At 71.7% G+C, this 53,731-nt stretch carries 57 protein-coding genes (1 of these 57 cut by a window edge); 31 read left to right on the forward strand and 26 right to left on the reverse strand.

Annotated features, from left to right (window positions below; translation table 11 throughout):
- On the reverse strand, positions 1–258 hold a 258-nt coding region (locus tag ACN4JJ_RS15740), incomplete at its 3' end, for a hypothetical protein (RefSeq protein ID WP_440710845.1).
- Positions 259–398: 140 nt separating this feature from the next.
- On the opposite strand from ACN4JJ_RS15740, the gene ACN4JJ_RS15745 reads away from it, so the two are divergent.
- The gene (locus ACN4JJ_RS15745) at positions 399–881 is read left to right on the forward strand and encodes an SRPBCC family protein (protein ID WP_440710846.1); all 483 of its coding nucleotides are present in this window, start codon (positions 399–401) and stop codon (positions 879–881) included.
- 80 nt (positions 882–961) lie between these two features.
- Here the strand turns inward: ACN4JJ_RS15745 and ACN4JJ_RS15750 are convergent, their stop codons facing one another.
- The gene (locus ACN4JJ_RS15750) at positions 962–1,240 is read right to left on the reverse strand and encodes a GlsB/YeaQ/YmgE family stress response membrane protein (protein WP_440710847.1); all 279 of its coding nucleotides are present in this window, start codon (positions 1,238–1,240) and stop codon (positions 962–964) included.
- A 150-nt stretch (positions 1,241–1,390) separates the two neighbouring features.
- On the opposite strand from ACN4JJ_RS15750, the gene ACN4JJ_RS15755 reads away from it, so the two are divergent.
- Entirely contained in the window at positions 1,391–2,062 is a 672-nt protein-coding gene (locus tag ACN4JJ_RS15755; RefSeq protein ID WP_440710848.1) for a response regulator transcription factor, read from the forward strand.
- A 49-nt stretch (positions 2,063–2,111) separates the two neighbouring features.
- Here ACN4JJ_RS15755 and ACN4JJ_RS15760 read toward each other — a convergent pair whose 3' ends face one another.
- From ACN4JJ_RS15760 to ACN4JJ_RS15775, 4 genes are read right to left on the reverse strand one after another with little or no spacing between them, the layout of a single operon-like run.
- Complete coding sequence (locus tag ACN4JJ_RS15760; protein WP_440710849.1) at positions 2,112–2,420, reverse strand: EthD family reductase; 309 nt, start codon at positions 2,418–2,420, stop codon at positions 2,112–2,114.
- A 48-nt stretch (positions 2,421–2,468) separates the two neighbouring features.
- On the reverse strand, positions 2,469–2,792 hold the full coding sequence (locus tag ACN4JJ_RS15765) for a hypothetical protein (RefSeq protein ID WP_440710850.1): 324 nt from the start codon (positions 2,790–2,792) through the stop codon (positions 2,469–2,471).
- 22 nt (positions 2,793–2,814) lie between these two features.
- Positions 2,815–3,852 (reverse strand): LLM class flavin-dependent oxidoreductase, encoded by a 1,038-nt coding sequence (locus ACN4JJ_RS15770; RefSeq protein WP_440710851.1) that lies wholly within the window; start codon positions 3,850–3,852, stop codon positions 2,815–2,817.
- 38 nt (positions 3,853–3,890) lie between these two features.
- Complete coding sequence (locus tag ACN4JJ_RS15775) at positions 3,891–4,988, reverse strand: PrsW family glutamic-type intramembrane protease (RefSeq protein ID WP_440710852.1); 1,098 nt, start codon at positions 4,986–4,988, stop codon at positions 3,891–3,893.
- A 96-nt stretch (positions 4,989–5,084) separates the two neighbouring features.
- On the opposite strand from ACN4JJ_RS15775, the gene ACN4JJ_RS15780 reads away from it, so the two are divergent.
- Complete coding sequence (locus tag ACN4JJ_RS15780) at positions 5,085–5,336, forward strand: hypothetical protein (protein ID WP_440710853.1); 252 nt, start codon at positions 5,085–5,087, stop codon at positions 5,334–5,336.
- A 16-nt stretch (positions 5,337–5,352) separates the two neighbouring features.
- Here the strand turns inward: ACN4JJ_RS15780 and ACN4JJ_RS15785 are convergent, their stop codons facing one another.
- Genes ACN4JJ_RS15785 through ACN4JJ_RS15800 form a run of 4 tightly spaced genes read right to left on the reverse strand, consistent with a single transcriptional unit; the run spans position 5,353 to position 10,679 of the window.
- The gene (locus tag ACN4JJ_RS15785) at positions 5,353–6,393 is read right to left on the reverse strand and encodes a hypothetical protein (protein WP_440710854.1); all 1,041 of its coding nucleotides are present in this window, start codon (positions 6,391–6,393) and stop codon (positions 5,353–5,355) included.
- Between the two features lie 42 nt (positions 6,394–6,435).
- A complete protein-coding gene (locus ACN4JJ_RS15790; protein ID WP_440710855.1) occupies positions 6,436–8,142 on the reverse strand; it encodes an amidase in 1,707 nt (568 codons plus the stop codon).
- Between the two features lie 13 nt (positions 8,143–8,155).
- Entirely contained in the window at positions 8,156–9,196 is a 1,041-nt protein-coding gene (locus ACN4JJ_RS15795; RefSeq protein WP_440710856.1) for an agmatine deiminase family protein, read from the reverse strand.
- Positions 9,197–9,251: 55 nt separating this feature from the next.
- Positions 9,252–10,679, reverse strand: coding sequence for a pyridoxal phosphate-dependent decarboxylase family protein (locus ACN4JJ_RS15800; protein ID WP_440710857.1), 1,428 nt, complete (start codon positions 10,677–10,679; stop codon positions 9,252–9,254).
- A gap of 188 nt (positions 10,680–10,867) precedes the next feature.
- Between ACN4JJ_RS15800 and ACN4JJ_RS15805 the strand changes: the two genes are divergently transcribed.
- Genes ACN4JJ_RS15805 through ACN4JJ_RS15815 form a run of 3 tightly spaced genes read left to right on the forward strand, consistent with a single transcriptional unit; the run spans position 10,868 to position 15,175 of the window.
- Positions 10,868–11,344, forward strand: coding sequence for a hypothetical protein (locus ACN4JJ_RS15805; protein WP_440710858.1), 477 nt, complete (start codon positions 10,868–10,870; stop codon positions 11,342–11,344).
- A 46-nt stretch (positions 11,345–11,390) separates the two neighbouring features.
- Positions 11,391–12,686, forward strand: a complete 1,296-nt coding sequence (locus ACN4JJ_RS15810; protein ID WP_440710859.1) for an SGNH/GDSL hydrolase family protein — start codon at positions 11,391–11,393, stop codon at positions 12,684–12,686.
- The gene (locus ACN4JJ_RS15815) at positions 12,683–15,175 is read left to right on the forward strand and encodes an HAD-IC family P-type ATPase (protein WP_440710860.1); all 2,493 of its coding nucleotides are present in this window, start codon (positions 12,683–12,685) and stop codon (positions 15,173–15,175) included. Before ACN4JJ_RS15810 ends, ACN4JJ_RS15815 begins: the two co-directional genes overlap by 4 nt.
- Here ACN4JJ_RS15815 and ACN4JJ_RS15820 read toward each other — a convergent pair.
- The 5 genes from ACN4JJ_RS15820 to ACN4JJ_RS15840 all read right to left on the reverse strand — a co-directional run bounded on the left by ACN4JJ_RS15820 (position 15,132) and on the right by ACN4JJ_RS15840 (position 23,440).
- Positions 15,132–17,141, reverse strand: coding sequence for an ABC1 kinase family protein (locus tag ACN4JJ_RS15820; protein WP_440710861.1), 2,010 nt, complete (start codon positions 17,139–17,141; stop codon positions 15,132–15,134). The two genes, ACN4JJ_RS15815 and ACN4JJ_RS15820, sit on opposite strands and share 44 nt — an antisense overlap.
- 85 nt (positions 17,142–17,226) lie before the next feature.
- Positions 17,227–19,290, reverse strand: a complete 2,064-nt coding sequence (locus tag ACN4JJ_RS15825) for a bifunctional lysylphosphatidylglycerol flippase/synthetase MprF (RefSeq protein WP_440710862.1) — start codon at positions 19,288–19,290, stop codon at positions 17,227–17,229.
- Complete coding sequence (locus ACN4JJ_RS15830; RefSeq protein WP_440710863.1) at positions 19,287–20,918, reverse strand: bifunctional aspartate transaminase/aspartate 4-decarboxylase; 1,632 nt, start codon at positions 20,916–20,918, stop codon at positions 19,287–19,289. Before ACN4JJ_RS15830 ends, ACN4JJ_RS15825 begins: the two co-directional genes overlap by 4 nt.
- A gap of 42 nt (positions 20,919–20,960) precedes the next feature.
- On the reverse strand, positions 20,961–22,682 hold the full coding sequence (locus ACN4JJ_RS15835) for an aspartate-alanine antiporter-like transporter (protein WP_440710864.1): 1,722 nt from the start codon (positions 22,680–22,682) through the stop codon (positions 20,961–20,963).
- Positions 22,679–23,440, reverse strand: a complete 762-nt coding sequence (locus ACN4JJ_RS15840) for a hypothetical protein (RefSeq protein ID WP_440710865.1) — start codon at positions 23,438–23,440, stop codon at positions 22,679–22,681. The genes ACN4JJ_RS15835 and ACN4JJ_RS15840 overlap by 4 nt, the downstream gene beginning before the upstream one ends.
- A gap of 174 nt (positions 23,441–23,614) precedes the next feature.
- Here ACN4JJ_RS15840 and ACN4JJ_RS15845 point away from each other — a divergent pair, with 174 nt between their 5' ends.
- Positions 23,615–24,883, forward strand: a complete 1,269-nt coding sequence (locus tag ACN4JJ_RS15845) for an alpha/beta hydrolase (protein WP_440710866.1) — start codon at positions 23,615–23,617, stop codon at positions 24,881–24,883.
- Here the strand turns inward: ACN4JJ_RS15845 and ACN4JJ_RS15850 are convergent.
- Positions 24,865–25,275 (reverse strand): DUF7144 family membrane protein, encoded by a 411-nt coding sequence (locus ACN4JJ_RS15850; RefSeq protein ID WP_440710867.1) that lies wholly within the window; start codon positions 25,273–25,275, stop codon positions 24,865–24,867. The two genes, ACN4JJ_RS15845 and ACN4JJ_RS15850, sit on opposite strands and share 19 nt — an antisense overlap.
- A gap of 49 nt (positions 25,276–25,324) precedes the next feature.
- Between ACN4JJ_RS15850 and ACN4JJ_RS15855 the strand changes: the two genes are divergently transcribed.
- Complete coding sequence (locus ACN4JJ_RS15855; RefSeq protein ID WP_440710868.1) at positions 25,325–25,705, forward strand: bleomycin resistance protein; 381 nt, start codon at positions 25,325–25,327, stop codon at positions 25,703–25,705.
- Positions 25,706–25,750: 45 nt separating this feature from the next.
- Here ACN4JJ_RS15855 and ACN4JJ_RS15860 read toward each other — a convergent pair whose 3' ends face one another.
- Entirely contained in the window at positions 25,751–27,052 is a 1,302-nt protein-coding gene (locus ACN4JJ_RS15860) for a glycosyltransferase (RefSeq protein ID WP_440710869.1), read from the reverse strand.
- A 62-nt stretch (positions 27,053–27,114) separates the two neighbouring features.
- Between ACN4JJ_RS15860 and ACN4JJ_RS15865 the strand changes: the two genes are divergently transcribed.
- The 5 genes from ACN4JJ_RS15865 to ACN4JJ_RS15885 all read left to right on the forward strand — a co-directional run bounded on the left by ACN4JJ_RS15865 (position 27,115) and on the right by ACN4JJ_RS15885 (position 32,341).
- Positions 27,115–27,753 (forward strand): TetR/AcrR family transcriptional regulator, encoded by a 639-nt coding sequence (locus tag ACN4JJ_RS15865; protein ID WP_440710870.1) that lies wholly within the window; start codon positions 27,115–27,117, stop codon positions 27,751–27,753.
- A 6-nt stretch (positions 27,754–27,759) separates the two neighbouring features.
- Positions 27,760–29,253 carry an FAD-dependent monooxygenase gene (locus ACN4JJ_RS15870; protein WP_440710871.1) on the forward strand — a complete coding sequence of 498 codons (1,494 nt, stop codon included), beginning with the start codon at positions 27,760–27,762 and terminating at the stop codon, positions 29,251–29,253.
- 62 nt (positions 29,254–29,315) lie between these two features.
- Positions 29,316–31,055 (forward strand): glucose-6-phosphate isomerase, encoded by a 1,740-nt coding sequence (pgi, locus tag ACN4JJ_RS15875; RefSeq protein WP_440710872.1) that lies wholly within the window; start codon positions 29,316–29,318, stop codon positions 31,053–31,055.
- A gap of 102 nt (positions 31,056–31,157) precedes the next feature.
- Positions 31,158–32,048: an alpha/beta fold hydrolase gene (locus ACN4JJ_RS15880; RefSeq protein ID WP_440710873.1), complete on the forward strand. Its 891-nt coding sequence runs from the start codon at positions 31,158–31,160 to the stop codon at positions 32,046–32,048.
- Positions 32,049–32,101: 53 nt separating this feature from the next.
- A complete protein-coding gene (locus tag ACN4JJ_RS15885) occupies positions 32,102–32,341 on the forward strand; it encodes a hypothetical protein (protein WP_440710874.1) in 240 nt (79 codons plus the stop codon).
- On the opposite strand, the gene ACN4JJ_RS15890 is transcribed toward ACN4JJ_RS15885, so the two are convergent.
- Complete coding sequence (locus ACN4JJ_RS15890) at positions 32,296–32,877, reverse strand: hypothetical protein (RefSeq protein WP_440710875.1); 582 nt, start codon at positions 32,875–32,877, stop codon at positions 32,296–32,298. The genes ACN4JJ_RS15885 and ACN4JJ_RS15890 overlap by 46 nt on opposite strands.
- A complete protein-coding gene (locus ACN4JJ_RS15895; RefSeq protein WP_440710876.1) occupies positions 32,874–33,260 on the reverse strand; it encodes a PadR family transcriptional regulator in 387 nt (128 codons plus the stop codon). Before ACN4JJ_RS15895 ends, ACN4JJ_RS15890 begins: the two co-directional genes overlap by 4 nt.
- Before the next feature lie 118 nt (positions 33,261–33,378).
- On the opposite strand from ACN4JJ_RS15895, the gene ACN4JJ_RS15900 reads away from it, so the two are divergent.
- The 9 genes from ACN4JJ_RS15900 to ACN4JJ_RS15940 all read left to right on the forward strand — a co-directional run bounded on the left by ACN4JJ_RS15900 (position 33,379) and on the right by ACN4JJ_RS15940 (position 39,363).
- Complete coding sequence (locus tag ACN4JJ_RS15900; protein ID WP_440710877.1) at positions 33,379–34,140, forward strand: alpha/beta hydrolase; 762 nt, start codon at positions 33,379–33,381, stop codon at positions 34,138–34,140.
- Between the two features lie 136 nt (positions 34,141–34,276).
- Positions 34,277–34,672, forward strand: coding sequence for a helix-turn-helix domain-containing protein (locus tag ACN4JJ_RS15905; protein ID WP_440710878.1), 396 nt, complete (start codon positions 34,277–34,279; stop codon positions 34,670–34,672).
- Between the two features lie 81 nt (positions 34,673–34,753).
- A complete protein-coding gene (locus tag ACN4JJ_RS15910) occupies positions 34,754–35,146 on the forward strand; it encodes a PPOX class F420-dependent oxidoreductase (protein ID WP_440710879.1) in 393 nt (130 codons plus the stop codon).
- Positions 35,147–35,236: 90 nt separating this feature from the next.
- Complete coding sequence (locus ACN4JJ_RS15915) at positions 35,237–35,458, forward strand: hypothetical protein (protein WP_440710880.1); 222 nt, start codon at positions 35,237–35,239, stop codon at positions 35,456–35,458.
- A complete protein-coding gene (locus ACN4JJ_RS15920) occupies positions 35,451–35,579 on the forward strand; it encodes a hypothetical protein (protein ID WP_440710881.1) in 129 nt (42 codons plus the stop codon). Before ACN4JJ_RS15915 ends, ACN4JJ_RS15920 begins: the two co-directional genes overlap by 8 nt.
- A 92-nt stretch (positions 35,580–35,671) precedes the next feature.
- Positions 35,672–36,610 (forward strand): ABC transporter ATP-binding protein, encoded by a 939-nt coding sequence (locus ACN4JJ_RS15925; RefSeq protein ID WP_440710882.1) that lies wholly within the window; start codon positions 35,672–35,674, stop codon positions 36,608–36,610.
- Complete coding sequence (locus ACN4JJ_RS15930; RefSeq protein ID WP_440710883.1) at positions 36,607–37,473, forward strand: ABC transporter permease; 867 nt, start codon at positions 36,607–36,609, stop codon at positions 37,471–37,473. The genes ACN4JJ_RS15925 and ACN4JJ_RS15930 overlap by 4 nt, the downstream gene beginning before the upstream one ends.
- Before the next feature lie 31 nt (positions 37,474–37,504).
- A complete protein-coding gene (locus tag ACN4JJ_RS15935) occupies positions 37,505–38,677 on the forward strand; it encodes a sensor histidine kinase (RefSeq protein ID WP_440710884.1) in 1,173 nt (390 codons plus the stop codon).
- A gap of 83 nt (positions 38,678–38,760) precedes the next feature.
- A complete protein-coding gene (locus ACN4JJ_RS15940) occupies positions 38,761–39,363 on the forward strand; it encodes a response regulator (protein ID WP_440711066.1) in 603 nt (200 codons plus the stop codon).
- A 19-nt stretch (positions 39,364–39,382) separates the two neighbouring features.
- On the opposite strand, the gene ACN4JJ_RS15945 is transcribed toward ACN4JJ_RS15940, so the two are convergent.
- Positions 39,383–40,009, reverse strand: coding sequence for a dihydrofolate reductase family protein (locus tag ACN4JJ_RS15945; RefSeq protein ID WP_440710885.1), 627 nt, complete (start codon positions 40,007–40,009; stop codon positions 39,383–39,385).
- 123 nt (positions 40,010–40,132) lie between these two features.
- On the opposite strand from ACN4JJ_RS15945, the gene ACN4JJ_RS15950 reads away from it, so the two are divergent.
- From ACN4JJ_RS15950 to ACN4JJ_RS15965, 4 genes are all read left to right on the forward strand, one after another.
- On the forward strand, positions 40,133–40,873 hold the full coding sequence (locus ACN4JJ_RS15950; protein ID WP_440710886.1) for a Pr6Pr family membrane protein: 741 nt from the start codon (positions 40,133–40,135) through the stop codon (positions 40,871–40,873).
- A complete protein-coding gene (locus tag ACN4JJ_RS15955) occupies positions 40,870–41,895 on the forward strand; it encodes an NADPH:quinone reductase (RefSeq protein WP_440710887.1) in 1,026 nt (341 codons plus the stop codon). Before ACN4JJ_RS15950 ends, ACN4JJ_RS15955 begins: the two co-directional genes overlap by 4 nt.
- 72 nt (positions 41,896–41,967) lie before the next feature.
- Positions 41,968–42,096, forward strand: coding sequence for a hypothetical protein (locus ACN4JJ_RS15960; protein WP_440710888.1), 129 nt, complete (start codon positions 41,968–41,970; stop codon positions 42,094–42,096).
- Positions 42,093–42,932 (forward strand): alpha/beta fold hydrolase, encoded by an 840-nt coding sequence (locus ACN4JJ_RS15965; protein ID WP_440710889.1) that lies wholly within the window; start codon positions 42,093–42,095, stop codon positions 42,930–42,932. The genes ACN4JJ_RS15960 and ACN4JJ_RS15965 overlap by 4 nt, the downstream gene beginning before the upstream one ends.
- An 8-nt stretch (positions 42,933–42,940) precedes the next feature.
- Here the strand turns inward: ACN4JJ_RS15965 and ACN4JJ_RS15970 are convergent, their stop codons facing one another.
- The 5 genes from ACN4JJ_RS15970 to ACN4JJ_RS15990 form a co-directional block, all read right to left on the reverse strand.
- Complete coding sequence (locus ACN4JJ_RS15970) at positions 42,941–45,049, reverse strand: iron ABC transporter permease (protein ID WP_440710890.1); 2,109 nt, start codon at positions 45,047–45,049, stop codon at positions 42,941–42,943.
- Between the two features lie 7 nt (positions 45,050–45,056).
- Entirely contained in the window at positions 45,057–46,115 is a 1,059-nt protein-coding gene (locus tag ACN4JJ_RS15975) for an iron-siderophore ABC transporter substrate-binding protein (RefSeq protein ID WP_440710891.1), read from the reverse strand.
- Positions 46,112–47,014, reverse strand: a complete 903-nt coding sequence (locus ACN4JJ_RS15980) for an ABC transporter ATP-binding protein (protein WP_440710892.1) — start codon at positions 47,012–47,014, stop codon at positions 46,112–46,114. The genes ACN4JJ_RS15975 and ACN4JJ_RS15980 overlap by 4 nt, the downstream gene beginning before the upstream one ends.
- 120 nt (positions 47,015–47,134) lie before the next feature.
- Positions 47,135–47,959, reverse strand: a complete 825-nt coding sequence (locus ACN4JJ_RS15985) for a helix-turn-helix domain-containing protein (RefSeq protein WP_440710893.1) — start codon at positions 47,957–47,959, stop codon at positions 47,135–47,137.
- Between the two features lie 33 nt (positions 47,960–47,992).
- Positions 47,993–48,340, reverse strand: coding sequence for a DUF2200 domain-containing protein (locus ACN4JJ_RS15990; protein WP_440710894.1), 348 nt, complete (start codon positions 48,338–48,340; stop codon positions 47,993–47,995).
- A 139-nt stretch (positions 48,341–48,479) separates the two neighbouring features.
- On the opposite strand from ACN4JJ_RS15990, the gene ACN4JJ_RS15995 reads away from it, so the two are divergent.
- Entirely contained in the window at positions 48,480–48,917 is a 438-nt protein-coding gene (locus ACN4JJ_RS15995) for a MarR family winged helix-turn-helix transcriptional regulator (protein ID WP_440710895.1), read from the forward strand.
- 100 nt (positions 48,918–49,017) lie between these two features.
- A complete protein-coding gene (locus ACN4JJ_RS16000) occupies positions 49,018–50,469 on the forward strand; it encodes an MATE family efflux transporter (protein ID WP_440710896.1) in 1,452 nt (483 codons plus the stop codon).
- A 234-nt stretch (positions 50,470–50,703) separates the two neighbouring features.
- On the opposite strand, the gene ACN4JJ_RS16005 is transcribed toward ACN4JJ_RS16000, so the two are convergent.
- A complete protein-coding gene (locus ACN4JJ_RS16005) occupies positions 50,704–51,339 on the reverse strand; it encodes a hypothetical protein (RefSeq protein WP_440710897.1) in 636 nt (211 codons plus the stop codon).
- 118 nt (positions 51,340–51,457) lie between these two features.
- On the opposite strand from ACN4JJ_RS16005, the gene ACN4JJ_RS16010 reads away from it, so the two are divergent.
- The 3 genes from ACN4JJ_RS16010 to ACN4JJ_RS16020 form a co-directional block, all read left to right on the forward strand.
- Positions 51,458–51,949: a type II toxin-antitoxin system HicB family antitoxin gene (locus ACN4JJ_RS16010; RefSeq protein ID WP_440710898.1), complete on the forward strand. Its 492-nt coding sequence runs from the start codon at positions 51,458–51,460 to the stop codon at positions 51,947–51,949.
- A 189-nt stretch (positions 51,950–52,138) separates the two neighbouring features.
- Positions 52,139–53,020, forward strand: a complete 882-nt coding sequence (locus ACN4JJ_RS16015) for a DUF4097 family beta strand repeat-containing protein (RefSeq protein WP_440710899.1) — start codon at positions 52,139–52,141, stop codon at positions 53,018–53,020.
- Between the two features lie 31 nt (positions 53,021–53,051).
- Positions 53,052–53,731, forward strand: partial view of an ATP-binding cassette domain-containing protein gene (locus ACN4JJ_RS16020; RefSeq protein WP_440710900.1) — the 5' portion only. It continues 355 nt past the right edge of the window; only the first 680 of its 1,035 coding nucleotides appear in the window; the start codon lies at positions 53,052–53,054; its stop codon lies off the right edge, out of view.

Consider the following 53,731-nt stretch of genomic DNA (forward strand, 5'->3'; position numbering starts at 1 on the left):
GCCGACTTCAGCGACGAGCAGGCGCTTCTCGTCCTCCGTGCGAGCGAACTCACAGACCGCTGCCTCGTCTGCGTCAAGACCAAGGGTGCGCCCGCGGACCCGGCGGGACAACCGGGCAACCGCCACCATCTTGTCCGCCTCAAGCGCGGCCTGCCGACGGGTGATGTCCTCGACGTAGTCAAGATCGGCATCGAATGCGGCGCGCGCGTCAATCTGACGCCGAGGCCCGGCATCCGTCGCATCCACCATCTCTATCATGAGATAAATTCAACCATCGACCACCGACACTGGCCCCCGACAACCCAGCCACGCCCATCGAAGGCAAGCGCGAAGCGCGCGGCAGCCCCAGCGACAGCCCCACACACTTAGGCCACCACCACCATGGAAGAGTAATCACCATGCCCACAGTCGAGTCCCGCTGCACAGTGTCCGTGCCCCCGGCGACAGCCTTCGCCGTGTCACAGACCACCGGCGACATCCGCCTCCGTTGGGACCCGTTCATCCGCACCCAGCACCTGCTCGAGGGCGCGAAGGTCCCGGCCAAAGGCGTTCGAACCTACACCGTGCAGCGATTCGGCTTCCGGATGGAGAGCGAGTACGTCTCGTACAACCCGCCCTCGAACGTGGGCATGAAGATGACCAAGGGCTCCTGGTTCTTCGAGCGGCTCGCGGGCGGATGGCGCTTCGCACCGGTGGACGGCGATCCCGGCAGCACCCTAGCCGTCTGGCGCTACAACTTCACGTGCAAGCCTCGCTGGCTCGCGCCCGTCGCCGAGCGGATCGGCGCCTTCGTGCTGCAGCGCGACATCGACCGCCGCATCCGGGGTTTCGCCCGAGGCTGTGAAGACCCGGTCGTGCTCGCGCATGTGACCAGCGGATAGCGACCCGGCGTCGGGCCGCCCCGCCCGGTGCAGCTCGAGCCCCTCGGAAGGCGACCAGGCCGTTCCGAGGGGCGTCACACTCAGCGGTTGACGGAGCGGCGCCCGGCGAAGCGGGTCCAGATGAGCAGCACGATGATCGCGCCGATGACCGAGCCGATGATGCCGGCGGGCTGGAAGAAGCCGTCCATCGGGTCGTGCTGGAAGATGAGGAACCCGAGGAACCCGCCGACGAAGGATCCGATGATCCCGAGCAGGATGGTCATGGGGATGGAGAGGTTCTGCTTGCCGGGCACGATGAGCCGGGCGAGCGCACCGGCGATGATGCCGATGACGATGAGGCTGATGATGAGACCGATCATGGTGTGAGTCCTTCGGGTTTCCGGATGCGCCGAGTGCGTATCCCGTCGTCGACCATGGCCGACTCACCTCAGCGAAGCAGGATGTGCGGGGCACCGGCTCACCCCTAGGGGTGGTCTTCGCCAGCCCCTGACGGGTGTACGGTCAGGGGCATGAGCACCCCAGCGGAACACGAGCCCATCCGGGTGGCGCTCGTCGACGACTACGACGTGGTGCTGGCCGGTCTGGCGCACATGTTCGATCGCTACCGCGACCGCATCCTGGTGTGCGAGATCGATGCGAACGCCGCCCTCGACGACGAGGTCGACATCGTGCTGTACGACTCGTTCGCGCAGCCCGAGTCCGACCAGCAGGAGCTCCACGCGCTGGTGCGCAACCCGCGCGCGAACCGTGTGGTGGTCTACACCTGGAACTTCCACCCCGAACTCGTGCAGAGCGCACGGCAGCAGGGGGTGCACGGCTACCTCTCCAAGACCCTGCCGGCACGCGACCTCGTGGCGGCGCTCGAAGCGGTGCACGCGGGCGAGACGGTGGTGAGCGAACCGCCTCGCCGATCCGGCAGCGCTCTCGGACTCGACTGGCCGGGGCGGCACGAGGGCCTCACCGACCGCGAATCCGAGATCCTCGCTCTCATCACGCAGGGCAAGAGCAATGCGGATGTCGCGACCCTGACGTATCTGAGCCCGAACACCGTCAAGACCTACATCCGTGGCATCTACGGCAAGATCGACGCCAAGAGCCGCACGCAGGCCGTGCTCTGGGGCATCGCGCACGGCTTCGCACCCGACCACCACCGCATCGACCACTGGCTCGGCGGGCCGTAGGCTCGGTACCTGGACCCTGGGGCCCTACGCCGGACCGGAGGGTTCGGTCTCAGGACTCTTCGATGTCCGAGAACAGGATGCGCACGCCGCCGGTCGCGAGACCGAAGATGCTCGGGAACAGCGCGCCCGCCTCCTCGGTGGTGACGGCCGCGCTGGCGGCGTCGTAGTCGGTGAAGTAGAGGTCGACCTGGCGGTAGGCCGGCGTGGGCGTCCCGTCTTCCTTCGGCCACACCTTCGCCGTCTCGATGCGCTGCAGGCCGGGGAGCGCCTTGGCCAGCGTCACCTGCTCCGGATAGGCCGCCTCGAAGGCCTCGGGGTCGATGGGGTTGTCGTAGATGACGGTGATCTTCGTGGGCATGGCGTTCCCTCTCGTCGAGCAGCGCCCGGTGGGCGTACGCCTCGAACGTTACGCCGTGACCAGCGACACGATCAACAGCACGAGCAACACGCCGAAACACGCCAAGCCCGCCCGGAGCACCCTCCCCCACAGCCGGCGCGGAAACGCCAGCGGCAGCAGCAGTGCGGTCACGAACCCGGCCACGACGGCCAGCACCGTGCCGAAGATCAGCCCGTACCCGTGCACGTCGCCATCCGTCAGCCCGAAGCGGCTGCTGACCGCCATCCACGCCGAGAGCACGAACACCGCGCCGACCGCAGCGGCGGCCACACCCGCGACGATCCGCCCCACCAGGGCGAAGCCCTTCCCGGCACGCGATCCCGGAGTCGTCATGCAGCCACTCTAGGGCCGGGGATCACCGCCAGCCGAGGGCCGGGGCCACCTCCGTGAGGATCGACTCGATGACGTGCGCGTTGTACTCCACGCCCAGCTGGTTCGGCACGGTAAGCAGGAGGGTGTCGGCCTCGGCGATCGCCTCGTCGCCGGCGAGCTGCTCGATCAGGCGCTCCGGCTCGGCGGCGTAGCTGCGGCCGAAGATGGCACGCATGCTCGCGTCGATGTTGCCGATCTGGTCTTCGCTGTCGCCGCTGCCACCGAAGTAGGCGCGGTCTTGGTCGTTCGTGATGGCGAAGATGCTGCGGCTCACCGAGACCCGGGGCTCGAAGTCGTGCCCCGCATCCGCCCACGCCGCCCGGAACTCGCGGATCTGCTCCGCCTGCTGCACGTGGAACGGCTGGCCCGTCTCATCGACCTTGAGCGTGGACGACTGCAGATTCATGCCGAGCTCAGCGGCCCAGCGCGCGGTGGCGTTGGAGGCCGCACCCCACCAGATGCGCTTGCGGAGGCCCTCGGAGTGCGGTTCGATACGCAGCAGCCCGGGCGGGTTCGGGAACATCGGCCGCGGGTTCGGCTGCGCGAACCCCTCGCCCTTCAGCACCTGGAGAAGCACCTTGGTGTGCTCGCGGGCGAGGTCGGCGTCATCCTGACCCTCGGCCGGCTGGTACCCGAAGTAGCGCCAGCCCTCGATGACCTGCTCGGGTGATCCCCGACTGATGCCGAGCTGCAGTCGGCCGCCCGAGATGAGGTCGGCCGCGCCCGCGTCCTCCGCCATGTAGAGCGGGTTCTCGTAGCGCATGTCGATGACGCCGGTGCCGATCTCGATCGTCTTCGTGCGGGCGCCGACGGCGGCCAGCAGCGGAAACGGCGACCCGAGCTGCCGCGCGAAGTGGTGCACACGGAAGTACGCACCATCCGCCCCCAGCTCTTCGGCGGCGACGGCGAGGTCGATCGACTGCAGGAGGGTGTCGGCGGCGCTGCGCGTCTTCGACTGCGGGGACGGCGTCCAGTGCCCGAAGGAAAGGAAGCCGATGTTCTTGCGTTTCGTAGCGGTCACAGCCGGTGCAACGCCGGACCGCGGATGCGCATTCCCGCTCACGAACTCGCCTCGGCGGGGGCGACCTGCCCCTCGGCGACGGCCGCACGCGCGCGGCGCGGAACCCCCCACAGCTTCAGGCGCGGACGCCACCGCGGCGGGTTCGTCGCGATCGCGGCCGGTGGCACGAGCTCGCGGGCGACGTGCCGCACGATCAGCAGCGCCACGACGATCGTGATGACGGTGACGACGTTCGAGAGGGCCGCGAAGACGATCGCATCGGCGATCGTCGGCACGGCGGTCTGCGAGATGGTGTTGCCGGTGCCCGAGACGCGGGCCGCGCCGATCCCGTCGTGCAGGGAGTGGAAGACGACCGCGATCAACCAGCCCACGAAGCCGGCGAGGGTGACGGCGCGACCGGCGCGGTGCGCGGCCAGCCAGATCAGCGAGGCGGCGATCGCCGTCCAGAGCGGATGCGGGATCTCCCCCACCCCGCGCACCAGCCCGGCCAGAACGGTGCCGTTCTCACCGGTCGCGGAGGTGACGTAGCCGAAGCCCTCCCAGACGCCGAACGCCGCGCTGGAGAGCAGCACCATCAGCACCCCGGCGCGGGGGTCGCCGAACACCCGGCGGGCGACGAGCAGCAACAGCAGCGGCAGGGCCAGCTTCGAGGTCTCCTCCACCGGTCCCGAGAGCCAGAGGTCGGCCGCGAACGGCACGCCGAGCGCGGGTTCGAGCACCGGCTCGATCGCGTAGGCGAGGAGATTCGCCACCGCACCGGAGACCAGGCCCATGACCACGATCAGGCCCAGTCGCGGCAGCTCGCCGAAGTGCAGCAGCCGGTCGAAGAACAGGATGACGGCGGAGAGGATGGCGAGCATCCCGGCCGCGGCGACGAGCTTCCACCAGTCGCTGCCGGCCCCGTCGCCCAGGAAACCGGCCCAGGCCACGAGCACCAGACCGACGACGAGCGACCAGAACCACGGATGCGCGAGGAACGCGAACGGCCGGACCCTCCACGGCGCCACCGCACCCGCGGGGTCACCGGCCCGGGACCGCCCGGTCCACGCGGCGCCGTCCCACTCGCCTGCGAGGTCGTGGCGTCCGGTCGCGTACCACCCCGCCCCGGTGCCGTCGGTCGTCGTCGAATGCTGCATCGTTCCCCCTGTGTTCGTCCCCTACGCGACCGTCGTCGCCGGCGAGAGTCGTCTTCGCCACGAGAACTTTATCGGTGCGATGGCTAGGCTCGTCCCATGCCGCAGCATGACGATCCACGCCCCACCGAACAGCAGCTGGAGGCCTCCGAGCACACCGAGAAGCGCTCGGTCGCCGGCGAGACCCGCTACTACGTCAAAGACTTCGAGCAGCACCTGAGGGCGTGGGGCCATCCGAACCCCGACGGGCTCGTGTCGTACTTCACCCCCGACGGCACGTTCCATGCCCAGGGCGTCGAGCGTGAACACCAGCTGCAGATGATCGGCATGATCGGCGCGAGCGCGGTCTAGAGCACCGGCTCGATCATCACGTGGGTGACTCGCGGGCGAACGTTGTGACGCCCCGTCGTGAACGCGACGAGGTCAGGCCCCGCGCCTCGAGTCGCCGGGCGATCGTCGTCGGCAGAGGCGGGAGCGTCGGCGCGGTGCTCTTGGGCACCCGGGCCGGGCCGGCCAGGAGCGACAGGTCGCGGCCGGCCGCGCGGATCTCCAGGCGCGCGTAGTCGCTGTCGCTGCGCCAGCGCAGCAGGTCGATCTCACCGAAAGACGACTCGAAGGTCGCACCGCCGGCCCGTAGGCGCAGCCGATCGGGCCCGATCCACAGCTCGCACTCCACGGTGCGGCGGTGCAGCAGCGCCCTGAGCAGCAGGGAGGCGGGCAGGGCGAGTCCGGCCCCGACCACGATGATCAGCAGGCGCGGCCCGAGCCGCTCGGCCAGGTCACCGGTGAGGATCAGCAGGGTCGCCGCGATGCCCCCGACCACCACGACGACGGCCGCGATCGCCAGGCCGAGCGTGCGCATCCGCAGGGGAACCGCCCGGAACCGCAGGATCGAGGCCCGGCCCTCGTGCTCCCACACGGGCCCGGCCGGCGGATCGGCCCGCTGCGCCCGCGACGACATCCGCGAGGCCGCCCGCCCGACCAGGGTGATCCAGATCCAGCCCGCCGCGGGCGCCGCCGCGAACTGAGCCACCACGAAGGCGGCCCTCGCCGGCCCGGTGAGGATGCCTGCGAACGCCGGTCCGATCGACACCATCGCCCAGAGCAGAACTCCGGCCAGCACCGCGCCGAGCACGTGGACCAGGGCACCGAGCCGCGCCGATCGCATCCGGAGCGTGGCGCCCACGAATCCGGCCCCGCACAGCCAGCCGCCGATCAGGGCGAGAAGGAAGGCCAGGAACCCGACATCCGGATCGGCCATGACGAGCGGGACCGACGCTCCGAGCAGCAGAACGGCCCAGAGCCAGGGTCTCCCGAGGATCCGGCGAGCGAGGGGGCGCGACGGGCGATCGTCGGAGACGGCACCGGTGGGTGCACCGCTGCGGGCGGGACGGGCGGTGCGGGACATCCCGACGAGTCTATTCAGCCTCGTCGAAAACGGTCTGCTCGTTCACGCCGTGCGCGGCGGCGGGGTGCGGCTCGGGTGGAGCCGCTCGAAGGCGGCGGCCAGCTCGAGCAGTCGCGCGTCCGCGTAGGCGGGCCCGGCGAACGTGAGGCCGATCGGCATGGCGATGTCGGCCATCACTCCCATCGGCACCGTCACGGTGGGGATGCCCAGGTGGCGGATCGCGAGGTTGCCGTTCGCCACCCACACCCCGTTGCGCCAGCCGGCGTCGGCGGAGGTGGGATTCACGTCCATGTCGGCGGGGCCCACGTCGGCCACGGCCGGGAAGATCACCGCGTCGAGGCCGAGTCCGCGCATCCACTCCTCCAGGTCGAGGCGGCGGGTCTCCTCGAGTCCGCGCACGCCGTCGGCCAGGGCCGGGATGTCGGTGAGCGAGGCATACGGATGCTCGCGCACCTGCGCGGGATAGGTCGCGATGTCGTCGTCGAAGCCGTCGTACCGGTCGGGCAGCGCACCGGCGGGGTGCGGGAAGATGCGGCTGCCGTCGACATCGGCGAGCGAGTCGAGCGCGGGATCGCCGTTGGCGGACAGGAAGTCGTCCCAGGCCCAGGCGGACAGGTCGACGATCTCCCGGCGGAGGTACTCGGGCGACACGAGACCGCGCGTGGCGAGCGTGGGCGCGCCCGCCCGGTCGCCCTCGTAGTTGCTGACGGCGGGGAAGTCGACCTCGACCACCGTCGCTCCAGCCGCCTCCAGGGCGGCGCGCGCGGCGGCGAACAGCTCGAGCGTGCTGGGCCGCGGCTCGATCCGCTGCCCCGTCGGGCCCCCGATGCCGGTCGCGCCGACACCCGCCTGCTCGTCGGTTCCGAGGTACATCCGGGGCACGCCGAAGCGCACGCCTTCGAGAGTCGCGCGCGCCGAACCGTCGGTGGCCGGCGCGAGTGCCGGGAACGACGGCGGGCGGATGCTCGACGCGGCCGGCACCGGAATCCACGGCTGCGCCCGCCAGAAGTCGCCGCGCGCATCCGGGTCGTCGTGCACCACGACGTCGAGCACCTCGAGCAGGTCGGCCATCGTGCGGGCGTGCGGCACCACCACGTCCATCGTGGGCACGAGCGGCCAGTTGCCGCGCACCGAGATGACGCCGCGTGAGGGTGTGTAGGCGCACAGGGCGTTGTTCGACGCCGGCGCCCGGCCGCTGGACCAGGTCTCCTCGGCCAGCCCGAAGGCCGCGAAGCTCGCCGCCGTCGCCGTGCCCGAGCCGTTGGACGAGCCCGATCCGAACGCCGAGGTGAGGTACTCGCCGTTGTAGGGGCTCTCGGCACGGCCGTAGAGGCCCCGCTGCATGCCGCCGTTGGCCATCGGGGGCATGTTCGTGAGCCCGAGGCAGATGGCACCCGCCGCCCGCAACCGTTCGATGGTGAAGGCGTCCCGCATGGCCCGCAGTTCGGCGAACGCCGGACTGCCGGCCGCCGCCGTGAGACCGCGCACGAGGTAGCTGTCCTTCGCCGTGTACGGGATGCCGTCGAGAGGGCCGAGCACGCGGTTCTCGCGCCGACGGGCGTCCGAGGCCTCGGCCTCCTGGAGGGCGTCGGGGTTGAGCACCACCATCGCGTTCAGCAGGGGGCCGCCGCGGTCGAACCTCTCGATGCGCTCGCGGTAGGCGGTCACCAGGTCCACGGCCGTCGCCCGGCCGGTCTCCAGCGCACTGCGCAGCTCAACGATCGAGGCTTCGACGACGTCGATACTCATGAGGCGGCGCCGGTCATCTTGCCACGACCACCGCGGGCTGCTGCTGCGTGATGCAGTGGATGCCGCCGCCCCGGGCGAAGATCTCCCGCGCGTCGACCGTCACGACCTCCCGGCCGGGGTAGACCGACCCCAGGACGTCGGCGGCCCGCGCATCCGCCGCCGGCTCGCCGAAGCCGCAGGCGATCACCGCGCCGTTCAGCACGTAGTGGTTCACGTAGCTCCAGTCGACGAAGCCGTGCTCGTCGCGCAGGGTCGCGGGCGCCGGCAGATCGACGATCTCGAACGAGCGGCCCGCCGCATCCGTCTGCCCGGCGAGGGCCTCGCGGATCTCCCCCATCACGAAGTGGTCCGGATGCCCGGCGTCGGGCTGCGCGTGCAGCAGCAGGCGCCCGGGAGACGGGATCGCGGCCACGATGTCGACGTGCCCGTTCGTGCCGAAGTCGTCGTAGTCACGGGTGAGGCCACGCGGCAGCCAGACCGCGTGCGTGGCGCCGATCGTGCGCCGCATCTCGGCCTCGACGCGCTGCGTGTCGGCGAACGGGTTGCGGTTCGGGTCGAGCTGCACCGTCTCGGTGAGCAGCACCGTGCCCTCGGCGTCGACGTGGATGCCGCCGCCCTCGTTCACGAGCAGCGAGTCGACCACCTCCGCACCCGCCAGGCCCGCCACGAAGCGGCCGTGCGCGGCCGACTTCTGCCACTCGGCCCACGCCGGGGCGCCCCAGCCGTTGAAGATCCAGTCGACGGCACCGAGCACGCCCGGCCGCTCGTCGTCGAGCACGAAGGTGGGGCCCGAGTCGCGCATCCAGAACTCGTCGACCGGAGTCTCGTGCAGCTGGACCGCCCCGTCGAGCAGTCGCCGCGCGTGCGCGATCTCGGAGGGATCGACCAGCATCGACACCGGCTCGAACGCCGCGATCGCGTTGGCCACCGCCGACCAGGCCGCGTAGCCCGCCTCCTTCTCGGCATCCGTCGCGCCCAGGGTCTCGCCCTCGCGCGGGAAGGTCATCCAGGTGCGTTCGTGCGGGGATCCCTCGGCGGGCATGGTCCAGGTCATCGCGGGTCCTCCGGGGTCGGGCGCGGCGTCTGCCGCGGGGGCGTCGTGGTCAGCATCATCGCGGGGCGCCGGTCATCGTGTCGAGGATCATGGTGAGATCGTCCAGGCTCGTCCGGGGGTTCAGGATGGCGAAGCGGGCGTTCGGTCGGCCGTGATGGGCGCTCGGCGTCACGAAGGCGGTCTGCTGGTCGAGCAGGCGGGCCGACCAGGCCGAGTAGTCCGCCTTCTCCCAGCCGTCGCGCTCGAACACGACGACGGACAGCTGGGGCGGGCGTACCAGCGAGAAGCCAGGGCGCTCCTCGATGATCGCCGCGATGCGCTGCGCGAGAGCGAGCGACTCGGTGATCGCCTGGCGGTAGGCGGCCGCGCCGTAGGTGGCGAGCGAGAACCAGAGCGGCAGGCCGCGGGGCCGGCGGGTGAGGTGGGCGGCGAAGTCGGAGGGGCTCCAGTCGCCGGCCTCGGTGAGGGTGTCGAGGTAGTCGGCGTGCTGCGTGTGCGCCCGGCGGCCGAGCTCGGGGTCGCGGTAGAGCAGAGCACAGGCGTCGAAGGGGGCGAACAGCCACTTGTGCGGGTCGACCACCAGGGAGTCGGCTCGCTCCACCCCCGCGAACCGCGGGCGGGCATCTGGAGACAGCATCGCCGAGAGCCCGTAGGCGCCGTCGACGTGGAACCACACGCCGTGCCGGGCCGCCGCCTCACCGATTGCGGCGAGGTCGTCGACGATACCGAAGTTGGTGGTGCCGGCGGTCGCCACCACGGCGAACACGCTGGCGCCGTGGAGTTCCAGGGCCTCTTCGACGGCGGGGCCGCGAAGGGTTCCGTCGGTGTCGACGGGAACCGCCACGACCTCGACGTCCATCACCCGGGCAGCCGAGGCGATCGAGGAGTGCGCCTCGGCGCTGCACACCACCCGCCAGCGATCGGGTGCGGGCCGGCCGGCTTCGCGGCCGTTCTCCCGGGCGGTCTCCCGCGCGGCGACGAGAGCCGAGAGGTTGCCGAGCGTGCCGCCCTGCACGAACACACCGCCGGCACCCGCGGGCAGGCCGAACTCGGCCGCCAGCCAGCGGAGCACCTCGTTCTCGGCGTGCACGGCTCCGGCGCCTTCGAGCCACGACCCTCCGTAGAGCGCGCTGGCCGACACCACCACGTCGAACGCCGCCGCCGCCTTCGACGGAGCGCTGGGGATGAAGGAGAGGTAGCGCGGGTCGTCGGTGGTGATGCAGGCCGGTGCCAGGATGTGCTCGAAGATCGACAGCGCCCGGGCCCCGCCGATCCCCCGCTCGGTGATGGTGGGGCCGGCCAGCCGGCTGAGCTCGGCCGGCGATTGCGGCTTGTCGAGCGGGGTGTCCTCGGTGAGCAGGCGCGCGCGCGAGTAGTCGAGCACGCGATCGACGATGTCGCGGTTCTCGTCGGTCACGTCGTGCATCCGCGACGCCGAGGCGACGGGCGGCAGGGGGCGTGACGAGGGGGATTCAGTGGGCATCGGGACCTCCGGATGCTCACGATACCGACCCGCGCGGGCGGCGACCGGCCGTGGAGCGCCACGACCCGTGCACACGCACGTTTCTTGCGCAGGACGAGGCGAAGTCATCGCCGGAATCCCGCTTCGTGCGTGGCAGCCCATTGTTTCGGTGCGCGGAGATCGACGTGGCGCGTCGATAGGATCGGCGGGTGCTGCGCATTCGGAAGACCGGCTGGAAGATCGTCTACATCGTGGTGGGCTGGGTGGTCGTGACGGCCGTCGGCTGGCCCATCTACGGGCTGGGGCTTCCCACTCCGCTGCTCTCCGTGATCGCGAGCGTCCTGTTCCTCGCCTACGTGCTGCTGGGGGTCCGTGTCTTCCGTGGGCGGGACGAACCGATCGTGCCGGCCCGGGCGTGGTGGCGGATGACGGCGAAACCGACGGCGGGATTCGTGCTGGGCGCGTACTTCGCCCTGTCCCTGGTGTACGAGGTGGTGCTGGCCATCGTCGATCCCGCGGGTCGATTCCCCGGACGACCGGACGCCGATGTCTTCACGTTCATCCTCAACCTCATCGGCACGGCCCCCCTGGTGTACCTCTACCTGAATTCCTCGATCCGGCTGGTGAGGAGTCCGCCGGCGGTCGTGCCCGCGCCGCTTCCCGCCTGGAAGCCGATGAAGCGCTAGGCGCAAGCCCTCTCGCCAGACGGCCCGGCTCCGCTAAAGTCGCAGCATGAAGCGCTTCGGGGGTCTCGCCATCGTCACCGGGGCGGTCGCCGCCTCCCTGCTGCTGGGCGGGGGTGCCGCCTCGGCGCTCGCCGCGCCCGTGACCTCGGCAGGCGCGACCGGCGAGGCCGCCGACTCCCCCGCGGGCAAGAGCTACGTCGCGCTCGGCGACTCGTACTCGGCCGGGTTCGGGCTGACGCCGTTCAGCGAGGAGCCGGCCTCGGGCTGCTACCAGGCCGACCAGAACTACCCGCACCTCGTGGCCGAGTCGCTCGGCCTGGTGCTGGATGACCGCACCTGCAGCGGCGCCGTCACCGCGAACATCCGCGACACCCCGCAGGTGACCATCACCGGGGCAGGCACCGCACCGGTGCAGTCGGATGCCCTCGGCCCCGACACCGACATCGTCACCGTGACCATCGGCGGGAACGACCTCGGCTTCTCCACGGTGGCCCAGACCTGCGTGGCCGAGAGCGCCACCGGCCCGCTCGTGCTCGACGCGCTCGGGATCGGCCTGCAGAACTGCAAGCAGTACTACGCGCCCGTCGTCGACGGCATCGAGATCGACCGCCTGAAATACCTGCTCGACAACACGGTCACGCCGGCGCTGGACGAGACCTTCGCGCTCATCCATGCGAAGGCCCCGAACGCGAAGGTTTTCGTGATCGGCTATCCCGCCATCACCCCGGATGTCGCCAACACTCCGGCGGGCGGATGCTATTCCTCGCCGCTCGGCACGGGCAGCGACCCGCTCGCGCCGCCGTTCCCGCAGAACACCTTCCCGTTCACCGACGTCGACACCCTCTACCTGCACGGCACCGAGGCCCGGCTCGACACGGCGATCGGCCAGGCCGCGACCGAGAACGGCGCGACCTACATCCCCACCATCCCCCTCACCCAGTCGCACACCGCCTGCGCGGCCGACGGCGAGGCGTTCATCAACGGCATCGGCTTCAACGACACGAGCGGCACGCCGACCCCGGATCCCGACCTCTTCGTCACCCTCGGGGCACTGCACCCGAACGTCTCCGGCGTCGCCTTCCTCTCCGAGCAGGTGTCGCAGTCGATCCGCGCGGCCTACGAGGGCGGGGGCGTCGGCGATCCGGAGCCCACCGCGACCCCGACCGCCGTACCGTCTCCCGACCCCACCACCGCCCCGGCGGCCGCCGGCGATCCGCAGCGCCCGGGCCTCGCGGCGACGGGGACGGATGCGGTGGCGCTCGGGCTCTCGGCCGCCGCGATCCTCGTGGCCGGTTTCGCCGCCGTCGTGTGGCACCGGCACCGGCGCCGCGCGCAGCCGTGACCGTTCCCGAGAACCCGCCGGGGACCGCCACCGCGCTCGCCTCGGCGTCGCCCGCGGGCCTGACCGAGGCCGAGGTCGCCGAGCGCGTCGCCACCGGCCGCACGAACGCCTTCGTGCAAGACACCAGCCGAAGCGTGTGGAGCATCGTGCGCGCCAACGTGCTCACGCTGTTCAACGGCATCATCCTGGCCTGCTTCCTGGTGCTGCTGGCGATCGGCCGGTGGCAGGATGCGCTGTTCGGCTTCTCCGCCGTGGCCAACGCGGTGATCGGCAGCGTGCAGGAGTACCGCGCCAAGCGTGCCTTGGACAAGCTGGCTCTGCTGAACGCCCCGCACGCCCGGGTGCTCCGCGACGGCGCGGAGGCGGAGGTCGGCGTGGCCGCCGTGGTGGTGGACGACACCCTCGTGCTGCGCGCCGGCGACCAGGTGCCCGCCGACGCCCTCGTGCAGACCTCGCGCGGACTGCAGCTGGACGAGTCGATGCTGACCGGCGAATCCGACCCGGTGGAGAAGGCGCCGGGCGACCGCGTGCTCTCGGGCTCGGTCGTGGTCGGCGGCGAGGGCACGGCCGTGGTCGACCGGGTGGGCGCCGACTCCTTCGCGAACTCGCTCGCCGCCGAGGCCAAGCGGTTCTCGCTCGTGGCCTCGGAGCTGCGCTCCTCGATCAACCGGGTGCTGAAGTGGGTGGCCTGGATCATCGGGCCGGTCGCGCTGCTGGTGCTGAACGCGCAGATGATCGCGCAGGGCGGTTGGGTCGAGGCCTGGGAGAGCGGGGCCTGGCGCGATGCCGCCGTCGCCACCATCGCCTCCGTCGTCGCCATGGTGCCGCTCGGCCTCGTGCTCATGACGAGCATCACCTTCGCCGTCGGCGCCGTGAAGCTCGCCCGTCAGCAAGTGCTCGTGCAGGAGCTGCCCGCGGTGGAGGGGCTCGCCCGGGTCGACCTGATCTGCCTCGACAAGACCGGCACGCTCACCCAGGGCGACATCGTGTTCGACGCCGCGCATCCGCTCGCCGAGGTGGCCGGCTGGGAGGGCGTGCTGGCCTGGTACGGCGTGCAGAACGACGCCAACGCGACGGCGCGCAGTCTCGCGGAGCCGTTCCCGGCGGTGCGCACGGATGCCCCGGTCGACCGGGTACCGTTCTCCTCGGCTCGCAAATGGAGCGCCGTGATGTTCGGCGACGGGATGTGGATCCTCGGCGGCCCGGAGATGGTGTTCGCCGGAGGCGGTTCCGAATCAGCTAGTGGGGACGACCCGATGCGCCGCCGGCTCGCCGAACGCGCCACCGAGCTGGCCGCGACCGGCCGCCGCACGCTCGTGCTCGCGCACGGCACTCCCACCGCCGACGAGACCGTGCCCGCCGACGCCGTGCCGGTGGTGCTGCTGACCTTCCGCGAGAACATCCGCCCAGATGCCGCCGAGACACTCGCCTACTTCGCCGCGCAAGACGTGGGCGTGCGCATCATCTCGGGCGACAACCCGCAGACCGTCGCCGCGATCGCCCGCGAGGTGGGCCTGGATGCTCCGCACGGCTTTGACGCCCGCGAGCTGCCCGACGACCAGGACGAATTGCTGCGGGTGCTCGACGAGAACCTCGTGTTCGGCCGGGTGACGCCCGACCAGAAGAAGCGGATCGTCGTGGCTCTCAAGGCGGCCGGTCATACCGTGGCGATGACCGGTGACGGCGTGAACGACGCCCTGGCCATCAAGGAGGCCGACATCGGCGTGGCAATGAACTCCGGCGCGGCGGCCACCAAGGCCGTGGCGCGGCTCGTGCTGCTCGACGGCAAGTTCTCGCACCTGCCGAGTGTGGTGGCCGAGGGCCGGCAGGTGATCGCGAACATCGAGCGCGTGTCGATGCTCTTCCTCACCAAGACCGCCTACGCGACCTTCCTGGCGATCACGTTCGGCATCCTGCTGCTGCCGTTCCCGTTCCTGCCGCGCCAGCTGTCGGTGACGGATGGCCTCACCATCGGCATCCCGGCGTTCTTCCTGGCGCTGCTACCCAACGCGCAGCGGTACGTGCCCGGATTCCTGCGCCGCTCGCTCACCTTCGCGGTGCCCGCCGGCGTCGCCGTGACGCTCGGCATCGCCGCGTTCGCCCGGCTGGCCGCGAACGCGCAGATCCCCGAGGCCGAGATCCGTACCGGGTCGACGCTCATCCTGACCATCATCGGGCTGTGGATCCTGGTGGTGCTCTCGCGCCCCGTCACCCGGTTCAAGGGACTCGTGATCGGCGCCATGATGATCGGGCTGGTGCTGGTGTACACGGTTCCGATCGTGCGCGACTTCCTGCAGCTGGTCGATCCCTCGCTCACCACCGCGCTGCTCGTGCTCGGCACCTCGCTGCTGTCGATCGCGCTGATCGAGATCGTGCGCTTCGCCCACCGGCGGATCGCGCGCCGCGACGCCGAGAGGGCCGGGCTCGCACGGAGCGCTGTCGGGGCTACCGGCGCGCGCGGCGCACGAAGATCTGCCGAACGACCCTGAGCAGGCCGAGGAACCCGAAGAACCCGATCAGCGCACCGAGCAGGTCGAACAGGCGCAGCCCGCTGGCGAGCTGGGGGCTCGAGTCGGTCACCAGCAGCACCACCGCCAGTACCACGGCCGCGATCGAGATGAGCGTGCCGACGATCTCCGAGGTGATGGTGCGGGCGAAGCGCTGATCGGCCTCGTCGGTGAACGCCCTCAGCTTGATGCCGACGGATCCTCGCTCCAGACCCGACAGCAGCGTGTCGAGACGGCGCGGCAGCCCCCGCACCAGCGCGGCCGTCACGGCGGCCTGCGCCTGGGCGCCGGTGGCGAACTGCTTGAGTTTGACCATGTGCCGCAGCACCCGGGGCACCACGGGAATCGCCCGCTGCACCAGGTCGAAATCGGGCACGATCACCTTGAGGCAGCCCTCGAGCGTGGCGAAGCTGCGGAACGCCGAGGCCAGATCGGCGGGCAGGGCGATGTGGTGCTGGCGGATGACGTCGACCACCCGGGTGAAGATCGATCCGTCGCCGGGCGGGAGGTGACGCTGCGAGGTCAGCACCACGCCGATGTCGTGGCGGAAGGCGTCGAGGTCGACGTCATCCGGAACGTCGACGATGAGCAGCAGCGCATCCGTCGCCCCCACGTCGTCCTCGCTCGTAGCGGCGAGCATCAGGGCGGCGAGGTGCTGCCGGCGACTGCGCTCCACGATGCCCACGGCGCCGAAATCGATCAGGCCCAGCGTGCCGTCTTCGCGCAGGATCACGTTGCCGGGGTGCAGGTCGGCGTGGAAGACGCCGTGCACGAGGATCTGCTCGATCACGGCGGTCATCAGTGACACGGCGAGGCCCTCGCGCGCCTCGGGCGAGAGTTCGGCCAGGCGCGCCCCGGCCCGGCTGAGCGGCACGCCGTCGACCAGGTCCATCGTCAGCATCCGCGCGCCGGAGGCCTGCGGATGGATGCGGGGCACCGCGATCGGCACGTTCCGCCCGTGGTCGTCGGCCGCGATCAGCGCGAGCGTGCTGCGGATCATCTCGGTGTTGGAGGCCTCGATGCCGTAGTCCAGCTCGTCCAGCAGCGTGGTGGTGAAGCCGCGGGCCACCGACCGCAGGCGCAGGTCGTGCCCCAGGCGGCTGTGGGTCTCCGCCCGTTCGGCCAGGCGCAGGATGATGTCGACGTCGGCCTCCACCTGGGCCCGGGCCGCCGGGCGCTGCACCTTGACCACGACCGGAGTGCCGTCGAGCAGCTCGGCCCGGTGCACCTGGGCCACGGATGCCGCCGCCAGCGGTTCGGGGTCGACCGACGCGAACACGGTGTCGAGCGGGCCGCCGATCCCCTCTTCGATCAGCGGACGGATCGTCTCCCAGGGCAGCGTGGTGGCGCCGGACTGCAGAGAGGCCAGCGCGCTCAGGTACGGCTCGGGAACGAGGTCGCGCCGGGTGGAGAGCACCTGCCCGAGTTTCACGAAGGTCACGCCCGACTCGTTGATCGTGTCGACGATCGCCTGCGCCCGCTGCGCGCTCGTGGTGAGCTCGCGATCGGCAGACGCGCGCGGGTGGAACAGCCAGCCGGCGCCGTGCCGCGAGGCGATGGCGAGGATCTGCAGGTACCGCTTCGACCGGCGCCGCTGCCGGAGCGCCGCCCGCACCGCGGCGACCGGGTTCGGCAGCGCGCGCGTCGGCACGATCGCCTCCAGGGCGACCAGCACCGCCACACCCAGCGCGAACACCCAGGCGAGGGCGAGCACCACCACCGCCAGCACGACCAGCGCGTGCCGGGCATCCTGCACCTGACCGTCCTGCTCCAGGCCGGTGCCGTCGAGAACCCACGAGGCGAAGGGCAGGCCCGCGGCGAACACCAGGAGCCCCACCACGATGCTGCGCGGCCAGCCCACCGGGGTGTCCAGGATGCGCCGGGCCACGAAGCCCACCAGCACCGCCGAGACGATCGCGAGAAGAACGGTCAGCACATCGGCCGGCATCCGCAGCCCCTTTCGTCGATCCGGGTGGTCGGCCCCGGCGCAGCTCGTCCGCGCCGGCGCAGCATGTCAGTCACGGCGCCGCAGGTCAGTCCCGGCGCAGCATGTCCAGGCCCGCGCCGGCGAACTGCCGCAGCGTGGCATCCGGCAGGAACGCCCGCGTGAGCGCCGCCCCGATGCGGGTCAGGTCGCCCTCGTCGCGGTAGAGCAGGTAGATCGGCTCGGAGCGCGGGTTGAACTTCTGCTTGAACCGGTGCAGCGACGAGAAGCCGTACACCGGCTCGAGGATGGCGCTCAACTGCCCGAGCAGGTGCGCGATCCGCCCCTCGTCCTCACCGGCGTGGTGGGCGAGCGGTGCGCCGGAGAGCGAGAGGATCTGCGCCCCCTCCTCGGCGAAGGCGCGGGCCGAGGAGCCGATCAGGTACTCCATCACGGAGCCGAATCCGTCGTCGCGCCGCCGCATCAGGTCGAGGGTCCAGCCGTGGTGCTCCCCGCCCGGGCCGAACACGGGCAGCCAGCTGAGGAACCCGTCCACGTCGCCCTGGGGCGAGAGGGCGAGGGCGAGCCGCACCTCGGGGTCGTCGGCCTCCTGCAGCGTGCCGAGCGTGAACCGCATCTCGGGCAGCTCCTTGTCGCCCACCCAGCCCTCGGAGATCGCCCGCAGCTGCTGGCGCACCCCCCACGGTTCCTCGGCGAGCCGCGTGAGGCGGAAGGTCATGCCTTCACGCTCGGCCTTGTTCAAGGCGGTGCGGATGCTCGCCCAGGCCTTGCCCGTGAACGCCAGCCCCGGCAGGTCGACGATGGTGTCGTCGGCGATGATGAGGTCGCGCCATCCCTCGGGCACCGCGTCACGCGTGCCCTGCCCGGAGCTGAAGAAGCACGGCACGAGGGAGTCGCGCTCGGCCGCCCGCACGAACTCGTCCACGCTCGCCGCGACCGACTCCGGCGGGCCGAGAGGATCGGCCAGCACGATCGCCACGCCGAGGTGCTTCTGGTACGGCACCAGCCCGGCCGTGGTGCGGAAGTACTCCATGCCCTCCCAGGTGGCCATCCAGGACAGGGTGCCTCCCCCGTCGGCCTTGATGATCGCGCGCGCGTCGTCGGCGGTGGGCAGCTCGGCGTGTTCGCGCTTCCGCGGCACCCCGAGCGGGCGACGGCGGTGCGAGCCGAACGCGCGCCGGGTGGCGACGAGGTAGACGAGGAACGCGAGCCAGAGCACGGAGGTTGCGATGGCCACGTCCGCGTCGCCCCAGTCCAGGGGCAGATCGACCGGGTCCACGGCCGATAGGCCGATGTAGAGCACGGCGACGAGCACGTTCACGACCGCCCAGACGACGGTCAGCACCCAGGCCCACCGCCGTCCCAGGCGGAGGCCGTTGGCGACGAGCAGGATGACGGCCGCGTCGATCAGCACCTCGATCCACGGCCCGTCCGCCGCCGCGGTGGGCCCGAACGGGCCGTTCGTGGGCAGCAGCAGGGTCAGGATCTGCACCACGCCCAGCGCAAGGCCCGCCGCGAACGCGAGCAGCCGCCGTTCCCGCACGCTCGCGCGCTGGATGCGGAACGACCGGTCGACCACGAGCACGAACAGCACGGCGAAGGCGTGCTCGAGATCGGCGAGGGTGCCGAGGAAGAGCAGTCCGATCGCGGTGTAGCCCACCACGATGATCCAGCCGCGCTGCCGCCACGGCGAGGCGAAGAGCGACACGCAGGCGGCGAAGCAGGCCATGGTGCCGCCCGAGGGGCCCACGTCGAGCATCCCGGAGAGGGTGATCGCCCACGGCCACGGCAGCATGCTCGCCAGCCAGAGGAAGGCGGCGGTCGCCAGCACGGCCACGAGCTGGCCCGCACCGAAATAGAACAGCGCCCGCCGCCACCCGCGCTGCCACTCGAGCAGTCCCATCCAGAAGAAACCCAGCACGGCGAAGACGTAGCCCCACGGCTCCGCCACGAAGAAGGTGCCGGTGACGGGTGTCCACCACCGGCCGTCCTGGAAGGCGGGAACACCGAACGCCACCGAGTCCCACCACGGCTGCTGCGCCGTGGGCGACCACAGGCCCTGACCGGCGACGCCGACGATCAGCACCACGGCGACCAGCACGAGGGTGGCGGGGATGCGGGCGAGGATGACGCGCAAGGAAGGTGGTCTCATGATCGGCTCGCCTGCCATTCTTCTACGTACTCCAGGGCGACCGCGCGCAGACTCTCCCCGATCCGCGCGTACTGCACATCGCGCAGGTTGGCGAGCGATACCCGGATCGACCACGCCGGCCCCTCGAAGCCGCCGCCGTTCAGCAGGATGATGCCGGTCTGCTCGGCCAGGCGGAACAGGATGTCGGTCGGTTCGTAGGTGCGTTCCAGGTACTCGGCGAACGCCGGATCGAAGTGGCGCCGGGCGTAGGCGAGCAGGTCGAGCTCGACGTAGTAGCCCACGCGGTACGGGTCATCCGGGAACCGCACGGCCATCCCCTCGGTGAGCATGTCCATCCGGCGCCGGATGAGCGCCTGCACGGCGTGCCGGTAGTGGTCGTCGGCGTCGATCAGGCAATACGCCGAGAACAGCAGCATCATGCACTGCTGCGGCAGCGAGAGGCCCGCGGTGTGGTTGAGCGCCACCGAGCGGCTGTCGGCCACGAGCCGGTCGATGAAGCGGATGCTCCGCGGGGCGAGCGAGAGCGAGCCGTAGCGGGCGTCGAGCTCGGCCAGGTCGTCGTCGCCGAGCGCCGCGATCTTCTCGTCGAACACGTTGTCGCGGCTGAGCGCGATGGCGCCCAGCCGCCATCCTGTCGCCCCGAAGTATTTGGAGTACGAGTACACGCCGATGGTGTTGCGGGGCAGTTCGGCCAGCAGCGAGCGGAACCCGTCGATGAAGGTGCAATACACGTCGTCGGTGATGATGGTCAGCCCGGGATTGTGCTCGCGGACGGTCTCCGAGATCAGCCGGATGGTCTCGTCGGCGATGCGCACCGAGGGCGGGTTGGAGGGGTTCACCACGAACAGGGCCGCGATCGAGGGATCGCGCAGCCGCTCGATCTCCGCCGCCGGGTACTGCCAGAGGTTCACTCCGCGCTCGTCGACCTCGCTGGCCGCGAGATGCACCACCTCGAAGTCGTAGTCGGACAGGCGCGGGATCTCCAGGTACGGCGTGAAGATCGGCGTCATGATCGCGATCCGATCGCCGCGGTGCAGCACCTTGTTCTTCAGCAGCGAGTCGAAGATGTAGCACATCGCCGCCGTGCCGCCCTCGACCGCGAACAGGTCGAACGGCACCTCGGGCTCGATTCCGGCGCAGAGCTCCTGCACCAGGTATCGGTGGGTGATCGCCTCGGCGTGGTGCAGCATCCGGTCGGGTTCGGGATAGTGGTCGCCGATCACGGAGTCGGCGAGTTCCCACACGAAGGAGTCGGCGTCGAAGCCGAGTTCGTCGAGGCCGAGCGCCAGCACGCGGCGCAGCAGCCCGGTTCCCGCCTCGCCGTCGTTCTCGTCGAGCCAGCGCGTGAAACGGGCGGCGATGCCGTCCTTCTCCGGCACGCCGATGAGTTCCGGATCCCACTCCCGGTTCTCCCGGCAGACGGTCAGCGCGAACCGGCCGAGGGCGAAGAAGGCCTCGCGGGGGGCCGAAGCGATGAAGTTGGGGTTGCCGCGGCCGGCGTTGAGCATCTGGAACGCCGTGCGCGCCTCGTGCTCGCCGGCGAGGCGCTGCAGTTCGGACTTCAGCTCGAACGGTGACAGCGTCTGCAGCCGGGCGATGCGGTCGCGGGTGATGCTGGGGTGCGGCACGGGGTCTCCTTCAGACGGCTGCGAGGGCTTCGGACTGCGGCTTCAGACGGCTACGAGGGCGATGACGGCCACGACGAGTGCGCCGCCCAGGGTCAGCACGATGTTGCCGACGGCGTACGGGATGGTGAAGCCGAGCAGCGGGACGCTGCTGCGAGCCCGTTCGCGCAGGGCCCCGACCGCGGCGGTGGTGGTGAGCGAGCCGGCCAGCATGCCGAGGATCAGCACCGGTTCGGTCTGGCGCATCAGGAAGCGGCCGACGACGGTCATCACCAGCAGCGGCACGAGCGTCACCACCACGCCGGCGAGGAAGAGGCCCGCGCCGTAGTCGATCAGGCCCTCCACGAACCCCGGGCCGGAGTCGATGCCCACGATCGCCACGAACATCGCCAGGCCCACGGTCTCGAAGAACCACTGCGCCCCCGGCGGGATGCGCCCGAACGTCGGCCGCTTCGCGCGCCGCCAGCCCAGCACGAGCCCCACGAGCAACACACCGACACTGGAGGTGAGCGAGAGCGGAACGTCTCCGACGAGCAGACTCGGCACACCGATCAGGGCGCCGAGGGCGATGCCGAAGCCGATCGTGACGACGTCGGTCTTCGGATCGGTGCGCTCGGCCCGGCCCACCGCCGCGATGCCCTGCTCGAGCAGATCTGTGGGCCCCTGTACCCGCAGTTCGTCGCCCGCCTGCAGCACGGTCTGCCCGGTGACGGCGATCGGCCGGCCCGCCCGCAGCAGTCGGGTGGCGAAGAGGCGGCGCGAGCGCGGATCGTTCCGCAGCTCGGCGATCGTGCGCCCGACGGCCGCCTTGGTCGTGACCACGATGTCCAGCGTCTCCAGCGGGAAGTCGAGCAGCTCGCGATCGGCGATCTCCGTTCCGGCGTTTTCCAGCTGCCGGGCGATCAGGGCCGGTGTGGTTCCGGCGACGACGATCTCGTCGCCGGGCGCGAGCGTGTCGTCGGGCCCGGGCTCCACGATGCCCGAGGTTCGGCGCACCCGGGCGACGTAGAGGTGGGACCCGGCGATCTGCGCGGCCTCGGACTCGAACGCGCGCACGGTGCAGGCCGCGAAGTCGGGGCCGAGCCGATAGGCCCGCCGGGCGATCAGAGGATAGGCGCTGGACACATCCGGTGCCTCCTCGTGGAACCCGAGACGCTGCTCGAGCTCGCGCGAGGCGGCGGGCAGATCCCGGATGCCCAGCAGCCGCGGGGCGAGCAGCGAGATGTAGAGGGCGGCGCCGAGGGTGCCGAAGATGTAGGTCACGGCGTAAGCGACCGGCACGAGATCGCTCCAGGCCTGCGCGGTCGATCCGTCCACCGGCAGCCCCGCGATGGCATCCTGCGCCACCCCGATGACCGCCGACTGGGTGAGGCCGCCGCCGGCCAGACCCGCCGCGATGCCCGGGTTGTAGCCGAGGATCATGCTCACCCCGATCGTGACGGCGAAGCCGACCACGGCCATCGCCAGCGCGAAGCCGGCCTGCGGCAGCCCCGAGCGCCGCAGCCCGGCGAAGAACTGCGGCCCCAGCTTGTAGCCGAGCGAGAACAGGAAGAGCAGGAAGAAGGTCTGCTTCATCACGGGCGCCACCTGCAGGTCGCTGCCGATCACCGCCCCGAACACCACGCCCACCAGCAGCGTCGAGGTGACGGTCCCCAGACCGATGCCGCGCACGCTCACCCGTCCGAGCAGGAATCCCAGACCGAGGGTCGCGAACACCACGATCTCGGGGTGGGCCACCAGCACGTCGTGGAGCCACGGGATGATCATCGGCCCACCGCCTCCCGAACGGCGGCCGGCAGGTGCTCGATCCGCCGGCGGTCGCGGATGGCGACGACGCCCACGCAGAAGACCCAGACCAGCCAGGGAAACGTCGCCAGGAGCACGGTGGCGCCGCCCGCGGCGGCAAAGAACGCGTCGGGGCTCGTGCCACCGAACATCGTCGACACGGCCAGCAGATTGAGGCCGGCCACGGCGTAGGCCAGGTACCCGGTCCAGGCCGGCAGCGCGGCCGAGGCGATGATGACGTACGCGGCGGATGCGGCGACCAGTGCCGTGAGGGTGCAGCCGATCGACCCGAAGAGCACGGTGTGCCCCTCGACAAGGGTTCGGAGCGACGAGGCATCCGGCCGCAGATCCATGGTGTCCAGCGCGGTGGCACCCTGCAGCGCGTCGCCGACCAGGGTGCACAGCACGAGCAGGAGGCCCGATCCGAACAGGATGCCGGTGACCCACTGCAGATCGGGCCGGACCTGCGTGATGAGCTGGCGGAAGCCCGAGACGAACACCACGATCGCGGCGAGCAGGAAGGTATCGAAGAGCACGTTCACCAGCGTCAGGTCGGCGGTGGCCGAGGCGTACCGCACCAGGGCTTCCGCGTCGTCCAGAGACGGGGCGGGCACGAACAGCACGAGCTGCAGCACGAACTCCGCCAGGGTGAGCGTTCCGACCGCGATGGCCGCGAGGCCCGTCCAGAGCCGCACATCGGGGTTGAGGCGGCCGTTCCTCACCACGGTCATCGTGCTCACGAGACCCCCTGCCGGTCGGATCAGCCGCTGTTGGAGACGACCCTAGCGCGGGCGCGGGCGGCCCGTCCCGATTGATTTGATCCGGTCTGCGGGATGGGCGAAGATGGCCGCAGGGCGGGCCGCTGATCGCCCGCCCACGACGGAGGCGGCGTGATGCGGCGAAGGGCCAGGCGGGTGATCTCCCTGCTGGCGGCCGGCGTCGTCGCCCTGGTCGCCGTGGCGCTCGGCCCGGGCCATGAGCGGGTGGAGCCCGATCCCGACATCGCCACGTTGCTGAGCCTGCCCGACGACCAGGTCGACGACTACCTGGCCGATCGACCGGGGCTCGCGCTGAAGGCCCTGAACACCCGGCCCGACGTGGTGGCCGAGTGGTGGACGGAGCAGTCGCCCGAGGACCGGGCGGAGATGGTGGAGTCGGCGCCGGAGACGATCGGCAACCTCGGCGGCATCGACTACGCCTCGCGCGACACCGCGAACCGGGCGCAACTGGCCGAGCGACTCGACGCCGCCGGCAAGGCCGTGGCGGCCGATCCCTCCGACTCCGACGCTGCGAGAAGGTACGCCGCCCTCAGCGCCATCCACGGCGCCTCGAAGGGAAAGCACGACCCGGCCCGCTACCTGGTGGAGCTCACCGACGACCAGCCCCCGCTCGCGGCCGTCGCCGTCGGCGACCTCGACACGGCGCGGCAGGTGACGTATTCCGTTCCGGGCATGGGCACCTACACCGATGACATGCAGCTGTGGACGACGGGGGCCGAGAACATCCACCGCGCTCAAGGACGAGCGGGCGCCCCGGCCGCGCGCTCCGTCATCGCGTGGATCGGGTACGTGCCCCCGCCCCCGGGTCTGGACGCCACCGCGGGCACCTACGCCGCCCAGGGCGCTCCGCTTCTGAGCGCCGACATCCGCGCGCTCACCGCGACGCGGGACGGCACCGGGCTCGACACCGTGAGCGTGATCGCGCACTCCTACGGCACCACGACGGCGGCGGATGCGCTGGCCGACGACGATCTCGGCCTCTACGCCTTCGTGATGCTCGGCTCGGCCGGCATCGAGTACCGGATCGGGCGCGCGGCGGCGCTGAGCGCCGACCGGGTCTTCGCGGGCGAGGCCAGCGCCGACCTCGAGGCGGGACTCGGCCGGATCGAGCGCATCGATCCGCGCTCCCCCAGCTTCGGCGCCACGGTCATCGGCGCCGACGGGGATCCGGCCCGGGGGCTCTCCGCGGTGACCGGTCATGCGCCCATCCTGCACTCGCCCTACAACGACGACCCGACCTCCGGTGCCTGGACGAAGTACGCCGATCCGGCCGAGCGCGAGCGGCTCTACGCCCAGCACATGCGGGAGTTCGGCTACCTCGACACCGGTACCGACTCGCTCGAGAACGCCGCCCGGGCCTCCACCGATCCTTCGGTCACGACCTTTCAGGCGCCCGCGAAGTAGCGACGCCCGGGGCCGGTCCACAGGGGCACGATCACCGCCACCGCCACCACCAGCTGCACGGCCACGCCCGACCAGTCGCCGTCGCCCGCGACCACCAGGTCGAGCACGGCGAGCAGCAGCGCGAGCAGCATCACCACGGTCGCCCCGATCCGCGACGCCCGGCTCCCCCGGGCCACGCCCGAGGCCAGGGCGATCACGAACAGCCCGAACAGGATCATCCCGACCCCGAGCAGCGTCACCGTGAGCGCGATGCCGCCCTCGGAGGCCTCGGGCGTGTACCGCAGGAAGATGGCCAGGATGCCCAGGGCGATCTGGGCGATGCCGCCGATGTACATCAGCACCACGGCGAACGTCACGGGCCCGGGCCGGCGCCGGGAGGCAGTCTTCGTCATGCCGACATCGAACCACGGATGCCGGCGGGGAACGCGGCATCATGGAGTCATGTCGCCGATCCCACCGCCCGACCGCGCCGTTCCCAACCTGCCGTCGCGGGACTTCGGCGCCACCGAGGCCTTCTATGGCTCGTTCGGATTCACGCGTGCCTTCCACGACGCGGGTTGGCTCATCCTCGTGCGGGGCGGACTGCAGCTGGAGTTCTTCCCCGCTCCGGAGCTCGACCCCTCCTCCAGCAGCTTCATGTGCTGCCTGCGCGTGGCGGACGTCGACGGGCTGTACGACGCCGTCCGGCGGGCGGGAGTGCCCGAGGCCACCCAGGGGATGCCCCGGCTGCATCCGGTGCGACGGCAGGAATGGGGCCTGCGCGCCGGGTTCCTGATCGACCCCGACGGCACGCAGCTCACCCTGATCGAGGAGAAGGGCTGACCGAGCAGGCGAGCTGAGGCCGGCGGCGGACGTCGCGTCCGGCGGTCAGCACCAGCGCGGCCAGGCGGCCACGGCCGACTCCAGCTCCGCCTCGATCAGCGCGAGCGTGTCGTACCCGGCGGCCTCGGCCGCCAGCTTCTGAGCTCTCTCCCGGTACGAGGCATCCTCGAGCACCCTCTGCACGGCCGCCCGCACGGCGTCGGGCGACGGAGTGCCGGTGCGCAGGTCGACACCGGTGCCCGACCACGCCACGCGCGCCGCCACCTCCGGCTTGTCCTCGGTGGCGCCCGCCACCACCATCGGCACTCCGGCACCGAGGGCGTGCTGCACGCCTCCGTAACCGCCGTTCGTGACGTACACCGCGGTGCGTGGCAACAGCTCGTCGTACGGCAGGTAGGAGGCGACGCGGGCGTTGGCCGGGAGGTCTGCAGCGGGCAGGGCGGAGAGGGGCCGCCCGCCGAGCGACACGACCACCGTCACCGCGAGCCCGTCCAGTGCCGCGAGGGTGGGCCGGATCAGCCGGTCCAGGTCTTGGTTGTCGATCGTGCCCTGCGTCACGTGCACGATCGGGCGCCCGTCGTCCAGGTCACCCCACCACTCGGGCAGCGCGGTGCCGGCCGAAGCATCCGGCGGCATCGACCCCACGAAGGCCGTGTTCGGCGCGATGTCGCTGCGCGGGTACTCGAACCCGGCGGGGCAGAGCTGCAGGAAGCGGTCGAAGGCACTGGAGAGATCCATCACGAACAGGTCGAGCCGGTCGACGCCGAGCTCGGCGAAGATGCCCTGGGCGAGGGTCTGCGTGCGGCGGAAGAGCACCCGCCGGGCGAGCACCCCCAGCAGCCGGTTCCGGATGCGGCCCCGCGCCGTCGACGACGGCGGCAGCGCCGTTCCCGCCGGCGCCACGTCGCGGCTGCTCTGCGTGAGCGGCGTCACGCCGAGCGCCAGCACCGGCGGCCTCGGCCCCGCCCGCAGCAGCAACGGCGCCACGCCGGCGAACGCCCCGTCGACGAGCACCGCATCCGGCCGCTCGGCCTCGAGCACGTCCGTGAGCGCGCGGTACTGGTCGGGGATCGTCTTCACGAAGATGTTCTGGATGTCGTACTGCGCCTGGGCGAGGCCGCTGTACCGCTCGCGATCGGGCAGGTACGACGGCACGTCCCGGTCGTCGAAGTCGGCCCGGCCGCCTAGTGGGCGGAACTCGGCGCCGGTCTCGCGCACCCGGCCGGCGAAGCGCGCCCCGGTCAGCACGATCACCCGGTGCCCCTGCTGCACGAGATGGCGTGCCGCCGTGAGCATCGGCACCGCATGGCCGTGGATCGGCGAACTGCAGACGAGGTAGGTCGACATGGGTCTGTTGTAGCACAGATACATTCATTGACGTGCGGTTCCAGCGAACATAGGATCGCTGCATGGTGAACCGCTCCTACTCCTCGCCGATCCGGCAGGAGGCCTCGGCGCAGACCCGTCGGCGCATCCTCGAGGCGGCGACCGAACTGTTCGCGCGAGACGGCTATGCAGCCACCACGATGCCGGCGATCGCGGCGCACGCGGGTGTCTCGGTGCAGAGCGTGCACCTCGCCGGGCCCAAGAGCGCGCTGCTGATGGCGGCGTTCGAGGTGGCGCTGGCCGGCGACGAGGGCACCCATCCCCTGCACGAGCGGCCCGCCCTGGCCGCGATCATGCAGCTGCCTCCCGCTGAGGCGCTCCCCGCCTACGTGCACTTCCTCGCCGAGGCCAATGCGCGAACGGCCGGGGTCGACCGCGCACTCGGTGTCGCGGCCGAGTCCGACGAGGCGGTGGCCGCGCTGGTGGCCGATCTGAACATCCGCCGGCACGCCGACATCCGGATGGCCCTCACCTGGTGCGAGGCGCACGGCCTGGTGCACGGCGACACCGATCCCGAGGAGCGCACCGAGACCCTCACCTACCTCGTGGCGCCCGAGACCTACCGCTTCTTCACCCGCGAACGCGGCTGGAGCGACGAGCACTACGAGACCTGGCTGGCAGACGCGATCGATCGTCTGGTGCTCCGCCGGCCGGAAGGGTAGCGCCCCATGCACGACGTGATCATCAGCGGCGGTGGGCCCACCGGCATGATGCTGGCCGCCGAGCTGCGGCTGCAGGGCGTCGAGGTGCTCGTGCTCGAGCGCGACACCGCTCCGAACCCGGCGGTGCGCTCGCTCGGGCTGCACCCGCGCAGCATCGAGATCCTCGATCAGCGCGGACTGCTCGAGCGGTTCCTCGCGGCCGGGACACCCTATCCGGGCGCCGCCGGGCGCTTCGCCGGAATCGTCCCGGCGCGGCCGCCCCGGCTGGACACCCCGCACGACTACATCCTCGGCATCCCCCAGCCCGTCACCGATCGGCTGCTCGCCGACCACGCCGTCGAGCAGGGTGCCGTGCTGCGGCGCGGCGCCGAGGTGGCCGGCTTCCGCCACGACGGCGACGGGGTCGACGTCGAACTCTCCGACGGCACCGCGCTGCGATCCCGCTGGCTGGTGGGCTGCGACGGCGGGCGGAGCCTGGTGCGACGGATGCTGGGGGTCGGCTTCCCCGGCGAGCCCGCCACGACCGAGTGGCTGCTCGGCGAGGTGGCGCTCACGGCCGACGCCGAGGAGGTGGCCGCGGTGTCGGCGCGGGTGCGCGAGACCCATCGCGGGTTCGGGATCGGCCCGGCCGGCGACGGCCTGTTCCGTGCGGTGGTGCCCGCCGCATCCGTCGCCGACGACCGCGCGACGCCGCCGAGCCTCGAGGAGTTCCGCACGCAGCTGCGGGCCTACGCGGGCACCGACTTCGGAGCGCACTCGCCGCGCTCGCTCACCCGGTTCGGCGACGCCACGCGGCTGGCCGATCAGTACCGGGTGGGCCGGGTGCTGCTGGCCGGCGATGCCGCGCACGTGCACCCCCCGCTCGGCGGGCAGGGGCTGAACCTCGGCATCCAGGACGCCTTCAACCTCGGCTGGAAACTCGCCGCCACGGTGAAGGGCTGGGCGCCTGACGGATTGCTCGACAGCTACTTCACCGAGCGGCACCCGGTGGCCGAGCAGGTGCTCGCGCTCACCCGCGCGCAGAGCGAGCTGCTGGCGCCCGAACCCGGCCCCCAGGCCGTGCGGCAGCTGCTCACCGAGCTGATGGACATCGAGGAGGTGAGCCGGCTGCTGGCCGACCGCGTCTCCGGCCTGGGCATCCGCTACGACGTGGGTGAGGAGGCGACAGGCCCCGAGGCATCCGCTCTGCTCGGACGACGGATGCGGGATCTCCCGCTCGGGGCCGGCCCCCGTCTGTACGAGCTCCTGCGCGCCGGCCGCGGACTGCTGCTGGACCCGACCGGCTCGTTCGATGCCACCGGCTGGGAGGATCGCGTCGACGAGGTGGGCATCGCCCCGGGCGTCGCGGGCGTACCCGCGGTCCTGCTCCGCCCCGACGGCCACGTCGTGTGGGCCTGCGGCGGATCCGCTCTCCCGACCTCTCCGCAGGTTCTCCACACTGCCCGGCAGAGTCTGCACAGTCGTCTGCAGACGTGGTTCGGAGAGCCTTCCACCGGGTAGATTCTGACCTGAACGCAACGCGGTGCCACTGCCGCTGCGAGGTACGAGATCTGAGGAGAACCATGGCCGAATCGGCTCCTATCGACCCGACCGCAACCGAGGCGTGGGAGGCGCTCGAGCAGATCGCCGACGGCTTCTCGCCCGACCTGCGCGCCTGGTTCGCCTCCGACGAGGGCCGTGCCGCGACCTACACCTTCCAGGCCGCCGACCTCACCGTCGACCTGTCGAAGAACCTGGTGACCGAGGAGATCCTCGGCCACCTGCTGCAGCTGGCGAAGGATGCCGGGGTCGCCGAGCGCTACCAGGCCATGATCTCGGGCGAGCACATCAACGTCACCGAAGACCGTGCCGTGCTGCACACCGCCCTCCGCCGTCCGGCCGCCGGCACCCCCGGGGCCGACGCGCTCGACCCGGCCGCCGGCTTCGTGGTCGACGGCGCCGACATCGACGCCGAGGTGCACGCCACCCTCGACAAGGTCTACGCCTTCGCCGATCGCGTGCGCTCCGGCGAGTGGACCGGCGTCACCGGCAAGCGCATCGAGACCGTCGTGAACATCGGCATCGGCGGCTCCGACCTCGGGCCCGTGATGGTCTACGAAGCGCTCAAGCCGTACGTGCAGGAGGGTCTGGAGGCCCGCTTCGTCTCGAACATCGACCCCTCCGACATCTTCGAGAAGACCGCCGGGCTCGACCCCGAGACCACGCTGTTCATCGTCGCCTCGAAAACCTTCGGCACGCTCGAGACACTCACCAACGCGCGCCTGGCGCGCCAGTGGCTGTGGGACGGGCTCGTCGCATCCGGAGCCATCGCCGACGAGGACGAGGCGCGCACCGGCGCCGTGGCGAAGCACTTCGTGGCCGTCTCGACCGCGCTCGACAAGGTGGCCGCGTTCGGCATCGACCCCGAGAACGCCTTCGGCTTCTGGGACTGGGTGGGCGGCCGCTACTCGGTCGACTCGGCGATCGGCACCTCGGTGGCGATCGCGATCGGGCCCGACGGGTTCCGCGAGTTCCTGGCCGGCTTCCACGCGATCGACGAGCACATGCGCACCACGCCGCTCGAGCGGAACGTGCCCGTTCTGATGGGGCTGCTGAACGTCTGGTACTCGAACTTCCTGGGCTCGCAGAGCCACGCGGTGCTGCCGTACGCCCAGTACCTGCACCGCTTCCCGGCCTACCTGCAGCAGCTCACCATGGAGTCCAACGGCAAGAGCGTGCGCTGGGACGGCTCCCCCGTCACCACCGACACGGGCGAGATCTTCTGGGGCGAGCCGGGCACCAACGGGCAGCACGCGTTCTACCAGCTGATCCACCAGGGCACGCGGCTCATCCCGGCCGACTTCATCGCGGTGGCCAACCCGGCGCATCCGCTGAAGGACGCCACGGGCGACGGCGCCGCGGTGCAGCCCGGCGCCGACGTGCACGCGCTCTTCCTGGCGAACTTCTTCGCGCAGACCAAGGCGCTCGCCTTCGGCAAGACCGCCGAGGAGGTGCGTGCCGAGGGAACCGCCGAGGCGGTGGTGCCGGCCCGCGTGTTCTCGGGCAACCGGCCCACCACGTCGATCCTCGCGCCGGCGCTCACCCCGTCGGTCGTGGGCCAGCTGATCGCGCTCTACGAGCACATCGTGTTCACCGAGGGCACCATCTGGGGCATCGACTCGTTCGACCAGTGGGGCGTCGAGCTGGGCAAGCAGCTCGCGCTGCAGATCGCCCCCGCGGTCGACGGCGACGCCGAGGTGCTCGCCACCCAGGACTCCTCCACGAAGTCCCTCATCGCGAAGTACCTCGAGCTCCGCGGCTGAGCACTCGACCCCTGCTCCCCAAAACCCGTCAGGGCTTGCGGAATCGGCGTGGGGGCGTAGAAGGGTGGGTGGGGTTTCTAGACCGGAGAGTGCGGGTACCACGTGGCGCATCACCTGACGACACTGCCCTCGGGCGACGAGGTGGGGTTCTCGGCGACCGGGGATCCGCTGGCCCAGCGGCTGGTGCTGCTGTGCCTGCCGACCCCGGGGGCCGGGATGTTCGATCCCGATCCGGTGGTCACGAATCACTGGGGCGTGCACGTCGTCGCCCTCGACCGGCCGGGTTACGGCGCCACGCCGCCGGCATCCGGATCGGGCCAGGGCCCGGGCGGCCGGAGCGAGCGCGGCCAGGGCGAAGCCGGCCGGGGCCGGGGCACCATCCAGGATCGCGCCGACGACCTCGCGGGGTGGCTGCGCTCCTCGCAGAACGACGCCCGGCAGTCGCGTGCCACCGTGTTCGGCCGGGCCGGCGTGGTGGGCTGGGGCACCGGCGGCATGGTGGCGCTCTCGCTCGCGGCGCGGCATCCGGATCTCGTCGACCGGGTCGCCGCCTTCCAGACCGCGGCCCCGCACGGCCTCAGCTTCGACCCCTCCGTGCAGGCCGTGGCCCCGTTCGGCCCGGAGGCACTCGGCATCCCCGCCGACGACCGGCTGCTGAGGCGGCCGGGCCTGCGCAACCGCCTCGACCGGATGCTGGAGGAGGGCGGCCTGCAGGGCAGCGCCGGCGTCGAACTCGACCGGCAGGCGCTCGCCGATCACTCCTGGGCCCGCGAGCTCGGCGCGATCCGGGCCGAAGTGCGCCTGATCTACGCCGACGACCTGAGTCAGGTCGACCGCTACGACGGGTACTGGTACCGCCGTCGCATCCGCTCGTCGAAGGTCGTCCGGGTGTCGTCGGGCGGTGCGCTGGCGATCGCTACGGAGTGGGACCGCATTCTGTCGTTCGTGGCTCCCGACCACGGCGGGCTCTCGGAGCAGACGCGGCTCGGCTGAGCTTTTGCCCCACCGGCGTGCCGGATGGGAGACGTGGGGCTAAGGTCGCGACCATGAGCGATGACAGCACGGATGACCGCACTCCGGACGAGACCCAGGACGAGCCGATCATGCACGGATCGGATGAGGCCACAGACGACGAGAAGGCCGCCGGCCGCGACGCCCAGGAGCGCGCCGACGCGGAGTTCTACAAGGACAAGGACGCGACGAACGCGAACCAGCCCGATGCCGACCCGAAGCGCTCGACCTACGTGAACCCCTCGAGCAGCGAGTTCACGCACCAGGAGGAGTGAGCCCCCAGCGCTCGCGGATGTAGGAGCCCACGAAGATGTTGGATGAGCGGGATGACCAGGAAGGCCACCAGGCCGATCGGCCAGACACCCGTTCCCCGGAACACCAGCAGGAAGGCTCCGGCCACCAGCCCCGCCACGATCGAGGTCAGGATCGCCCGGCGCTTGACGGCGGGGCGCCAGTGGGTGCCGACGCCGATCATCACGAGTCCGCCGATCCAGCCGAGCACCGGGGCCAGGTACCAGCCGGCGGTGAGGATGACCGCGGCCACGGTGGGGTAGGTCTTGGTGAGCGGGGGCGCGGCGACGGCTGCGGTGGCGGACTCCCGGCTCTCGGCCGTGGCGTCGGCCGCGATGACCAGAGGATCGCCCAGCTCGGCGATCCGCGCCCGGGTCTGGGCGTCGTCGAGCCCGCTGAGCTCGCTCGCGATGTCGGACACCAGCTCGGCACGGATGGCGGCGGGAGCCGTCGCCAGAGCGGCCTCCAGTTCGCCGAGATAGCGGCGGGCGACGTCGTTCGGGGAGTCGGGCGTGGTCATCGGACCGGTCCTTCCTGGGGGGAGTTCGTCCCGGCGCCGGGAGTGTCGGGAGTGCGAGGTGCGCCGGCGGTGATGGCGTCGACGGCGGCGGCGAACGGCTGCCACTGCGTGCGGAACTGTCGCAGCTGCATCCGCCCGTCGTCGGTGAGCGTGTAGTACTTGCGGGGCCGCGCGGAGTCGGACTCGTCGGCGTGAGCCACGATCAAGCCCTGGACGCGCAGTCGGGAGAGCAGCGGGTACAGCGTTCCGATGCTGCCGATGAGCCCGAGTTCGACCAGGCGCTCGGAGATCTTCCAGCCGTACGCCGGGGCCTCCTGCAGAAGGCCGAGCACGCAGTACTCCACCACTCCCTTGCGCAGTTGGGCGCCGACGTCGCTTATCATGCATAACAACATATGCTGCATGGCCAGGTGTGGCAAGCGGCGCTCGCTCCACTCTGCTGCGAGCGGATGCGCGTCGGACGCGGGCAGCGGTGTCGTCTGCGCGCCGTACGCTCGTGCCATGACCTCCCCCACGCAGCTGATCTTCGTGCACGGCGCCCTCGTTCGCGACGGTGCCTGGTGGTGGCAGAACACCGCCACCCTGCTGGCCGCGCGCACGGGCATCCGGAGCCGTTCCCTCGCCCTGCCCTCCTGCGGCGAGACGGCGGAGGGCGAGCCGGGTGACGGGCGAGGCGGCGAGCAAGCTGGTGGCCTGGTGGCGGATGCCGCAGCCCTGCGCCGCGCGCTCGACGGAGCGCTCACGGCCGGGGGTGAGGGCTCGGCGATCGTGGTCGGCCACTCCTACGGCGGAACGGTCATCGCGGAGGCGGGGCGGCATCCGGCGGTCGGGCACCTGCTGTTCGTGTCGTCGTACCTGCCCGAGGCCGGGCTGGCACAGGGCGCGATCATGAGCGGTGAGCCCGATCCGGTCTCGATCGGCGACAACGGCGACAACGGCGACGGCACGCTGAGCGTGGCGGGGTACGACGCCGCCTCGTTCGCGGCGCGTTTTCTGCAGGATGCCGACGAGACCACGCAGCAGGAGGCCTGGCGGCGGGTCACCGCGCAGGCGGCGGCGGCCTTCGTGACGCCGACCACAGCCGCCGGCTGGGAGGGCGCGGACTCCGCCTACCTGGTGTGCACCGAGGACCGCAGCACCTCGCTCGAGCTGCAGCGCGCCCACGCGGCCCGCGCCACGCGCTCGGTCGATCTGCCGACCGGGCACCATCCGTTCATCACCCGCCCCGACCTCGTCGTCGAGCAGCTCGAGGCGCTGTTGTAGCGGCGCCGGGATTCGCTGACGTAGCCTGGCCGGGATGCGCCCGTGCCTCGCCTTTCTGTCTCCCGTGCACCGCCGTGCTGTCTGCTGTGAGCGGAACCCTCTGCCGGCAGCGGGCGACGGGCGATTGGATGGGGTCATGACTGACATGCGCCCCGATGAGAGTCCCGCCCGGCCGAGCGGGGCTCCGCGGCCCGAACAGCCCCGGTCCGAACAGCCGCGGCCCCATCAGCCCAGGTCCGAACAGCTCTGGCGCGTGCTCGTCGGCGAGCAGCTGCGCGCCATCCGCGTCGCCCGCGGTGAGTCGCTGCGCGGGGTCGCGGGCCGGGCACGGGTGTCCCCGCAGTACCTCTCCGAGATCGAGCGGGGGTTCAAGGAGCCCTCCAGCGAGATCCTCGCGGCTCTCGGCGCCTCGCTCGACACCACCCTGCTCGAGCTCACCAGCGGCGTGGCCGAGAGGCTGCACGAATCGACCGCCGCCCCCGCTGCGGTGACCGCATCCGGTGTCGCGACCGCATTCGCGCTCGCCGCCTGACCGACCGCCTAGGCTGGCCCGCAGAACCACGCGAGCACGCAGAACGATGCTGGCACGCAGAACGACGCAAGGAGACCGACGATGAGATCGTGGGAGAGCACCCGGCCGTACTTCGAGCGGGCCGCGGTGGCGCACGTCGCCACACTGCTGCCCGACGGTTCGCCGCACTCGGTGCCGGTGTGGGTGGGTGTGGAGGGTGAGGAGCTGGCGATCTTCATGGTGAGCGGATCGCGCAAAGACCGCAATCTGCAGCGGGATCCGCGCGTCGCGATCTCGGTCACCCGGCCCGACGAGCCGCTGGACATGGCCACCGTGCGCGGAGTCGCGGTGCGGCGTATCGACGGCGCGGCGGCGATGCCGATTGTCGATCGAATTGCGCAGAAGTACACGGGCGGGCCGTACGAGCTGCGAGAGGGCCTGACGGCATTCCTCATCCGCCCCGACACGGCCTGGGCGAACGACTACGCGAGCTGAACCGCTTCGAAGACGCAGCGGAATGCACCCCGACCTGCCAAGTCGCCGGTGGGACGAGCCGGAAGGCGGGTTCCGCCGTACGGTGCAGGTATGAGTTCAGACGACACGACACCAGACGAGAACCTGCCCGAGGGCACCCAGGACGAGCCGGTCATGGCCGGCGCCGACGACGCCACCGAACAGGAGAAGCGCGACGGCCGCCAGGAGCAGGCCGAAGCCGACGCGAAGCGCGATGCGGCGCTCGACGACAGCGTGCGCAGCGTGCGCGCCGTGGGCGAGAACCGCGTGGGAGACGGTGGCCACGATGAGTGACCCCCGCCCCGGCACCCCGCGCCCTGGCCCCCGGCCCGAGCACACGCCCAAGCCCGACGAGATCGATCCGATCGAGGGCACCGAGCCCGACGGCACCCCGGTGGAGAACCCCTCCGGCTGAGGCGTCGATTGGGGGCGGGCATGACGGATGTCACGGCCGGTTCGTGACGGGCGGACCGGGGCCGTCGCCGCCGCTGCCGTGATGCTGGAGCCATGGAAACCAGTGCCCTCCCCCGTTCCACGCCCGCCGGCTCGACCGGCGCACGGCCCGCGGTCGCCGCCACCGGGCTCGTCAAGAGCTTCGGCCCGGTGCGCGCCGTCGACGGCGTCGACCTGACCGTCGCCCAGGGCGAGATCGTCGCCTTCCTCGGCCCCAACGGCGCCGGCAAGACCAGCACCATCGACATGCTGCTCGGCCTCGCCACCCCCGACTCCGGTTCCGTTCAGGTGTTCGGCGAGTCGCCACGCGCCGCCATCGCCCACGGGCTGGTCTCGGCCGTGCTGCAGACCGGCGGGCTGCTGAAAGACGTCACGGTGCGCGAGACCCTCGATCTCACCGCCAGTCTCTTCGCCGACACCCGCCCGGTCTCGGAGGTGCTCCAGCGCGCCGGCATCGCCGAGATCGCCGAGCGGCGGGTCGGGATGTGCTCGGGCGGCCAGCAGCAGCGCCTGCGCTTCGCGATGGCCCTGCTCTCGGACCCCGGACTGCTCATCCTCGACGAACCCACCACCGGGATGGACGTCGAGGGGCGCCGATCGTTCTGGAGCGCCATCCGCGCCGACGCCGCCCGCGGGCGCACGGTGCTGTTCGCCACCCACTACCTCGAAGAGGCCGACGAGTACGCCGACCGGATCGTGCTGATGAGCCGCGGCCGGATCGTCGCCGACGGCACCACCACCGAGATCAAGAACCTGGTCTCGGGGCGGATCGTGCACGCCACCCTGCCCGGTGCCGACCCGGTCGCCCTCGCCGCCCTGCTGGGTGTCGACGAGGTGCAGGTGCAGGGCGAGCGGATCACCATCGGCACCAAGGACTCCGACGCCGTCGCCCGGCACCTGCTCACGCAGACCCCGGCCCGGGACGTCGAGATCACCCCGCAGAACCTCGAGAGCGTCTTCCTCGCCCTCACCTCGGACGGAGCATCCGCATGACCGGCACGACCTCGACCACGACCACGACCACGACCGCCGCCACGACCGCCGCCGGGCGCGCCCTCACCGACCGCGTCGACCTCCGGCGCCGGGTCCCCCCGTTCGGCGGTTTCACCCTCACCTACCTCGGCATCGAGCTGAAGCGCCGGCTGCGCAACCGCCGCACGCTGATCTTCACGATCGCCTTCCCGGTGGTGATGTTCGTCATCATCGGCCTGCCGCTCGGCGACGAGCAGCTAACCGCCACCCCGATCGACCAGGGCGGCCCCTCGGTCGCCGCCTACATCATGGTGTCGATGGCGATGTACGGCGCCATGATGTCGGCCACCCAGACCGGCGCCGCCGTCGGGGTGGAGCGCGCGCAGGGCTGGAGCCGGCAGCTGCGGCTGACCCCGCTGAACCCGCTGGTGAACGTGGTCACGAAGATGATCGCCGGGATGGCCCTGGGCCTCCTCGCCGTCGTGGCGACCTTCGCGGCCGGCGCGATCAGCGGCGTGCAGCTCTCGGCGGCGGAGTGGATCGGCTCCGGCCTGTCCGGCTGGATCCTCGCCGGCGCGGTCTTCACCGCCCTCGGCCTGCTGGTCGGCTACCTCGTGCCCGGCGAGAACGCCGCGCAGATCACGAGCCTCGCCATCGTGCTGCTCGCCTTCCTCGGCGGCCTGTTCTACCCGGTGAGCTCGATGCCCGACTTCATGCAGACGATCGCGGCCTTCACCCCCGTGTACGGCATCAGCCAGATCGCCCGCGCACCGCTGACCGGCGAGGGGCTCGACCTGCTCTGGGTGATCAACGCCCTGGCCTGGCTCGCGATCTTCGTCGCCGGCACGGTGTGGGCCTTCCGCCGCGACACCGAGCGGGTATGAGGGCGGCTCCGGCGGATCTAAGGTGAAGCACATGGATGTCTCCGAGAGCCGGCCGCGCGACCGAGCCATCGGTCCCGACTGGCCCATCCAGCAGGCATCCGGCCGGGGCGACGGCGGATCGGTGCGCTCGATCGTGTTCTCCCGGCGGGCCGCGAGCTGGTACGTCGGGGCCTCGATCGCGCTGATCTGGCTGATCAGCATCGGCCAGGAGATCGTGCTGCGGTCCGGCTCGGCGCTCGCCGCCGCGGCCGGCCTCGCCCTGTTGCTCATGTTCGCAGTCGCGTTCCTGATCGGCGCGCCCCTCGCCTGGTCGCTGCCGGCGGAGCGCCGCCTGCTCGTCTGCGCCGGGTTGCTCGCCCTCTCGTTCACGATCTTCCCGTGGGTCGGCTGGGGCGTGGTGGGCACCTGGACCTACGTCGGCGTGCTGGTCGGGGTCAGCGTTCTGAGCTGGCGGATCACCTGGCCGCTCATCCTGGGCCTCGGCGCTGCGGCCCTGATCGCGGCCGGCCTCTCCGACGGCTGGTCGGAGGACATCCTGTGGCTGCCCGCGATCATCGTGTCGATCTCGTTGATGATGGCTGCCTTCGGGCGCACCACCGCGGCGATGAACCGGCTGCGCGACACCCAGGCGCAACTGGAGGTGCTCGCCGTCGAACGCGAACGCAACCGGGTGGGCCGCGACCTGCACGACATCCTGGGCCATTCGCTCACGGTCATCACGGTCAAGGCCGAACTGGCGGGCCGCCTGGTGGAGGCGGATCCGGCCCGCGCGCGGAGCGAGATCGCCGAGGTCGAAGCGCTGGCCCGGGGCGCCCTGGTGGACGTGCGGGCGACGGTCGCCGGATTCCGCGGGGTCAACGTCAGCGGCGAACTGGCCGCCGCGCGCTCCGCCCTCGACGCCGCCGGGATCGACGCCGAGCTGCCCTCCTCGACCGATTCCGTGCCGGCCGACCGGCGGGAGCTCGCCGGCTGGGTCGTGCGCGAGGGCGTCACCAATGTCATCCGGCACTCGGGAGCGGCGCACTGCCGGATCGTACTGCGGCCGACCGAGATCGAGGTGGCCGACGACGGATGCGGCCCGGTCGCCGCCTCGGCGTCGTCGACGGGCCTCGCGGGGCTGCGCGAGCGGGTCGAGTCGGCGGGTGCCCGCATGAGCGTGGGCCGCAGCGACCTCGGCGGCTTCAGCCTGCGGGTGCTGCTGTGAACTCGGCGGGTGACGCGGTGAGCGGGGCGGACGGCACGGGCGCGGGAGTCGCAGGCACGGGCGCGCGAGGGGCGGGTGCGCCGATCCGCCTGCTCATCGCCGACGACCAAGCGCTCGTGCGCGGGGCGCTCTCGGCCCTGCTCGGGCTCGAGGCCGACATCGAGGTGGTGGCCGAGGTGGGGCGCGGCGACGAGGTCGTCGACGCCGCCACGGCGTCCCGCCCGGACGTGGCGATGCTCGACATCGAGATGCCCGGGATCGACGGGATCGAGGCGGCCGCCGCGCTGCGCAGCGCCCTCCCGTCGTGCGCGGTGATCATCGTGACGACCTTCGGCCGGCCCGGCTATCTGAAGCGGGCGATGCGGGCCGGGGCATCCGGATTCGTGGTGAAGGACACGCCGGCCGCCCAGCTCGCCGACGCCGTACGACGGGTGCGGCAGGGGCTGCGCGTGGTCGATCCCACGCTCGCCGCCGAATCGCTCGCGCAGGGCGACTCCCCGCTCACCGACCGGGAGACCGACGTGCTGGAGGCGGCCAGGACCGGCGGATCGATCGCCGACATCGCGCGGATGGTGCACCTCTCCGAGGGCACGGTGCGCAACCACCTCTCCAGTGCGATCGGCAAGACGGCCGGCCGCAACCGCGCCGACGCCGCCCGCATCGCCGAGCAGAACGGCTGGCTCTAGCCGCGGATCGCCCCTGCTGCTAGGTCATGTCGCCCGTCGCCGGAATCTCGCCCGTCGGCCCGTACCGCAGCAGCAGCACGCCGTTCGCGGTGCTCGCGGCCGGTTCGAGCAGCCTCAGGCTGGCGGGCGGCCCGTCATCCGGGAACAGGCGTTTGCCGGCCCCGAGCACGATCGGGTACACCCAGAGGTTGAGCTGATCGAAGAGCCCCTCCGCCACCAGCGTGCGCGCGAAGTCGACGCTGCCGATCACGTGCACCTCGCGGTGCCTCTCGCGTAGCCCCGCGATCTCGGTCGCGAGGTCGGGCCCGAGCAGCTGCGAGCCGTTCCAGCTCAGCTCGGGTTCGCCCCGGGACGCCACATACTTGGGCACGGCGTTCAGCGTGCGCGCGATCGCGGTGTCGGGGCCGTCGCCCTGCTCCTGGTGAGGCCAGTACCCGGCGAAGATGTCGTAGGTGCGCCGGCCGAGCAGCAGCGCATCCATCCGCCCGATGCCGGCCATCACCTGCGCCCCCACGGCCTCGTCCATCACCGGCGCCTGCCAGCCACCGAACGCGAACCCGCCCGAGGTGTCCTCCTCGGGTCCTCCCGGCGCCTGCATCACCCCGTCGAGTGTGCTGAACAGATCGATCTCGATGCGTCCTGCCATGGCGGTCCTTCCGTCGCGCGACTGTGCGTGCCGACAGGCTCGCAAACTCCGCGGCACACGTCAACGGCCGGCCGCTATCCTGGACGCACGCGGCCACGGCGGCCGCGGACACGGGGGTGGGGCATGGTGCAGACGGACGCGCGCACGGGCGATGCGCACGGGCTGGTCAGCAGCACGCGGGCGCGGGCGGCGCGGATCTGGTTCGGGGGCATCGCCGTTGTGGTGGGCGTCGCCCTGGTCATCCAGCTCGTGCTCGTGTTCACGAACGGGCAGGACGTGAATTCGTTCCAGCCCACGAACGACCAGAGCCTCGGTGAACGGCTGTTCAACCTGTTCAGCTACTTCACCATCCAGAGCAACCTGTTCGTGCTGGGCACCTCGATCGCGCTGGCGCTCAGCGTCCATCGCGACGGCCGGCTGTGGCGCATCCTGAGGCTGGATGCGATGCTCGGCATCATCATCACCGGGCTCGTCTACGACTTCGTGCTCGCCGCGCTCGTGCACCCCACCGGCTGGGCGCTGGCGGCGACCATCGGCTTCCACTACATCTCGCCCTGGGCGACGCTGGTGGGCTGGCTGATCTTCGGGCCCCGGCCCCGGATGGGCTGGCGCACGATGGCGCTCGCCTTCATCTGGCCGGTCGCCTGGCTGGTGGGCACCTTCATCCGTGGGGCGCTCACGGGCTGGTACCCGTATCCGTTCCTCGACGTCGACCTGATCGGATTCGGCGACTCTGTGCGCAACTCGGCGGTCATCCTGGTGATCGCGATCGGCATCGCCGCGCTGCTCACCGTGCTCGACAAGCGGCTCCCGGCGCTCGTGCGGGAAGACGGCGGCCGCACCGGGCGTTGGACCTCAGCATGAGAGCGATCGTCTACACCGCAACCGGCCCCTCCGACGTCTTGCGGCTCGAGGAACGCCCCCTTCTCGAGCCCGCCGAGGGCGAGGTGCGGGTGCAGGTGGCCGTCTCGGCGGTGAACCCCACCGACTGGAAGAACCGCTCCGGTGGGGGCGTCTCGGTCGAGGAGCAGCACGAGATAACACCCAACCAGGACGGCGCCGGCGTCGTGGATGCCGTCGGCCCGGGCGTCTCGGCCTTCGCGCCGGGCGACCGGGTATGGCTGTTCCTCTCCGCCTACCAGCGGCCGACGGGCACGGCGCAGGAGTTCACCGTGGTGCCCGTCGAGCGCGTGGTCAAACTGCCCGACGCGGCATCCTTCGATCAGGGCGCCTCGATGGGCGTGCCCGCGATGACGGCGCACCGTGCGCTCACAGTGCACGAGGGCGGGCCGGCCCGACTCGCTCCCGGCGCGCTGGCCGGCCGCACCGTGCTCGTCGCCGGTGGCGCCGGCGCGGTGGGGCACGCCGCCATCCAGCTCGCGCACTGGGCCGGCGCGACCGTGATCACGACGATCTCCTCACCCGCGAAGGCCGCGCTCGCGAAGGCGGCCGGTGCCGACGTGATCGTGAACTACCGCGAGGAGGACGCGGCCGCCCGCATCCGCGAGGCCGCGCCCGACGGGGTCGACCTGGTGGTGGAGGTCTCCCCCGCCGCGAACGCCGAGCTCAATGCCGCGGTGCTGGCCAACCACGGCAGCGTGGCGGTGTACGCCACCGACGGCGGCGCCCAGGTCACGCTCGACGTGCGCAACCACTTCGCCCTCAACGTGCGCTACCAGTTCCTGCTGCTGTACACGGTGGGCCCGGATGCCCTGGCCGCCGCCGCGGAAGACATCACCTCCGCGCTCGCCGACGGGGCCCTCGGAGTCGGCGAGGCCGCGGGCCTGCCGCTGACACGCTTCCCGCTCGCCGACACGGCCGCCGCGCACGACGCCGTCGAGTCAGGCACCGTGGGCAAGGTGCTGATCGACGTCGCATCCCTCTGAGTCTCGGCCCTCTGAGCGGATCGTCGCGCGTCGCCTGCCGGGGTCGTCCGTCTCGGCGGTAGGTTCATCGGCATGGAACGCGTTCTCGGCATCGGCGGCTATTTGGTGCGGGCGCGGGACCCCGAGTCACTGACCTCCTTGTATCGCGACGCACTCGGGCTGGGGCTCGACGAACACGAGCTCTGGCAGCCGGCCGGATGACCGGGGTGGAGGCCACCCGCGTCGCGATCGGCGGCGTCGAGCTGTACGCCGAGGTGGCGGGACCCGAGCGCGGCGAACCCGTGCTGCTGCTGCACGGCGGCTTCTGCTCGCTCGAGTCGATGCGCGCGCAGTTCGAGGCGCTCGCCGTCTCGCACCGCGTGCACGCCTTCGAGCGGCCGGGCCACGGGCGCTCCGCCGACATCGGCGAGGACTACTCTTACGACCGGAGCCTCAGCGACACACTCGGGTACCTCGACGCGCAGGGCCTCGGCTCGGCACACCTCGTCGGCTACAGCGACGGCGCCATCATCGGCCTGCTGCTCGCCCTGCGGCATCCGGAGCGCGTGCGCTCGCTCGTGGCCATCAGCGCGAACCTCGACCCCTCGGGCTTCACCTTCTCCGACTCGGCCGACCCCGCCACCGCCGTCGTGCTCGCCCCCGCGCGCGAGAGGGCTCCGGATGCGACATCCACAGGCCACACGGAGCAGCGGGCGTCCGTCGGGCCCTACACCGAATCCGAGCCCGACACCGAGCGGATGCTCTACGAGCGCCTCTCCCCCGACGGCCCCGCCCACGCCGACGTCGTGCTGGCCAAGCTCATCCGTCTCTGGACCACCGAGCCGCAGATCGCCCCCGCCGACCTCGAAGCGATCACGGCTCCCACCCTCGTCATGGCCGGCGACCGCGACACCATCCGCCCCGATCACACCCTCCGCATCGCGGCCTCGATCCCCGGCGCGCAGCTCTGCCTCGTGCCCGGCACCACCCACGGCCTGATCGCCGAGCGCCCCGCCCTCATCAGCACCCTCCTGCGCGACTTCCTGAGCGCCCGCTGATCAGCCGCCTAGCGGCTCGTGCGGAGCAGCCAGACGAAGTAGGGGGCGCCGACGAGGGCCATCATGAGGCCCGCGGGGATCTGGGCGGGGGCGATGAGGGTGCGGCCCAGGATGTCCGCGACGCACACGAGCAGGGCCCCCAGCAGCATCGCCACCGGCACCGAGCGGCTGTGCCGCGCACCGACGAGCGAGCGGGCCATGTGCGGCGCGACCAGTCCGACGAAGCCGACCACCCCCACCGCCACCACACTGACGGCCGCGAGCACCGCGGCGATCGTGAGCAGGCCCAGCCGGACGCGGTCGCGGCGCACGCCGAAGATGGGCGGGGTGTCCTCGTCGATGGCGAGCAGGTCGAGCTGACGGCTCATTCCCAGCACCACCGGCGTCGCCACCAGCAGCACCGCGGCGACCGGCAGCACGTCGGGCAGCACGCGCCCGTACGTCGTGCCCGAGAGCCAGGTGAGGATGCGCGGCGTGTTCCACGGGTCGGCGCGCAGCAGCAGGAACGTCGTCACGGCGGTGAGGCTGTACCCGCAGCCGATGCCGATCAGCACGAAACGATCGGGCAGGAAGCCGCCCTTCCGCGACAGCAGCGCGATCAGTGCGAACGTGCCGAGCCCCAGCAGCACCGCCGCCGCGATCAGCAGCGGGCGGCCGCCGGCCAGCCCCGAGGTCACGATCGTCACCGCACCGAGCCCCGCCCCCGCGGTGATGCCCAGGATGCCGGGCTCCGCGAGCGGGTTGCGCACGGTGCCCTGCACCACGGATCCGGCCAGCGCGAGCGCCGCACCGGCCAGGATCGCCGCGGCCACCCGCGGGGTGCGCTCGTCGAAGGCGCGCGCCACGAGGTCGGGGGCCGCGCTCTGCAGCCACAGCACGACGTCGCCCATCCGGAGCCAGAGGCTGCCCGCGAGCAGTCCCGTCACCGCGGCCGCGATCAGCAGCACGACCGCGACGACCACCACGAGCAGGAACCGCCGCCGCGACCGGGAGCGGAAACCGCCCAGCGGCGCATCCCGGGCCGCCCCCGACTCGCGCAGCCGGCGGGCCAGCACGACGATCACCACGCCGCCGAGCAGCGCGGTCGTCACACCCGTGGGAATGGAGGTGGCGCTCTCGGCGCCGAGCAGCCCGCGCACCACGGCGTCGGCGAGCAGCACGAGCAGCGCCCCCAGCAGCCCGCTGGCGGGGATGAACAGGAGGTGCCGATTGAGCGGACGGATGCGTCCGGCGAGCAGGCGCGCGGCCACCGGTGCGGCGAGCCCCACGAAGGCGATCGGCCCGGCGAGCGTCACCGAGATGCTCGTCAGCACGGCCGCGAAGACCACGGCCAGAAGACGGGTCGAACGGATCGGCACACCCAGCGACACCGCGGTCTCGTCGCCCAGCCGCAGCACGTCCAGCCGCCGTGCCATCAGCAGGGCCGCGATCAGCACCGCGACGATCACGGGCACGGCACGCAGGCCCGCGTCGATGTTGAGTTGCGACAGTGATCCGCTGCCCCAGGCGAACAGGCCCGTCGTGTTCTCCTTGAACACGATCAGCAGCATCGCGGTGGCGGCGTCGAGCGCCAGCGCGATGGCGGATCCGGCGAGGATCAGGCGTGTGGAGGCCGTGCCCGCGGCGCTGCCGGAGAGGGCCAGCACGAGGGCGGCGCAGACCAGGCCGCCGACGAAGGCGACGCCGCTGGAGGCCCAGAGCGGCACCGAGAGACCGAAGGCCGCCACCAGCGTGAGCGCGAAGTAGGAGCCCGAGGTGACGGCCAGGGTGTCGGGAGAGGCGAGCGAGTTGCGCGTGACCGACTGCAGCAGGGCTCCGGCCACGCCGAGCGCGAAGCCGACGGCGATGCCCGCGAGCAGTCGCGGCAGCCGCGAGCCGGTGAGCACATCGGCGACGGGAACGCCGTTCACCGACTCGCGCGCACCGAAGGCGTAGCGCAGCAGGGCGTCGACGCCGACACCGGAGGTGCCCTGCGTGAGGTGCCAGAGACCGACGCCGACGACGCCGGCCAGCAGCAGCACCAGCACGGCGACACCGCCGCGGCTTCCGCTGGCGCGGCTTCCGCTGGCGCGGCTTCCGCCGCTCCCGGTGCCGCCCGCCTCCCGGAGGCCGGTCACTCCCGGATCAGCCCGCGGTCAGCGCGGCGACGTACGCGTCGACGGCCAGCTCGTTGGAGATCGGACCACCGGCTCCCCACACGCCGGAGGGGAACGGGTGCGCCCGGTTCTGCTGCACGGCCGGCAGCGAGGTCCAGATCGTGCTCTTCTCGAGCTCGGAGACGTAGCTGTCGGGCGTGTCGTCGTCGGAGTAGAACAGGTTCGCCTCGCCCACGGCGGTGAGCCCCTCGATGTCCGTCTGCGCCAGGCCGTAGGCCGGGTCGACGCCGCCGCTGCCGTAGGCCGAGTCGATCTCATCGGTCCAGGCGGAGGTCAGGCCGAGCTGCTCGCCCAACGCGGTGAACAGCGCACCCTTGCCGTACGGGCGCACGACGACGTTCCCGCCCTCGATCCAGCCGTCGAAGAAGAGGAAGTCGGTGGTCGGCAGCTCGACGCTCGACACGGCGGTCTTCGCCTCGGCGAGGTGCTCGTCGAACTCGGTCAGCACCTGCTCGGCGCGGTCGGTGCGCCCGGTGGCCTCGGCGATCATCTCGAAGACGCTCTTCATGTTGCCGATCGGGTCGGCCGCATCCGCACCGATGGTGGCGAGCACGGGGACGCCGCGCTCCTCCAGCTGGGCGATCAGCTCGTCGTCGGCGCTGTAGGCCTCGACGATGATGAGGTCGGGGTTCGTGCCGTAGAGCGCGTCCAGGTCGGGCTCACCGCGGGTGCCGACATCCGTGACGCCCTCGGGAAGCGTCTCCGCGCTGACGTACGTTCCGTAGCCGGCCGCGTCGGACACCGCGACGGGCGTGACGCACAGGGTCAGCGCATCCTCGATCTGCTGCCATTCGAGCACCGCGATGCGTTCGGCCGGCCTGTCGAGCTCGACCGTGCGGCCGACGCCGTCCGTCAGCGACACCGGATCGGTCGACGTGCTCGTGGTGTCGGCCGCGCAGGCGTCGGAGGTGGGAGCGGCGACGGCATCGGCTGCCGCGTCGACGCTGGTCGTGCCACAGGCCGTGAGGGTGAGGGCGGCGGCGATCAGCGTCGCCGTCACCGCGGCGAGGCGGGGAGCGGTGGTCATGGGTGTCCTTTCAGGGTGGGGCGGGAAGCGTTGTGCCGGCCGATGGCGTCGATGCGCAGACGCCCGGATCGGGGGTCGAGTTCCACCTCGACCGGGATCTCGTACACGGCGCTGAGGTTCGACGCGGTGAGCACGGCGACCGGGTCGCCGGCGGCGTGGATGCGCCCGGCCGAGAGCAGCAGCAGCTCGTCGGCGATGCGGGCGGCGTGGTCGAGGTCGTGCAGCACGATGCCCACTGCGACCCCGTGGTCGTCGGCCAGCTCGCGCACGAGGTCGAGGGTCTCCATCTGGTAGCGCAGGTCGAGATGGTTGGTGGGCTCGTCGAGCAGCAGCACGCCGGTCTGCTGCGCGAGGCACGCGGCGAGCCACACCCGCTGCATCTCGCCGCCGGAGAGCTCGCCGACCGAGCGCTCCCCCATCGCCTGCACACCCGTGAGCTGCATCGCGTGCGCGATGGCCGCGCGGTCCTCGGCCGAGAGGCCGGCGAAGCCGCGGCGATAGGGGTGGCGCCCGAAGGCCACCACCTCGCCCACGGTGAGACCGTGCGGGGCCGGACGGGACTGCGAGAACAGCGTCACCTCGCGGGCGAACTGCCGGGCGCTCAGCAGGCTGATGTCGCGCTCGCCGGTTTCGTCGGCCGAGGCGGTCGGCGCGCCCGGCACGGCATCCTGAGCAGCGGGGTGTGCCGGCCCGGCGTGCTCGAGCACGATCCGGCCGCCGTCGACCGTGTGCAGGCGGGCGAGCGAGCGCAGCAGCGTCGACTTGCCGCTGCCGTTCGGCCCCACCAGGGCGGTGATGCGGCCGGGCCGCAACCTCACCGACACCGCCGTCACGACCGTGTGCCTCCCGTAGCCGAGAGTCAGGTCGTCGCCTCGGAGAGCGGATCGGGTTTCAGGCATCGGGAAGTCATTCGGCTAGGCGACTTGTCGGTAAGGATTGCCTTACCTAAACCCAGGCTAACCTGGGCGGGCGGTGGCTGCAATCCGGAACGCTGGACAGAGCATCCACGATTCCGGACATCAGACCCGGTCGGTGTAGGCCCCCGGCGTGGTTCCCATCACCCGCCGGAAGGCGGCGATGAAGGTGCTCGGATGCCCGTAGCCGAGGTGATCGGAGACCGCGCGCACGTCGAGTCCCTCGGCCAGCAGCGCCAGACCGCGGTGGGTGCGCAGCGCCTGCCGCCAGCTCGCGAACGAGAGCCCGGTGGAGGTGCGGAACGCGCGGGTGATCGTGCGTTCGCTGACGCCGAGCTCGCGCGCCCAGGCCCCGAGGTCGCGCTCGTCGCCCGGATCGGCCAGGAGCGCTTCGGCGATGGCGTCGATCCGCGGGTCTCCGGGCAGCTGCAGGGCGAGCTGCTCCCCCGAGGGCTCGACCACGTCGAATACGACCGCTTCGGCGCGGGCACGAGCAGCGGGCGGCAGATCAGGACGCGCCACGTGCAGCAGCACCGCTTCGAGCACCGCCGTCATCGCGAGCACGGTGGGCGCCGCGAATGCGATCGGCGTGCGCGCAGGATCGAAGAAGGCCGTGTGGAAGACCCGCCGGGCGGGCAGACGCCCGGCGTGCACGACGCCGGCTGGAATCCACAGCCCGCTCCCGTCGGAGACCGTGAACACCCGGTCGTGCACGCGCGCGGTCAGCGACCCGCCGCGCACCCACACCAGTTCGTGCACCGGATGGGTGTGCGGCGCCCACTCGAGCGGCGCATCCGGAATCTCCGACTCGGCGAGAACGGCGAACCCCGCGGGCATCGCGCCCGACAGCCCCGCGCCCGGCCGGAGCACGGTGCCGGCCTCCCGCGGCCACGACCCGGAGGCGGCATCCCCAGCGGTCGGCGCGCCCATGCCGACGAGTCTACGGCGGACGGGTGAGACGGGTCAGGCGCGCAGGATCGAGGCCATCTTCTTGCCGCGGGCGACCTCGTCGACGAGCTTGTCGAGGTAGCGGATCTTCTGCATCAGCGGGTCGTCGATCTCCTCCACGCGGATGCCGCAGATGACACCGGTGATGAGCGCGGCGTTCGGGTTGAAGGCCGGGGCGCCGGCGAAGAAGTCCTCGAGAGTCACCTCGTCGGCGATCGCCTTCGCCAGCCCCGCCTCGTCGTAGCCGGTGAGCCAGAGCGTCACCTCGTCGACCTCGGCCTTGGTGTGCCCCTTACGCTCGGCCTTGGCGAGGTAGTGCGGGTAGATCGCAGCCAACGCCGTGCCGAAGATCCGGTGTCCCATGATCTGCGCCCTCGCTCCCGTCGAGCCTTCCTCGTCGAACCCACGCTACCAAGCCACCCACCGGCACGGCAGGAAGAGCCGACCGACTCGCATAGTTCGAATGTTGACAGTTTGATTCCTAACGGTTAGTGTTCTGAGCATGAAAGAACCGGACTTCACCACCTCCCTCGAACTGCTGCGCTGGATCGGCTGGGCGCAGCGGAAGGCCGGTGAAGACTGGATCCGCGAGCGGGACCTCACCCACGAGCAGAGCTTCGCGCTCGGCTTCCTGGTGCAGAACCCCGGCGCGATCCAGCGCGACATCGCCGCGATGACGCGCACCAGCGCGGCCAGCGTCTCGAGCCTCCTGCAGGGACTCGAGCGGCGCGGCCTCGTCGAACGGCGAGCGGATGGCGCGAGCGCGCGCGTCAAGCGCGTCTACGCCACTCCGGCCGGCACCGAGCTCATCTCCGGCTTCGACACCGCGATGGCCGGCACCGAGGAGGCCATCCTCGCGCCGCTCGACCCCGAGGAGCGTGCCACCCTGCACGAGCTGCTGACCAAGATCACGAGCGTCATGCCGCGACCGACCCGGTAACCGGGCACCCGGACTCCCCCGCACCTCTTACCTCTCTCCCTCTCTCCGCCGTGCCGGCGCTCGTCGGCGCGCGCTCGAACCTGCCCGGAAAGGAGCAGTCATGAGCACCGTCACCCCCAACCCGGAACCCTCAGAAGCCCTCGAAACCCCCGGAACCAACCGCTGGTACCTCTCCGCCGCCCCCATCCTTCGCGCTCTCGTGCACCTGTGCGTGCCGATGGCCGCCGCCATGATCGTGGGCGCCGTCTACAACGTCATCAACGCCGGCTTCATCGGCTCGCTGCACGACGCCACCCTGCTTGCCGCCGTCACCTTCGGCACCCCCCTGCTCGGCCTGGTGATGGCGGTGGGCGGCGTGTTCGGCGTCGGCGGCGGCGCACTGATCTCCCGCCTCCTCGGCGCCTCCGAGCAGGAACCCGCGAAGGCCGGCGAGATCAAGCACGTCTCCTCGTTCGCCCTTTGGGGCGCGGTCGTCACGGGCGCACTCCTCGGCGCGCTCGGACTGCTGTTCCTGCATCCGCTCGTCACCCTGCTCGGAGCGGATGCGGCCGCCGTGCCGGCGACCGGCGACTACGTGGGCGTGATGCTCGCCTTCGTGCCGGTGCTCGCCGCCGCCTTCTGCCTCGAGCAGATCGTGCGGGCCGAGGGCGCGGCCCGCCAGGTGATGATCGGCCTGATCGCCTCGACCGTCGCCAACGTGCTGTTCGACGTGCTCTTCATCCTGGTGCTGCACTGGGGCGTGGCCGGCGCCGCCCTGGCGATGGGCCTGTCGAACCTCGGCGTGGTGCTCTACTTCGCCGTGTGGCTGCACCGGCACAGCGAGCACGTGAGCCTCGCCCCACGCTGGTTCACGCTCTCACCCGCCGTGCTGAAGCCCGTCTTCGGAGTCGGCTCGAGCGAGCTGCTGCAGGCATCCTTCCTCATCGTCACCTCGCTGGTGCTGAACAACCTCGCCGCCGCGTACGGCGACACCGCCCTGGCCGCCATGGGCGTGGCCGTGCGGATCGCCCAGGTGCCGGAGTTCCTGGTGATGGGCGTGACCCTCGGCATCCTGCCCCTGCTCGCCTACTCCTATGGCAAGGGCGACCGCGCCCGGCTGTACTCGGCGGTGCGGGTGTCGGCGATCACCGTCGGCGGCATCGTGCTGATCTCGGCCGCGGCGGTGTTCGCGTTCCGCGACCAGGTGTTCTCGGCCTTCGTGGCCGACCCCTCGGTGCTGGCGATCGGCGTCACCATCCTCACCGCGCAGCTGGTGGCGATGATCGTGAACGGGTTCGCCGGTCTGCTCACCTCCTTCTTCCAGGCCACCGGCCGGGCGGTTCCGGCCATCGTGATGTCGATGGCGCAGGGGGTGCTGTTCATCCCGATCGTGCTTCTCGGCAACCTCTGGTTCGGTCTCGCGGGCATCATCTGGTCGCTCACCGTGTCGGAAGCCCTCGTGTTCGCCGTCGGTCTGACGATCTGGTTCGTCATCCGCCGATCCATCGACCGAGGCCTCGCCGAGGGCAGCGCGCAGCGCGCCGAAGCCGCCCTCGCGGAGGCCCCTGCCTGACCCTTCCCCACGGGCGGGAATTCTGTAGCGACCGACCGGTCGATCGACCTCGCCGCCGGCGCCGACCAGTGGTCCGTGCCGTCTGCGCCCGGCCACCACGAGGAGCTCGGCGGCGTCGCCGCCCCCACGCTCGTGGTACACGGCACCGCGGATCCGCTCTTCCCGATCGGTCACGGCGAGGCGCCGGCCCGCGAGATCCCCGGCGCCGGCTCCCCGCCGGACAGCCGGGCCGGTTCAGATGACCGGGGCGGCCGACGCCGCCGCCCGCACCCGCCGCTTCGCCCGGCTGCGCCGCACGGCCAGGAGCACGCCGAGCGCCGGCAGCCCCAGCAGGTACACCCAGAACACGACGATCCCGGCCGCGCGAGCGCCCTGCGCCAGCGCCAGCCCGTCCTCGGCCGAGCGCACGGTCTGCTCGGTGACCTCCGGCACGCTGCCCACCGGCCCGTGGGCCACGGCCTGCGGCGGGTCGCCGAGCAGGATCAGGAACGACAGCTCGGCCGGGTGATCCTTCGAGGGCGGGAAGCCCCAGTGGTCGTCTCCGCCCACGGTGACCGTCTCGCCCGGGCCGCCCGCAGCATCCGGCACCGTCACCTCGTACTGCCCGGTGTTCATCGGCAGGCCCGAGTTCGTCTCCACCCCCACCAACTCCCCCGTGAGCACGACGCTCCGCCCCACCGCGTTCTGCTGGAACGCGAGACCCTCGGCCGCGTCGTCCTCCGCTCCGGCGAGTAGGGAGAGCGAGAGCAGCGCCGGCACGAACAGCACGCCGAAGATCACCCACACCGGCCACGAACGGGGCGGCAGCCGGCGCGCGGCGGGACGCCCGGCGGCGGCGGGGAACCCGGCAGGAAGGGGTGGCAGGGACACGACATCGACTCCAAGCAGAGCGCCACGACGGCACGGCGCTCGTTCTCAGACTAGGTCGATGCACCCCCTGACACCACTTTCGCTTGACGTGACACCACTGTGGTGTCACACTGGTGTCATGGACATCGGACAGTACGCCACCGAGCTGCAGCGCCAGCTGCTCGACTCGGCGGAGCACGGATCGGCCGACACCCGCGCGGTGGCCGAGCGTCTCGCGGCCGGCCTGGATGCGGCGACCCGGCTCGTGCTGCTCGACGCCCTGGCCGCCGCCGCCGGCGAGATCACCCGCGAGCTCGCTCCCGGGTCGGTCGAACTGCGGCTGCGCGGCCGGCGCGAGGTCGACTTCGCGATCGCCCTGCCACCGGTCGAGACCGAGGGCGACGACCACGGCGTCGTCCCCACCGAGCTCGACGACACCAGCACCTCACGCACGACCCTCCGGCTGCCCGACGCCCTCAAGGCGCGGGTCGACGAGGCGGCGGCCGCCGACGGGCTGTCGGTCAACACCTGGCTCGTGCGGGCGGTCTCCTCCGGCCTCCAACCGAAGCAGCGCCGTTCGGCGCAGCGCTCTCTCCGCACCGGCGACGACTTCGCCGGCTGGGCGCGCTAGCCGGCCACCCGGCCGGGCGCCCGCCTCACTCCCCCATCCGCCCTCCGCACCGCGACCGCGCCGCGGCCGCACGAGCGCGCCCTCGACCGGCGGCAGCCGCCGCATCCGTCCCCTCAGCACCTCGCGCACCGTCCGCCGCACCCCACAGCGGCACCGTTCACCCCAGCACTCCGAAAGGGAGGCGTCAGCATGCCCCGATACAGCACCCCCGAACCGATCGACCTGGCCGTCAACCTTCAGGTCGGCGCCCTCGACGTCGTCGCGAGCGACCGCACCGACGCGGTCGTCACCGTCACCCCCACCAACCCCTCGAAGGCGGTCGATCGCCGCGGGGCCGAGGAGACGAAGGTCGACTTCGACGGCCGCCGCCTCACGGTCGCCGGCCCCAAGCCCCGCCTCAGCTGGATCGGCCCCACCGAGTCGGTCGACCTGCGCATCGAGCTGCCCGCCGGCTCACGCGTCACCGCGGAGATCGCCGTCGGCGCCGTGCGCTCCACCGGGCGACTCGGCGCCACCCGCATCAAAGCCTCCATGGGGCCGGTCGAACTCGAGGCCACGGGCGACCTGTGGCTGCGCGCCGGACACGGCAACGCCACGGTCGACACCGTCGCGGGCGGGGCCGAGATCACCGCCGACCACGGGCAGCTCCGGATCGGCGACATCGCAGGCGATGCGCTGCTGAAGGCCTCGCACGGCTCCATCCAGCTCGGCGAGACCGGCGGCGAGGTCGAGGCGAAGCTCTCGTACGGCGACCTCGAGATCACCCGCGCCCTCGCCTCGGTCACCGCGAAGACCGCCTACGGCAGCATCCAGCTGCGCGAGGTGTCGAGCGGATCGGTGCAGCTGGAGAGCGGATTCGGCCAGGTCACCGTCGGCATCCGCCCCGGCGTGCCGGCCTGGCTCGACCTGTCGTCGAAGGAGGGCCACGTGCGCAACGAGCTCGCCGCCGACGGCACGGCCCCGGCTGCCACCGAGCAGACGGTCGCCGTGCGCGCCCGCACCCAGTACGGCGACATCACCGTGCGCCGCGCCCCGGCCGCCGAACAGTCGCGCCGCGACGTGACACTCTGACCCGCTGCACGAACCGAGAGAGGACTCCCCCATGACCAGCCCGGCCAGCCGCCCAGACGCCGTCCATCCCGGCGCCTCCCGCCCCGCCGCCGGCCCCGCAGACGCCATCCGCCTCCGCGGCATCCGCAAGTCGTACGGCACGCAGCTCGTGCTCGACGACGTCGACCTCAGCGTGCCCGCCGGCACCGTGACCGCCCTGCTCGGCCCCAACGGGGCGGGTAAGACCACCACCGTGCACATCCTCTCCACGCTGGTGCGAGCGGATGCCGGCTCCGCCGCGGTGGCCGGCTGCGACGTGGCGCACGATCCCGACGGCGTACGCGCCGCGATCGGCCTCACCGGCCAGTTCTCGGCCGTCGACACCCTGCTCACCGGTGAGGAGAACCTGCTGCTCATGGCGCGCCTGCGGCACCTGAACGCCCGGCGCGCGAAGACCCGGGCGGCCGAGCTGCTCGAGCAGTTCGACCTCGCCGACGCCGCCGAGAAGCCGCTCTCCACCTACTCAGGCGGCATGCGCCGCCGTCTCGACCTCGCCATGACGCTGGTCACGGCACCGCAGGTCATCTTTCTCGACGAGCCCACCACGGGCCTGGATCCGCGCAGCCGCCACACCATGTGGGAGATCGTGCGCGGACTCGTGGCCGAGGGCACCACGGTGCTGCTCACCACGCAGTACCTCGACGAGGCCGACGAGCTCGCCGACCGCATCGC

Source organism: Herbiconiux dendrobii (assembly GCF_052048175.1).
Taxonomy (GTDB): domain Bacteria; phylum Actinomycetota; class Actinomycetes; order Actinomycetales; family Microbacteriaceae; genus Herbiconiux.

What these genes read in the sequence shown, in the direction of transcription:
- ACN4JJ_RS15905 (WP_440710878.1), top strand. Translation starts at nt 34,277, where the DNA reads ATGACTGACATGCGCCCCGATGAGAGTCCCGCCCGGCCGAGCGGGGCT.
- ACN4JJ_RS15990 (WP_440710894.1), bottom strand. Translation starts at nt 48,340, where the DNA reads ATGGGACACCGGATCTTCGGCACGGCGTTGGCTGCGATCTACCCGCAC.
- ACN4JJ_RS15920 (WP_440710881.1), top strand. Translation starts at nt 35,451, where the DNA reads ATGAGTGACCCCCGCCCCGGCACCCCGCGCCCTGGCCCCCGGCCCGAG.
- ACN4JJ_RS15810 (WP_440710859.1), top strand. Translation starts at nt 11,391, where the DNA reads ATGAAGCGCTTCGGGGGTCTCGCCATCGTCACCGGGGCGGTCGCCGCC.
- pgi (WP_440710872.1), top strand. Translation starts at nt 29,316, where the DNA reads ATGGCCGAATCGGCTCCTATCGACCCGACCGCAACCGAGGCGTGGGAG.
- ACN4JJ_RS15755 (WP_440710848.1), top strand. Translation starts at nt 1,391, where the DNA reads ATGAGCACCCCAGCGGAACACGAGCCCATCCGGGTGGCGCTCGTCGAC.
- ACN4JJ_RS15820 (WP_440710861.1), bottom strand. Translation starts at nt 17,141, where the DNA reads ATGCCGGCCGATGTGCTGACCGTTCTTCTCGCGATCGTCTCGGCGGTG.
- ACN4JJ_RS15835 (WP_440710864.1), bottom strand. Translation starts at nt 22,682, where the DNA reads ATGATCATCCCGTGGCTCCACGACGTGCTGGTGGCCCACCCCGAGATC.
- ACN4JJ_RS15760 (WP_440710849.1), bottom strand. Translation starts at nt 2,420, where the DNA reads ATGCCCACGAAGATCACCGTCATCTACGACAACCCCATCGACCCCGAG.
- ACN4JJ_RS15910 (WP_440710879.1), top strand. Translation starts at nt 34,754, where the DNA reads ATGAGATCGTGGGAGAGCACCCGGCCGTACTTCGAGCGGGCCGCGGTG.
- ACN4JJ_RS15900 (WP_440710877.1), top strand. Translation starts at nt 33,379, where the DNA reads ATGACCTCCCCCACGCAGCTGATCTTCGTGCACGGCGCCCTCGTTCGC.
- ACN4JJ_RS15765 (WP_440710850.1), bottom strand. Translation starts at nt 2,792, where the DNA reads ATGACGACTCCGGGATCGCGTGCCGGGAAGGGCTTCGCCCTGGTGGGG.
- ACN4JJ_RS15950 (WP_440710886.1), top strand. Translation starts at nt 40,133, where the DNA reads ATGGTGCAGACGGACGCGCGCACGGGCGATGCGCACGGGCTGGTCAGC.
- ACN4JJ_RS15860 (WP_440710869.1), bottom strand. Translation starts at nt 27,052, where the DNA reads ATGTCGACCTACCTCGTCTGCAGTTCGCCGATCCACGGCCATGCGGTG.
- ACN4JJ_RS15795 (WP_440710856.1), bottom strand. Translation starts at nt 9,196, where the DNA reads ATGACCTGGACCATGCCCGCCGAGGGATCCCCGCACGAACGCACCTGG.
- ACN4JJ_RS15960 (WP_440710888.1), top strand. Translation starts at nt 41,968, where the DNA reads ATGGAACGCGTTCTCGGCATCGGCGGCTATTTGGTGCGGGCGCGGGAC.
- ACN4JJ_RS15785 (WP_440710854.1), bottom strand. Translation starts at nt 6,393, where the DNA reads ATGTCCCGCACCGCCCGTCCCGCCCGCAGCGGTGCACCCACCGGTGCC.
- ACN4JJ_RS15925 (WP_440710882.1), top strand. Translation starts at nt 35,672, where the DNA reads ATGGAAACCAGTGCCCTCCCCCGTTCCACGCCCGCCGGCTCGACCGGC.
- ACN4JJ_RS16015 (WP_440710899.1), top strand. Translation starts at nt 52,139, where the DNA reads ATGCCCCGATACAGCACCCCCGAACCGATCGACCTGGCCGTCAACCTT.
- ACN4JJ_RS15775 (WP_440710852.1), bottom strand. Translation starts at nt 4,988, where the DNA reads ATGCAGCATTCGACGACGACCGACGGCACCGGGGCGGGGTGGTACGCG.
- ACN4JJ_RS15800 (WP_440710857.1), bottom strand. Translation starts at nt 10,679, where the DNA reads ATGCCCACTGAATCCCCCTCGTCACGCCCCCTGCCGCCCGTCGCCTCG.
- ACN4JJ_RS15865 (WP_440710870.1), top strand. Translation starts at nt 27,115, where the DNA reads ATGGTGAACCGCTCCTACTCCTCGCCGATCCGGCAGGAGGCCTCGGCG.
- ACN4JJ_RS16000 (WP_440710896.1), top strand. Translation starts at nt 49,018, where the DNA reads ATGAGCACCGTCACCCCCAACCCGGAACCCTCAGAAGCCCTCGAAACC.
- ACN4JJ_RS15885 (WP_440710874.1), top strand. Translation starts at nt 32,102, where the DNA reads ATGAGCGATGACAGCACGGATGACCGCACTCCGGACGAGACCCAGGAC.
- ACN4JJ_RS15890 (WP_440710875.1), bottom strand. Translation starts at nt 32,877, where the DNA reads ATGACCACGCCCGACTCCCCGAACGACGTCGCCCGCCGCTATCTCGGC.
- ACN4JJ_RS15980 (WP_440710892.1), bottom strand. Translation starts at nt 47,014, where the DNA reads ATGCCTGAAACCCGATCCGCTCTCCGAGGCGACGACCTGACTCTCGGC.
- ACN4JJ_RS15985 (WP_440710893.1), bottom strand. Translation starts at nt 47,959, where the DNA reads ATGGGCGCGCCGACCGCTGGGGATGCCGCCTCCGGGTCGTGGCCGCGG.
- ACN4JJ_RS15935 (WP_440710884.1), top strand. Translation starts at nt 37,505, where the DNA reads ATGGATGTCTCCGAGAGCCGGCCGCGCGACCGAGCCATCGGTCCCGAC.
- ACN4JJ_RS16010 (WP_440710898.1), top strand. Translation starts at nt 51,458, where the DNA reads ATGGACATCGGACAGTACGCCACCGAGCTGCAGCGCCAGCTGCTCGAC.
- ACN4JJ_RS15745 (WP_440710846.1), top strand. Translation starts at nt 399, where the DNA reads ATGCCCACAGTCGAGTCCCGCTGCACAGTGTCCGTGCCCCCGGCGACA.
- ACN4JJ_RS15855 (WP_440710868.1), top strand. Translation starts at nt 25,325, where the DNA reads ATGTCGCCGATCCCACCGCCCGACCGCGCCGTTCCCAACCTGCCGTCG.
- ACN4JJ_RS15825 (WP_440710862.1), bottom strand. Translation starts at nt 19,290, where the DNA reads ATGAGACCACCTTCCTTGCGCGTCATCCTCGCCCGCATCCCCGCCACC.
- ACN4JJ_RS15975 (WP_440710891.1), bottom strand. Translation starts at nt 46,115, where the DNA reads ATGACCACCGCTCCCCGCCTCGCCGCGGTGACGGCGACGCTGATCGCC.
- ACN4JJ_RS15895 (WP_440710876.1), bottom strand. Translation starts at nt 33,260, where the DNA reads ATGATAAGCGACGTCGGCGCCCAACTGCGCAAGGGAGTGGTGGAGTAC.
- ACN4JJ_RS15995 (WP_440710895.1), top strand. Translation starts at nt 48,480, where the DNA reads ATGAAAGAACCGGACTTCACCACCTCCCTCGAACTGCTGCGCTGGATC.
- ACN4JJ_RS15750 (WP_440710847.1), bottom strand. Translation starts at nt 1,240, where the DNA reads ATGATCGGTCTCATCATCAGCCTCATCGTCATCGGCATCATCGCCGGT.
- ACN4JJ_RS15780 (WP_440710853.1), top strand. Translation starts at nt 5,085, where the DNA reads ATGCCGCAGCATGACGATCCACGCCCCACCGAACAGCAGCTGGAGGCC.
- ACN4JJ_RS15955 (WP_440710887.1), top strand. Translation starts at nt 40,870, where the DNA reads ATGAGAGCGATCGTCTACACCGCAACCGGCCCCTCCGACGTCTTGCGG.
- ACN4JJ_RS15945 (WP_440710885.1), bottom strand. Translation starts at nt 40,009, where the DNA reads ATGGCAGGACGCATCGAGATCGATCTGTTCAGCACACTCGACGGGGTG.
- ACN4JJ_RS15965 (WP_440710889.1), top strand. Translation starts at nt 42,093, where the DNA reads ATGACCGGGGTGGAGGCCACCCGCGTCGCGATCGGCGGCGTCGAGCTG.
- ACN4JJ_RS15790 (WP_440710855.1), bottom strand. Translation starts at nt 8,142, where the DNA reads ATGAGTATCGACGTCGTCGAAGCCTCGATCGTTGAGCTGCGCAGTGCG.
- ACN4JJ_RS15915 (WP_440710880.1), top strand. Translation starts at nt 35,237, where the DNA reads ATGAGTTCAGACGACACGACACCAGACGAGAACCTGCCCGAGGGCACC.
- ACN4JJ_RS15870 (WP_440710871.1), top strand. Translation starts at nt 27,760, where the DNA reads ATGCACGACGTGATCATCAGCGGCGGTGGGCCCACCGGCATGATGCTG.
- ACN4JJ_RS15850 (WP_440710867.1), bottom strand. Translation starts at nt 25,275, where the DNA reads ATGACGAAGACTGCCTCCCGGCGCCGGCCCGGGCCCGTGACGTTCGCC.
- ACN4JJ_RS15930 (WP_440710883.1), top strand. Translation starts at nt 36,607, where the DNA reads ATGACCGGCACGACCTCGACCACGACCACGACCACGACCGCCGCCACG.